A 57,083-nucleotide genomic window follows, 5' to 3' on the forward strand; every position below is an offset into this window, starting at 1 on the left:
GTTGCACCTCCAGCGCGAAGGTCCGGATGTTCCGCACCGGTTCCGGGCGAAGCGGAGGCGACGCGGCCACGTAGCCGCCGCCGTCGCGGACGAGGCCGAGCAGCGAGGGGCCGATCACCGCCAGGTCGATGACCGCGTCGAACGTCCCCGTCGGGGCGTCCGAGCGCGACAGGAATGTCGCGCCCTGCGACTCCACGAACGCACGGTCGTCGGTTCCGGCGAGTCCCGTGGCGTGCAGGCCGGTCGCGCGGGCCAGCGCCAGGACGAACCCGCCGACCTGCCCGGCGGCGCCGGTGACGAGCACGGTTGAACCCGCCGGGACCGCGAGCAGGTCGAGGGCCTGGGCGGCGGCGAGGCCGTTGGTCGGCAGGGTCGCCGCCTCGGTGGCGGGGACGCCAGCGGGTGCGGTGGTCAGCCAGGCCGCGTCGAGCACCACGTACTCCGCGTGGGCACCGACCGTGGTTTGCAGCCATGGCGAGAAGCCGATGACCTTGTCGCCGATCGTGAACTGCTTGACTGCCGGGTCGACCGCGTCGACGGTGCCGGCCACATCCCAGCCGGGCGTGTACGGCAGGCCGGTCGGCAGCGGAGCCGGGAACCGACCGGAGCGGATCATCAGGTCGACCGGGTGGACGACGGACGCAGCGACCCGCACCCGTACCTGCCCCGGCCCCGGCTCGGGCACCGGCACGTCGGCCACGTGCAGGACCTCCGGCCCGCCGAACTGTGCATAGCTGACTGCGCGCATCGCTGTCTCCCTGGTGGGCTCTCGTGATCGCCAAGACCGTAGGAATCAGCGGGCGGTGTCAGGAAGTAGGTACTGTGAAGTGCCTAGGGCACCGGGGAGGGCGGGATGGCGACGACGACCGCGGCACAACGCCGCGCCCAGGCCAAACGTGACTACGACGCGTTCCTGGAACAGTGCCCGACCCGCGAGCTGTTGAGCAGGCTTACCGACAAGTGGGTCGCACTGGTGATCCCGGCCCTCGCCGACGGCCCGCAGCGGCACAGCGAACTCGCCGCCCGCATCGCCGGCGTCAGCCAGAAGATGCTCACTCAGACCCTGCGCACGCTGGAGCGCGACGGTTTGGTCACCCGCACGGTCACGGCCTCGGTACCGGTCCGCGTCGACTACGAACTCACCCCGCTCGGCCATGAACTGTTTCCGGTCATGATCGCGATCAAGAACTGGGCGGAGATGCACATGGAGCGGGTCTTCGAAGCCCGCGCCCAGTTCGACGCACGCGCCTGAACCTCCTCAAGGCGGCGCAACGTGTCCGCTCATCGGCTGTGCGGACGCTTGGGGACCGCTGCCAACCCGGGTGAACCAATGCCAACGCGGGTCACCGCGTCGACCGCCGGTCGCAGAGCCAGCGGGTCGGCCCCCGAATGCTTCGATCTCGGCTCGGTACTGTCGATCGACGCCGGCGGGCTATGCCGATGTTGCCGGGTTGATCAGTCCTGTCTGGTAGGCGAGGACGACGGCTTGGACGCGGTCGCGGAGCCCGAGTTTGGCGAGGATGTGGGCCACATGGGTTTTGATGGTCGCTTCGGACACGGTGAGTCGGTCGGCGATTTCGGCGTTGTTGAGGCCCTCGGCCAGCAGGTGCAGGACTTCGAGCTCGCGGGCGGTCAGGGCGGCCAGGTCGCGGGGAATGGTGGGCGTCTCGCTGTGGTGGCGGCGGGCGAACCGTTCGACGAGGCGGCGAGTGATCGTGGGCGCGAGGAGCGCGTCGCCGGTGCGGACCAGCCGGACGGCGGCGAGTAGGTGTTCGGGGCTGACGTCTTTGAGGAGGAAGCCGCTGGCTCCGGCGGTCAGCGCCGTGTACACGTACTCGTCGAGGTCGAAGGTGGTCAGCATGATCACGCTTGGCTGGTCGGCGGCGGCGCCGGTGAGGATGCGCCGGGTGGCCTCCAGGCCGTCCAGCTCGGGCATTCGGATGTCCATGAGGACCACGTCGGGGCGGGTGCGCCGGACGGCGTCGACCGCTTCACTGCCGTTGGTGGCCTCGGCGACCACGTCAATGCCGTCGCTGGTCAGGATCATCCGGAAGCCGGCCCGGACCAGCGCCTGATCGTCAGCGATCACGACGCGTTGCGGCGGGGTCACGGGGCCTCCAGGGGGATCTGTGCGTGAACGCGGTAGCCGCCGGTGGGGCGTGGCTCGGCGTGCAGGGTTCCACCGTAGACGGCAAGACGTTCCCGGAGTCCGACCAGCCCGCGTCCGCTGCCGGTCGCTGCCGGACCGCGCGCCGCGCCGCTGGTGTTGACCACCTCCACGCGTAGGTGGTCGGCGCGGTAGTCGACGGCGACGGTCGCGGACGCGCCGGCCGCGTGTTTGACGGTGTTCGTCAGCGCCTCCTGCACCACCCGGTAGGCCGCCAGCTGGATCCCGTCGGGCACGGGACGGGGCTGCCCGGTCACGCGCAGCTGGACCGGTACGCCGCTGGCCCGTACGCCGGCGACGAGTGCGTCCAGCCGGTCGAGGCCGGGTTGGGGTGCGAGGTCGGCGGTGCCGGCCGGGTCGGGGCCGTCGGCGGTCATCGTCAGCAGCCCCATCACGTGGCGCAGCTCGGACATTGCCGCCCGGCCGCCGGCCTCGACCGCGAGCAGCGCCTCGCGGGCCTGCGCCTGGTCGGCCGCCATCACCCTCCGAGCAGCGCCGGCCTGGATGACCATCATGCTGACGTTGTGGGTCACGACGTCGTGCAGTTCCCGGGCATGCGGGCGCGTTCCTGTTCGGCCGCGCGGCGCGGCGCCTCCTGCCGTTCGCGTTCCAGCGCGGCCGTCCGCGCGCGTTCCTCTTCGGCCCGGCGTCGCCACCTGCGCAGCCCGTCGGTCGCGATGGCGATCGGAATCAGCACCAGGAACGGGACGGCGTCGGTGGAGACGGTGGGCAATGCCGACGATGACTGGAGCTGCTGGTACAGCAGGGCCGCTGCGGACTGGCTCGCCAGCGTGGGCAGCCGGTATGGGCTGTAGATCGCGGCGCTGTACGCGGCGATGACGCAGGCGTCGAACGAGAATCTCAACGTGGCCCGGTCGCCGGTCACAACAGCCACCGCCGCGGCCGTGCCCATGACGATCCAGAGCGCAGCCAACGGATAGCGGCGGCGGGCCGCCAGTGGCGTCGCGATGAGCAGCATCACGATCGCCCAGATGAGGTGATGCTGGGCCAGCGCCGGAACGTTCGCCTCAAGGGAACCGATCAAGGGAGAGACGCCAGATGACGACCGAGATCACCTCGGGGCAGGAGCCGGCTGCAGGGTCGGTGGGCGCCCGAAGCCCGCGGAGGGTTGCGCCGCGGCGCACCCCGCCGGCCGGCGAACTCTTGGGCCGGGGGGTAAATTGCTCGACGATCATCGATGATGTGCTCGCTGTGTGCTCTCCAGCGGATGCCAACCCGGGTCAACCCGTGCCAACGCGGGTCACCGCGGCCGATCGCCGGTCGCAACCCCGGGGTTCGTGTGCTCCGGGTGTGGTCCTGGGCTGGGAGGGCAGGGGTACGGGTGACATGCATGAACGTGGGTCACTCCCTGCCACCCCAGGTGAACCCCAGGTCGCGAGACTAGGCCCTCGCGCCCTCGTAGCTCAGGGGATGGAGCAACGGTTTCCTAAACGGTGCTCCATTTTTGTGTCCGCACGCCGACTACCTGCGGCTTCTCTATTTGTGCCTCTTGTGCGCGGGTAGCTCACCCGCCGGGCGGCGGGTTGTTCGGACCCGGCGGTGTGGTCTGGGCCATGGTCGGCGTCGGGGACGCGGTCTCGGTCGGCGGGGTGGACGTCGGCGTGCCGGTGGGCTCCGGATCCGTACTCGGCGTCGGCTCCGGGGATGCCGGGCCTGCCGACTGGCTCGGCGGAGCCGAGACCGGGGACGCGGTGGACGACGGCGATGGGCTCGAGGTGGAACCGGCGGGCCGGAGCGGCCGACCCGAGTTCGGGTGCTGCTCTGTCGGCGCGGGCACCTCGGCGCCACCGCTCGGTACGGCGGCCGGCACCATCGTCGCCGGCACGTTGACCGCCGGTGCTTTGGTCTCCTGGGCCGCGCCCAGCGCCGCGCCGAGCGCGGCGAGCGCGACCAGCACCGCCGCTGCCGCGCCGACCAGGGTGCCGCGCCGCCGGCGTCCGCCCGCCGTGCCGGCCGCCGGCACGTCGGTGCGGGTGTCCGGGCCGGCGTTGCGCAGCCCACCCGCCGCCGGCGGCACCATCGCGGTGGGCGCGGACGGGTCGGAGACCGCGGCCCGGGCCGCCGCGGCCATCGCCGCGCCGCTGCTGAACCGGTCGGTCGGGTCCTTGGCCAGGGCACGCCCGACCAGGGCGCGGACCGCCTCCGGGATGTCGTGCGGCAGCTCCGGCGGCTCGTCGTCGAGATGCCGCACGGCCACCTGCAGGGGATTGTCGCCGGTGAACGGCGGGCTGCCGGTCAGGCAGCAGTACGCCACCGCGCCCAGGGCGTAGATGTCGGTGGCGCCGGAGACCGGGCGGCCGGCGGCCTGCTCGGGAGCCATGTAGAGCGCGGTGCCGGGCACCGCGTTGGTGCTGGTGATGCTGGTGACGTTGGTCGACCGGGCGACCCCGAAGTCGACCAGCACGACCGAACCGTCCTCCTGCACCAGCAGGTTGCTCGGCTTCACGTCCCGGTGCACGATGCCACCGGAGTGCGCGGCGTGCAGCGCCTGGGCGACCTGGGCCACGATCGACATCGTCTCGGCCACGTCCAGCCGGCCGAGCGCCTCGATCCGCTTCGACAGCGGCTGGCCGGTGACGAACTCCATGACCAGGTAGTCGGCCCGGGAGCCGTCCGGCAGCTCGTCCGCACCGTAGTCGAAGACCTGCACGATGCCGGTGTGCCGCACCGCGGCCATGATCCGCGCCTCGGCCCGGAACCGGGCGATGAAGTCGGGGTCGGAGACCAGCGCCGGCAGCAGCACCTTCACCGCGACCGAACGGCCGAGGACCAGGTCCGAGCCACGCCAGACGTCACCCATGCCGCCGGTGGCGACACGTTCGTCCAAGCGGTAGCGGCCGCTGAGCACGACCTCCGATGACAACACAGCAATACCGTACCCAGCGCCGCGGGAAAGCACGCGCCGCGGCCAGCGCGCCCCGGCCGCCGCGGACCGGCCGGTGGGGCGGCGACCCAGCCGCCGGTTTCCCCGTGAACCTCTTGGACGTCCCGCAGCGGAGCACGCCGGGCCCCGGGTCGCTTGTCGAAGCCCGGCACGGCACCGAGCCCGATCGCGGAAGTCGCTAACCGGGAAGGCCGATGGTGCGAACGATGACATCTCGGCGGTCTGTCACCGACCCGGTCGAGGCAGCGCGCATCGCCCGACCGGCAACCCCTGGAACGAAGAAGTATGGCCCTCCGGCCACACCTGCGGTCAACAACCTCGGCCGCATTGGCTCGCGAACCGTCATTTCATGAATGCCACAGCGTTCCGCCGGGTTGCAGAGGATGGCCGACACCTTCACGGAGTTGATCGTCCCAGGCCGGTCCTGGTCAGCACCATCGCCGGGGAATGCCGGCCAGCCAGCTCAAGACAGGTCTGCGGTTACGTCAATCCCTCGTCCTGCACCGCGTCGAAACCAGCCGCAACTCAGGATGCGGCCAGCCACTGTCGAGCACTCTGCAGCGGAACAGCGAAGAACGTCGCGTTGCCCCATCGGATCGTCTGTCCCGGCTTGTCGATCGGCTCGATCATCCACGCGTCGACAATGCGGCGGCCGTCGATGTTCACGCTGTCACCCCCGCGGCCGTCCGCGAATTCGATGCCGCGAAGCCATCCAACGCCATCCGGGTCGCCGCGCTGCCCCGCGGAGAACTCGACGACGAGATCACCGACTCGCGGTCGCTTCATCCGCTCGCGAAGTTCGGCGCTCAGCCAGGGTACGGTGGGGCTGAGGGTTGAGCACCACAACTCATTACCGAGCACAGCGATCAGTTGCGTCTTGCTGAGAGGCACGGCCGAGATTATCTCACGTGCGGTGTCACCAGGTGAAATTCACTGTCCGGCCCCGTTCGACCCAAGCCCGGACGGCCCGCAAGGGCGAGCGGTATGTCCCACTTGCGTCGTCACGACGGCCGTGTCGAGGCAGCGGTACTCGGACCGGCACCGGTTTCGCGCTTCTGGATCACACCGAAGTACCTCTCGACCAGGTCGCTCCGGACCGGTCGAGTGCGGGGATCGTCAACCGCAATCGCACTGCCATCCGCGTTCGCGATAAGGCAGTACACAAGGTAGTGGCCGCGCACGTCCCACGCCACGTTCGCGGCGGCACGGCTGATGATGTCCGACGCACCACCCGCTACCAGACCGCTGAACCGGCCCTTCTCTGCATCGACGGCACTCTTGATCGCGGCCGACGCCTCCTCGGCCTTGCGATCGGTCTCGAGGTTGAAGACTCCAGTCGTGATGACAAGGGCTCCATCGGATGACATCAACGTGGCCCGTACCACCTGGGTGCAGCCAGCCGTCGCCAGGATCTCCGCGATGGCACCGCCGGCGGCCACCGTGCACTCGGTGGACGTTTGCGTCTTGAGGATCTTGTACGGTCCCCGGCCTTCGGCACCGGGAATCGTCCCGGTGCCGAAGACCTCGGTCGCGGTCAGCGGCACCGGGTCGACCTGCTGGTCCGCGACCCTGCGCTCCTGTTCGGTGCGAGGCCCATCCGCCGGGTTTCGCAGGTAGTACCAGCCGGCACCGCCGCCGACCACCAGCACCACGAAGATGATGGCGAAGACGAGGGGCTTGCGCGATCGACGCCCAGCCTTGGGTCCCGCGTCGGCCTGCTCCGGCCTGCGGGAGGTCGCCTGGGGCTGGTGGCGAGCCCCTGTGTACAGCTCCGGCCCGCGTCCGGGGCCGGCAACATGTTCGCCGGACGGGCCGCCGTACACGGCGCCGCTGCCGCTCTGGCTCGGATGGCGACCATCCGGCTGACTGGGGGCGAGGGGCTGACCGCCTCGATACGGACCGCTGCGCCGGGCCACATCACCTCCCGATGCCGGATGCCCCGGCGGTGTACTGAAGCCGGCCGGCAGGTCTGCCTGGTCACGCTGGCGCGACGGCGACCCGCCATGACCCGGGTCGTATGGTCGGCGACTGCTGTGCCGACCCTCGCCGGCCCATTGCGGAGGCTGCTCGTACGAGGGCTGCTGCCGCCGAATGGCGCCGTGCGGGGACGCATCGACGCCAGACGGATCGCTTCGCTGACCCCAGGACGGGCCCCGACTACGTGGGGGCGAACCCTCGCCGTAGTCGTACGTCATGCCGCACACGGTAGCGGAAGAGCGCGGGGAGGAACTCACCTGGGGATCGCTGACCTGACACCTCCTGGGCTGTCCGCTCATGTCGCGTCTCGGGCCTGCGAACTGTGGAAAAGCCGCAAAGCGGACGAGTTCGTCGGCGCCATCCGCCAGATCGGCGATCCAAACGAGCCGAAAGGCCAGCAACACCAGACCAACAACACTACAAGTGTCGGCTACGGCGTCCGGGTGCGGAGCCGGACCGCCGTCCCTATGTAGCATGTCCGGGCTGCCACGGGCTGCCGTCCCTTGATCGAAAGCTGGGTTCGCGTGCCTTCCCATCTCGGGTTGTTCGAAATTCTCCTTGCCGCGGTCGGCGTCGTAACGCTCTTCGCGACGTCCGTGCGCCTCTTCTGGAGACGCGGGAAGAAGCCGTGACCAAGGCTTCCAAGACCGCACGGTGGGTCCCCGGCCGCGCGCTGCCCGCGGTGGTCCTCATGCTCGGCGCCTCCTCGCTGTGGCTCTACCACCACGTGACCCGGCTCGAGGATCCCGGTACTGAACTGTCCTCGTTCGAAGTCGTCTACACGTTCGCCTTCGTCGTGTATTTCCTGCACCTTCTTCTCGCGACCTTCGACCGCCCCAGACGCGTCACCGCCGAGCAGGCGGCCGAGCTGGCGAAGTTGAGGGTCGTGGCGGTCGTCCCGCTCTATAACGAAGACGTCGATGCGGTCATCGCGACCATCCGTGGCCTGCTCGGGCAGACCCGCCGTCCCGACGCGATCTTCGTCCGGGACGACGGATCGAACAAGGTGGACTACCTGCCCACCGAGTTGTGGGCGGTCGAAGCCGCGAACGCGGTGGGAGTCCCCCTCGTCTGGGTGCGCGACCGAAACCGGGGCAAGCGAGCGACCCACGTCGCCGCATCCCTGCGCTTCGCCGGCTGGGCCGACGCCTATCTCACGATCGACTCCGACTCGGTCCTCGCGCCGGACGCGCTCGAGAACTTGATCAAACCGCTCGCCGATCCCAAGGTGATGTCGGTCGCCGGAGTGTTTCTCACCTACAACCTGAACGGGCCGATCGCCCGGGCTGTGGATCTGATCTGCACAGCCTCGCAGTTGACCGACCGGTCCGCCACGTCGGCGCTGGGGTCGGTGCTGGTCAACTCGGGCGGGATCTCGTTGTACCGCGCGCGGGTGATCGACGAATGCCGCCTTGGTTACTCGAACGAGGAGTTCTTCGGACGACGGGTTGAGTTCTCCGACGACTCGTACCTGACGCTTCAGGCGTTACTCCGGGGCAGAACCGTCCAGCAGTCCAACGCCTTCGCCTTCTGTGTCATGCCGGAACGCCTCTCCAACCACCGCCGGCAGTTCATGCGCTGGCTGCGGGGGTCGTTCATCAGGTCCTTCTGGCGTTTCAAGTACTTGCCCCTCAACCGCATCGCGTACTGGCTGCACGCACTGAAGTGGGTGCAGGCCATCGCCTCGACCATCGTCGTGTCCGCGCTCTTCGTGGTGAAGCCGGTGACCGATGTGGTCGCGTGGGCGCGCGGCGCGGGAACCGACGCGTTGATCGCGGACGCGGAGCTGCTGCTGCTGACGCTCGGGATGTTGATCGTGCTCGGCTATGTGCAGCTGTTGCGGGTCTTCACGGTTCGGCGGTCCGATCAGACGATGCCGGCCCAGTTGAGTTGGTTCCTCTTTCTGTCGCCGGTCGCGATTCTGTGGCAGTGGTCGGTGTTGCGGGTGTGGCGGCTCTGGGCCATCGCCTCCTGCATGCGTTTCAAGTGGGGCACTCGCCAGCAGGTCGAGGTCGAGATCGGGGGGGACCATGAGAAGGTACTTGCTGGTGCTGCCGCTGCTGCTACTGGCTGGATGCGCGATGAAACCGTCATCCACTACTTTCGAGGGCCGGCAGTCCGCAGTGACCGCGACGGATCCGGCGCTGCGAGCTAGCGCGATTCGTGCCGACGTCTCCATGCTGCGGGCGGACAAGCCCGTATTTGGTATCACGTCGGAGAAGGACGCCGTGGAAGACGCTGATCGGGCCGCGCAGGAAATTGGATGCCGGCCGATGTGGCGAGGGGTCTACGCGTCCATCGGCGCCCCGTTCGAGTTGTCCAGGCTGACAAATGCCGCGGGAATCCCGTTCCTCACGGTGCAGCCGAAGGACCTGGGCTCGGTCGTGGAGCAGAAGTCCTGGTCGCTCGCGGCTACCGCGGCGGGCAAGAACGATGCCAAGCTCCGTGCCGTCGCGGACACCGTTGTGGAATACGGTGACCTGGTGGTGATCCGGTACGCGCCGGAAATGAATGGGGACTGGTCACCGTGGGCGGCCGGTGTCAACGGCAACACCGCATCCCAGTACGTCAAGGCCTGGCGGCACGTAGTCACGCTGTTCCGAGAGGCCGGCGCGACCAACGTCCTGTGGCTCTGGGCTCCGAACATCATTCGCGGCGCCACCGTTGAGGGGATCTCCCAGTTCTGGCCGGGCGACAAATGGGTTGATCTGGTGGGCTTCACCGGTTACGGAGTCGGCAGCTCCGCCTTCGGATTCGAGTCGTCTGCAAGCCAGACGTTCGATCCCACCATGAAGTTGCTCGCTCGTCTTTCGAAGAAGCCGGTAGTCCTCGCCGAGACCGGCGTGGGGGGAAGGGCGAAGGACCGGTGGATGACCACGTTGGGCCCCTGGTTGCGTGCCCATCCGAACGTCATCGGCCTGATCTGGACCCAGGCGCCGCCGCCGCACTCCAGTGCGGACTGGCGATACAATGACTCGCCCCGCAACATGAAGGCCTTCAAGAAATCGGTCGTCCCGAACCTGGCCTGCGCTCCCAGCAGATAGAGCGAACTGTGTCACGGGCGCGGCGTGGAACGTTCACGATTCATCGACAGTAGTTGAATTTGCGGCACGACCATCCGGTTCGGGCGTAGTCGCTTGAACCGGATAGACACGGCTGGGCATACGGGGCCTGGTCACCCAGCAGAAGGAGCGACAGTGAGTGTCGACGTAGTCATTATTGGGCTCGGATACGTGGGGCTTCCGCTGGCTCGCGAGGCGACGTCGGCTGGCATGTCTGTGATCGGATTCGACGTCAGTTTGCCGTTGGTGAAGGCACTCAACGATGGCCGGTCACACGTTGATGATCTTTCTGACGACGACGTCGTCCAGATGAGAGAAGGCGGCTTCCGGGCGACGACCGACGAAGGCGAGATCGCTGCCGCGAAGGCGGCGGTCATCTGTGTCCCGACACCGCTGTCCGAGGAAGGCGGCCCCGATCTCGGTGCGGTTCAGTTGGCCACCGAGGCCGTCGCCCGCAATCTCCGCCCCGGGATGCTCGTCGTTCTCGAGTCAACCACGTATCCCGGCACTACCGACGAACTGGTGCGTCCCATCCTGGAAGCCGGTGGCCTCGTCGCCGGGAAGGACTTCCACCTGGCGTTCTCGCCGGAACGCATCGACCCGGGCAACAGGCAGTTCGGCCCCCGCAACACGCCCAAGGTCGTCGGCGGCCACACGCCGGCATGCACGGAAGCCGCGGCGGCCCTGTACGGGCGTTTCATCGACACCGTCGTGCGCACCAAGGGCACCCGGGAGGCCGAGACGGCCAAGCTCCTCGAGAACACCTACCGGCACGTCAACATCGCGCTCGTCAACGAGATGGCCAAGTTCTGCCACCGACTCGATATCGACCTGTGGGACGTCATCCGCGCCGCGTCGAGCAAGCCGTTCGGATTCCAGGCCTTTTACCCGGGGCCGGGCGTGGGCGGTCACTGCATCCCGATCGATCCGAACTACCTGAGCCACAATGTGCGGGTGAAGCTCGGCTACCCGTTCCGGTTCGTCGAGCTCGCGCAGGAGATCAACGCCACGATGCCGGCGTACGTGGCAAGGCGCGCCCAGAACATCCTCAACGAAGCTGGGCTGGCGACGACCGGCGCGAACATTCTGCTGCTGGGTGTCACGTACAAGGCGAACATCGCAGATGAGCGCGAATCCCCGGCCACTCCCCTCGCTCGTGACCTCAACGGTCTCGGTGCGAAGATCAGCTACCACGATCCGTTCGTCGCGGAATGGCGGCCAGGAATCGGCGTGATGAAGGTCGATGATCTGGAGGCCGCGGTCGCGTCGGCTGACCTCGTGATCCTCGTTCAGCACCATCGTGACTACGACGCTGACCGGCTTGCCGCGTTGGCCAAGCGCTTCTTCGACACGCGCGGCATCACGCGCACCGACGACGCGATCCGCCTATAGCACGGCAGCCGCCGATCGATCATGGTAGGAGTTCGAGGTTGAGGCGTCGCGTGCAGTGGGGTTGTCGGGCGCGGGCGTGATGCCAGCGCCGCCACTGTGACCAGTGCAGACCGTGGACGAGGTCGCGTAACCCTGCGCCGTGGTGCTGGCGACGATGCCGCCCCTGCTGTCGGGGTCCGCCCCGCACACGGCGCGGGCGACGTGCGGCACGACCAGCCCGACGAAGGCCAACGCGCCAGCGAGAGCCACCGCACCGGTGGCCAGCGCCACCGCCAGAGCCAGACCGAGGGCACGTACTGGCCGAGGTGAGAGCCCGAGCTGCGGCATGCCCGTCACCGGCCGCGAGCACACTCAACACGGCGGAGCACAGCCAGGCCAGCAGCAGCGCCGTGGCCAACCACGGCCAGGCGACGGACACGTGCGCCCAGACCCGCCCGTCCACCGAGCCGACGAGCCAACGCAGCGCGTTGCCGATCGGTAATGGTTTTCATTGACATCGCGCAAGGCGACTCACATGATCACGCTCACGGCGCGGATCCGGGACGGCGTAGCCGGGGTAGCGTGCGCCAAGGGGTGCACATGGTGCGCTTGCGGGCCGTGGTGCAAGCAACGGTCTCCGCTCTGCTGCGGCTGGTCCCTCATCTGGCCAGCGAAGCCCGCATTGGCGACGAACGCCTGTGGAGCCTCGCCGGGCCCTCTCCGGACGGGTGCTTCAGTTGCTGGATCGACGAGTCTCAGGGACGGCGTACGGCCCGGACGACGTCCAGTCGCCCGACCTCGCCGGTCAGGCCGGCTTCGGCCGGTTCGGCCAGTACGACCTGCGCCGGGGTGACGCGCCAGCGGTGGTTCACGTGGTCTGCCCGCAACGCGGTGCCGTCGGCGCTGAGGACTCGGTAACGAATCCGCCAGGTCACCGTGTCCGGGCCGGACGGCTCAGCGGACCCGCCGCCCTCGTAGGTGTGCCGACCGACCGGCACCGCGCTGAAGGCGGAGAACGGGACCGGCATGGGTTCGGCTGGTGGTTGCGGGTTCAGCACCAGCGGCGCGCCGGGAGCGAGGCGCTCAGCCACCCGGCGTAGGAGGGTTCGGCGTCCGTCGGGATCGAGGTGGCCGATCGTGTTCACCGCCAGGACGGCGCCGAGGCGGGCGGGCAGGTCGGCGCCGAGGGCGTCGGCGGCGACGACGGTGACCCGCTGCCGCAGGTCCGGCCGGGCGGCCATGCGGGACAGCAGCACCGCCCGCAGCGCCGGCGACGGTTCCACCGCGACCACGTCGGCCTCTGGGACGGCCGCGCGGTCCGTGCCGAGCGCGGCCTCAGCGCAGGACGCGCGACCGGGGACGTTGGGCCCTGCTTCGCCACTCATCAATGGTGGGGCGCGATGACGGCTCGCAGGGCGATGTCGACGGAGGCCTGGAGTTCTTCGCGGCTGGCACCGGCTGCGGCGTGGACGGCGTGGCCCTCGCTGAGCGCCATCACGAATCGCGCCAGCGCTCGGGCCTCCACGCCGTCCGGGAGGTCTCCTTCTTTCGCCGCGCGGGACAGCCGTTCTTCGAGGGCGGACTCGGTGGCGGCTCGGCCGGCGGCCAGGATCTCGGAGATCCGGGCGTTCTCGGGCGAGCAGGCCAGGCCTCCCTGGACGGAGAGGCAACCCGTGGGGTGATCGCTGGCGGTGAGGCCGTCTGCACTGGAGCGCAGGAACGCTTCTATGGCGGCGTACGCGGTGGGTTGTTCCATGGCGGCGCGAGCGTTGGCCATCTGGGTCTCGTGGTAGCGGGCGAAGGCGCGTCGGAAGAGTTGCTCCTTGCTGCCGAACGTGGCGTACAGGCTCGGCCGGTTGATCCCCATTGCGTCGGTGAGGGCACTCAGTGACGCACCCTCGTAGCCGTACCGCCAGAAGACCTCCGTGGCCCGGTCGAGGACTGTCTCCTCGTCGAAAGCCCGCGGTCGACCGACAGTGTGCGCCTCAGTGCCCATGAGACAACTCTACCGCTCGGTACAAATTATGGCCCGGCTCACCGACCGAACGGTACAAAACCTGTTACGGTGACTTCGCAACCGAGCGGTACAAAAACATCGGCAGCTCCGCCGCATGTCTAAGGAGACGCATGACCGTCACACTCATCACCGGCGCCAACAAGGGCCTCGGTTTCGAGACCGCCAAACAGCTTCTCGAACTGGGCCACACCGTCTACGTCGGCGCACGCGACGTCGAGCGTGGCGAGAAGGCCGCGGCGACGCTGGGCGCGCGATTCGTGCAGCTCGATGTGACCGACGACGCATCGGTGAGCGACGCGCTGGCGATCATTGAATCGGCCGAGGGTCGACTCGACGTCCTGGTGAACAACGCGGGCGTCCTCGGGCTCGGCGCTGTCGACGGACCGACGGCCCTGCGGGTGTTCGACACCAACGTGGTGGGAATTGTTCGTGTCACGGAGGCGGCACTGCCCCTGCTGCGGAAGTCCTCGAATCCCACGGTGGTTACCGTTTCGAGCAGCATGGGATCTTTCTGGGCGGTGACGAATCCGGACCGGCCCGAGTTCAATCTGTCGGCTGCGCTCTACGCGGCGTCCAAGTCGGCAGCCACCATGCTCACCGTCCAGTACGCCAAGTCTCAGCCGGGTATCAAGTTCAACGCGATCGAGCCCGGCTACACCGCCACCGACATGACGGCCGCTCTCGGAGGCGGAAGGCCACCGGTAGAAAGTGCCAAGACCATCGTGCACATGGCCACGCTCGGCGCGGACGGCCCGACGGGGACCTTTCAGGACGAGCTAGGGACGTTGAGCTGGTAAAGGGCAAGTGATGGCGGAGAATGATCTGCGTAGCTGGTACCTGCGCTACGTCGCGGCGCTCAACGCCCATGAGTTCGACGGGATGGACGAGTTCATCAATGACCAGGTCCTGCTCAACGGCGAGCCCGGCACCCGGGACGACGTCCTCACGGTCCGGAAGCAGGATGTCGAAGCCGTTCCGGATCTTCCCTGGGAGGTCACGGAACTGCTGTTCGTACACAAGGTCAGCGACGGCCGATTCGTGCAGATGGCGGCCCTGCACGACTCAGCCGGAATGCGTCGGCAGCTGACCGCCTGACATCAGGGACAATGGCCGGCCTCCAAAAGATCAGGCTGGGCAGTGTGCCGAAGCGGTCGCGGCCGCTGATGCTCCAGGGGTGGTGCCGTCATGGCACCAGCGAGTCGGCAACATCCGGGCACCCGCGGCCGCCGACTGTGCGTAGGCGAGCAGATCGGACACCGACGCCGTGGTCTTCTGAGCATCCGACCCGCAGCATCCAGGATCTGACACGCCATGAGTACGAGGATCGCCGACCCGAGGACAGCCGCCTCGACTCATGGCCACTCCACCAATACCAAAGGTGAAACCATCCGTGACAACAATCGGAATCATCGGCGCCGGCGAGGTCGGCAGCCAGATCGCGCGTGCGGCACTTACAACCGGATACAAGGTCGTCATCGCCAACTCCCGAGGGCCCGAGACGCTGAAAAGCCTCATCGCAGAGCTCGGCCCGTCAGCCCGCGCGGCACACGCCGCGGACGCCGGCGATTTCGCCGTCGTCGCGGTGCCCCTCAGGGTCGTCAACGACATGCCGGTCGAGGAGCTTGCCGGCAAGATCGTGCTGGACACGAACACCGAGCATCCCGCCGGGACCCACGAGGAGCGAGGCCCCGCTCCTTCATGCCATCGAGGCGTTGGGAGCAGAGGGGTCTCCGTCTAGGTCCACAGTTCCGCGTGCGGAAGATCAGCGGAGGATTCGGCTCCTGATGGGCCCGTTGTTTGAGTGGACCCGCGCCTGCAGCTACATGGCGGGGCTTGGTTGCTCGGGTGGGTTTCCGCGGGCCCGGATGCCGTCCGCGATGGCGACACCTGCCAGGACGAGGGTGGCGGTGAGGGCGGCCACCAGTGAGGGTGCGAGCACCAGCGCGGGGCCGGCGATGATCAGCGTGAGCAGCGCGACCAGCCGGGACGGTGACACGCGGCTGAAAACCTCGTACTCGAAGCGGGCTCGTCCGGCCAGGAACAATGCAGGGCCGCCGAGCATGATGGCGGCCAGCCAGGGTGTGGCGTGGTCGGTGGGGTGGGCGATGACGACCTCGAAACCGGCGGACGCGGCGACGACGCCGGCCACCATGAGCAGGTGGGTGTTGGGTGCGACCCGCACGAATCCGCCCGGATCTCGGGAGGATTCGATGGTGGCCTTCAGCAGGGCGCCGGCGCGGTGGACGTAGATCTGCCATAGCAGCACGGTGGTGAAGAAGGCCAGCAGGAGCGCCGCTGTGCGGCTGAGTGTCGTGTCGTTGTCGGCGTAGGTCAGGGTGGTGACGAGGATGAGATCGCCGAGGGCCAGCGTGAAGAATTGCTGGTAGCGCTCCGCCAGGTGGTCGGCTGCCACCTCGTACTGGGACGGGGGCACCCGACCGAGCCGGGGCGTGGGGTAGCGGAGCCAGCCTGACCCGTAGTCGATGGCGAGCGCCGCGGCCCACAGCAGACCCCGTGCCGGGCCGGCCACGAGGGCGCCGGCGAGCCACGGCACCGCGGACACGACGAACCAGAAGATGAACCGGCCGGCGTGCAGTCGCGTCGTGCGGCCGTGCAGGGCGGCGACCAGGAAGATGCCACGCCCCACCTGGACCATCACGTAGGCGCCCGCGAAGGCGAGCGCGTGCTCGGAGAAGGCGTCGGGCAGCGTGCCTGCCATCAGGATGGTTCCGAGCATGGCCCAGAGGGTCATGGGGAAGATCGGGGGCCGCTGCGCGTGGTAGAGGTCGGTTGCCAGCGCGGTGACCGACCAGACCCACCAGATCGCCATCAGCAGCACCACGGTCTGGAAGGCCCCGACCCAACCGAGATTCTGCGCCAGGGTTCGTGACGTCAGGGCAAGCGCGGCGACGAACACCAGGTCGAGAAACAGCTCCAGCAGGGTGGCCCGCTGAGGCCCCTCGCGCCCCCGGCCCAGCCCAACTGCCTGGTCGGTCGTCATCAGGTTCCCGTCTACTGACTCCGGGTCTTCATGACTGGAGCGAGGCCTGCAGTGGGGAACCGGCCGGGTCGGGTGGCAAGGAACCCTGCTCGATTCTAGGAGATATCGGGCCTGATGGGGGCGTATCATCCGCTGCGGGAGCGGCGTCGGGCATGAGTGCGGATCCGCGCCGTGAGGCGTACGGTGAGCACGTCACCCGGGCCCCCGGTGATCGTCAGGTGCCGTCGCCACCAGCCCGCCCGGGCGTTGGCCGTCGTCATTCCCATCGTGACAGCCGCTCGTCGTGCTGGCTGATCGTCAATCACGTCCCGGTCGCCGGCTGCGGCAAGCCGTGCTTTCGACGGTGGCGGATCCGGCCAGCGCGTCTGCACCACCGTCCGCGAGCATGACCGTTGCGGACGCCTTCCCAAGGGAGCATCCGATGATGATCGCCAGGCACCGGATCGTCAGCATTCTTCGCGACCGCGGCCAGCAGGTCAGGGCCGACTGGGTCGAGCGCGAGCTACCGGAGCGGGTGGACCCCGACAAGCACACCGGACTGCTCGCCATCCTTCATGTTGATCTGGCCGATCTCGCCGACGCGCCGTCCCCGTGACGGTCGCTCTGCTCGGAGCGTCCGCCAGGCGCACACCTCGCGCGCGGCGCCCCGTGTTCCGGCGCAAAAGACGCCAATCCGCTGCAGCGGGTGGAACCGATCGCCGAAGATCCAAGGTGGGAGGCGCCGGAGTCAGCAACCCCACGGGGGTCCGACCAGGGAAGGGAGTGCACCCTGACGTCGGAATCGGTGAGCAAACGGATCATGGAACTGCTCGAACAGCAACAGGGGGCGTGGCCTGATGTGGCGCGGCCGCCCGTGGCGTGGCGATCCCCGGCACGCAGCAACGCATCGCCTGCTGACCGGCTGCCGGAGCCGCCGCCGCCGCGACCAGCCGGCGGAGAAGGATCAGCGGGGGAGCAGCCATCATGAGCGACACCAACCTCGGCGCCGAGCGGCAGCGGGGCAGCGACTACGCGGACCTGTCCCGGCTGGTCCGCACCGCGGGTCTACTGGAGCGGCGGCGGGGCTACTACGCGGTGCGCATCGGTCTGGTCGTCGGTTGCTTCGCCGGACTGTGGGCGCTGTTTTTTCGGCTCGGTGAATCGTGGTGGCAGCTCGGCGTCGCGGTGGCCCTGGCGGTGGTCTTCGCGCAGGCCGGGTTCATCGGCCACGACGCAGGGCACCGGCAGATCGCCCGCACGCGCCGGGCGAACGACCTGATCGGCATCGTGCACGGCAATCTCTTGACCGGGATCAGCTACGGCTGGTGGGTGGAAAAGCACAACCGGCATCACGCCCACCCCAACACGGTAGGCAAGGACCCCGACATCACCGTGGCGCCCTTGTCCTTCACCGCCGACCAGGCCCGGCGACAGCGCGGCCTCGGCGCACTGGTGGTGCGTTACCAGGCGTATCTGTTCTTCCCGCTGCTCCTGCTGGAAGGCCTGCACCTGCACGCCAACAGCGTGAAGGCGATCCTCGGCCCGCGCCGCATCGCCCGCCGATCCGTCGAAGCGGGCCTGCTGGCCCTGCACCTGGGCGGTTACCTCGCCGCGGTGTTCCTGCTCCTGAGCCCGGCGCAGGCGATCGCGTTCATCCTCGTCAACCAAGGTGTGCTCGGCGTCTACCTCGGCTGCTCCTTCGCTCCGAACCACAAGGGCATGCCGATCCTCGGCGGCGACAACAACCTCGACTACCTGCGGCGACAGGTCCTCACCTCCCGCAATGTCCACGGCGGGGTGCTCCTTGACACCGTGCTCGGTGGGCTGAACTACCAGATCGAACACCACCTGTTCCCGAGCATGCCGTGTCCCAACCTGCGCCGCGCAATGCCACTGATCCGGCGGTTCTGCGCCGAGCACGACATCGACTACCACGAAACCACGCTGGGCCGCTCCTGGGCCGAGGCACTGCGCCACCTGGACGACATCGGATCCCCCGCGCCTCCGACCGGCGTCACCCCGCGCTGAGCTGCTGTGCCGCCCGGACAGTCCTCTACTTGACATCGAAGAGGGACTATCGTGTGCCGAGGGTGAGTGACATGGCTGAGATCCAGCTGTCCGACGTGTTCGTGGAAATGGCTGACACACTCGTCGACGACTTCGACATGATTGAATTCCTGCATGTGCTCGCCGACCGGTGTGTTGAACTGCTGGGCGTCTCGGCGGCCGGGCTGTTGGTGACCGACCAGCAGGGCGACCTTCAGGTGGTGGCGGCCTCATCCGAGCGCACCCGGCTGCTGGAGTTGTTCCAGCTGCAGACCGACCAGGGGCCCTGCGTGGACTGCTTCCGCACCGGCCAACCCGTGTCGGCGATCGACCTGCGGGCCGCCGGCCACCGCTGGCGCCGGTTCACCGCCGCCGCAGCCGAGGTCGGCTTCACCGCGGTACACGCTCTGCCCATGCGCCTACGTTCCGAGGTCATCGGCGCGCTGAACCTCTTCGACACCCGCCCTGGCGCACTCGACGAAGGCAAGGTCCGGATCGGGCAGGCCCTGGCGGACGTGGCCACCATCGGGCTGCTCCAGCAACGCGCCATCCATCACCGCGACGTCCTCACCGAGCAACTGCAGACCGCACTCAACAGCCGAGTTCTGATCGAGCAGGCCAAGGGTGTCCTCGCCGAGCGCCTCCAGGTGGACGTGGGTGAGGCTTTCGCGCTGTTGCGCGAGTGCGCCCGCAGCCGTAACCGGCGGCTGGCCGACCTGGCTCAGGCCATCGTCGACGGCTCCGAGCAGTTCGCGTCAGGCACGGCAGCCGACCTGTCCGCCTGACTCGCGGTCAACTGGCGGGGGGCCTGCGCTGTCCCGCCCGGCCGGCGCCCAGCGGTGTGAACCGGCGCGATGAGGCGTAGGGTTAGCTTGTCGCCCGGGCCCCCGGTGGCCGCCAGTTCCGCCGCCACCAGCCGTAAGGGGCGTTGAACAATGGTCATCCCGACCGCGACTGCCGCTTCCCGACATCCGCCGACGGGTGAACTGCCGGCGACGAGCGAACAGATGTTGCGTCGACACGCCGACCTTAGCCGCGACGATCCCGATCGCACGAGACTGCGGACCCGGATCATCGAAGGCAATCTGCCGCTGGCCAGCCGCCTGGCCCGTCGATACAGCGGCCGCGGAGAGCCCTACGACGACCTTGCCCAGGTGGCAGCCCTCGCCCTGGTCAGAGCCGTCGACGGATTCGACGCCCGACGAGGCGTCAAGTTCTCCAGCTATGCGGTCCCGACCATTGTCGGTGCCCTCCGCCGGCACTTCCGCGACGCGACGTGGGCGATGCGGGTCCCGCGCCGTGCCCAGGAACTGAACAGCATGGTGCGAGCCGCCACAGCCGAGCTCACGCAGCGACAGGACCATCACCCGACCACCGCCGAGCTCGCCGACCACCTGGACGTGAGCGAAAACGACGTCCTGGCCGCCCTCACCGCATCGCAGGCATACCGCCTAGCGTCGCTGAACGCGCCCCACCACAAGGCCGACGACACCGAGACCATAGAGCTCATCGGCGCCGTCGATCCCGGCTACGCAGCCGTCGACGATCACCTGACGCTGCTGCCGCTGCTCGCCAGGCTTTCCCCCCGTGAGCGTCGGATTCTCGCCATGCGGTTCTACCGCCACATGACCCAGGCGCGGATCGCCACCGAGGTTGGAATATCGCAGATGCATGTGTCCCGGTTGCTGAGGCGTTCCCTAACCCAGCTCAGGGCCGGAATGCCGAGCTGACGGGCGCCGATGCACCGAAGGGACGGAAATTATGATCCGCTCTATCCCGGACCGCATGACGTGGGTCTGCACCCGCGAGCCGCCCACGGCACGCCTGCGGCTGGCCGACCCGCCGTCCAGCCGGGCTCAGCTCGACGGCGGTTGGTGGCCGACCTCACGCGACCCGGTCGTCGAACTGTGCAGCCTGGTCACCACGCTCACCGCCCGGCGTGGCGGCGTGATCGAACGGATCATGCTGGACCCGGCGGCCTGGGACCGACATCCTCGTCGCATCGGTGTCGGCGGCGCCGTGGTGCGGCTGGGATGGTTCACCACCCTCGGCACCGGCCTCGTGATCGTCACCGGCCGGCGGGATCTGCGGATCGACCTGGCCGTGGCAGCGCCGGAGACCACGCACGACGTGGCGATGGCGGCCATGCGCGCCGCTTCCAGTCCCGCCAACACCACCCGCGGCGCCGGCATCGTGCCTACTCCGCAGAGTCGTCCCTCCCCACGGTCGGCGTGGCCCGAGGACGACGTAGACGCCTGGGAAGCGAAGGCGGACACCTGCGGTTCGATCGACACCCCACAACACCGGTCAGGACCTGAACGGCCATCCGGTCCGGGCCGGGAGGCACGGGGTCCGGGACCTCGGTTCGAGGTCCCGGACTCCGAAGCCGTCACTGACGAAGGGCCCGAAGAGCGGAGCGACCACGTGCGGGTTCTGCAGGGGCACCTGCCCTGGCAGAACCCGCGGACGGGAGCCGCTGTCCCGCAGAGTCAGGCGGGAAGGATGTTGTGATTCAGCCGGAAGACGTTCTGCGGGTCGTACGTCTTCTTGACCTCGACCAGCCGCTGGTACGTCTCCGGGCGGTACCCCGTCGGCACTCCCTCGGGTGTGGCGTCGGCGGCGCTGAAGAAGTTCACGAAGCGTCGGCCGGTGCTCCACGGCTCCAGTGCGGCGATCAGGTGGGTCAGATACCCGTCGAACGCCTCGGCTTGGTCAGGGCCGCCGAACGCGACGCCGTAGAGAAGGAAGGCCGAACCGCGAGTGTCGATCGCGTTGCCCGGCTGAGGTCGGCGGTCCAGCGCACCGCCGAGGTGTCGGATCTCCAGCACGACGAGCGGGCTCTGCGCGTCCGGGCCGGCGAGCCGGACGACCGTGTCGATGACCTCGGGGGTGAATTCCCGCAGCAGGGTCGAGCGGTCGTGGAACGGAATCGGCATCGGCGGGTCGTTGTGGACCGAGCCGATCGCGGCGTACGGCAGGTCGGCCACCGAGTCGATCAGGGCCGGGCCGATCGCCCGCAGGGGCGCGACGAGTCGTGCGCCCGCCTCGGCCGACCCGACGTACGCGACCCGCACGTGGACCACGAACCGACCTCGCAGCGGCTCCGGCAGGTCGGGGCTCGGGGGCAGTCGGAGCAGCGCGATCGAGGAGGTCATCTCGTCCGGGACGTCGGCGGTCCAGGCGCTCCACGCGGCGAGCACCTCGGCGGCCCGCTCCGCGGGGAAGTATAGGCCGCCGCCGTAGATCCGGTCGACCGGGAAGAGGTCGAACTCCAGGGCGGTGACCACGCCGAAGTTCCCCTTGCCGCCACGCAGCGCCCAGAACAGCTCCGGTTCACGTTCCGCGGTCACCTCGCGTAGTTCGCCGTCGGCGGTGACCAGCTCGATACGGCGTACGTGGTCGGCGGCGTAGCCGAAGGTGCGGCCGATCGGGCTGAGCCCGCCGCCGAGGGTGTAGCTGACCGCGCCGACGGTCGGGGCGGAGCCGTTGAGGGGCGCGAGCCCCTGCGTGGCCGCCTGGTCGATCACCTGCTGCCAGCGTACGCCGGCCTCGATCCGGGCGGTTCGCTGCTCGGCGTCGATGGTGACGGTGTCCATCCGGCGGGTGGTGATCAGCACTGCTCCGTTCGAGGACAGCGCCGAGTGCCCGGTGGCCAGGACAGCGACCGGCAGGCCGTGGGCGGCCGCGAACCGGACGGCTGCCTGAACGTCGGCCGGTGTCGTGGCGCCGACCACGACCGCCGGCCGGTGCGGCGTGGCGAGGTTGTACGCGGCGCACTCGGTGGCGTACGCCTCGTCGCCGGGCAGCAGCACCGGCCCGGCGGTGGCGGCGGCGAGTTCGGCGACTGCTTCGCCGCTGATCGGCATGGGGTCGTTCGAATGAGTTTCGATGGAGCCCAAGACTTGACTACCTTTCGGGAAACGGGACGATGCGCGGATCACACCTGTTCGCGGAAGCGCGTGCCGTAGGGGTTGTCGATCAGGTAACGCCACAGTCCGTCCGCGCCGCGGCGGGCAATGTCCGTGGCTGAGCCCTTGAGATGGACGTGCCTCCCATTCGGGCCCGTGCCTTCGATCTCCCAGTCGAGCAGGAGAAGGGCGATGTCGTCAGCGACGATCATGTGCCGTGCGTGTGCCGTCATGGGGAGTTTGAGAGCGAGGAAGCCTTCCAGCTCACGACGGATCTCGCTGGGGTCCGTCAGGCTCCGGCCGGAGTTGGTGACGAACACCGCATCCTCGTCGTAGAGCCCCATCATGGCGTCCACGTCGCCGGCGTTGAAGCGCTCCAGCAGAGAGTCCGGAATCCCCTCTGGACCGGTGGGAAGTGTGAACGAGGTGGACATGTCCCTCCTGGGATTCGGTAATGGTGTGACCGACGGAACTGCGCTCACGAGAAGATGATGACGGCTCGGAAGCGGGCCTTTCCCTCAGCCGCCCGCTGGTACGCCTCCGCAACGCGGTCCTTGCCGTAGGTCTCGACCATCGGGGTGACCTTGCCGTCGGCGGCCATCCGCAGGGCCTCCATCAGGTACCTGGTGCCGTTGTGCGCGGAGCCGAGAATCTGGATGCTGTTCATGATCATCGGCATGTTGGGTACGGCGAAGGCGTCGAACCCGATGCCCATGAGTACGACGCGCCCTCGGGGCGCCACTCCCTGGAGGGCATCGGCGGCGGCGCTGTTGGAGCTGTTGGTGTGCAGCAGTACGTCCGCTCCGCCCGCTTCCCGCAGTTCGGCGCCGGTGGACACCACGATGTCCGCGCCGAGTTGGCGAGCCATTTCCTGCTTCTCGGGTGAACCGGTGACGGCGATGGTCGTGAAGCCGCTTGCCTTGGCGTACTGGATCGCGAGGTGGCCCATGCCGCCGATGCCCGTCACGGCGATCCGTTCGCCCGGCTGGGGGTTGGCTCGGCGCAGGCCGCTCCAGGCGGTGTAGCCGATGCACATCAGCGGAGCCGCGTGCTCGTAGGACAGCCCGTCGGGCAACGGCACGGTGGCGTTCGCCGGGATGGCGACGTAGTCGGCGTTGGTCCCGCCCACGTTCATCCCGGTCAGCACCGGCCGCTTGCAGTTCGCGGCGGTGACGAAGTCCAGCGGTTCGGCCCGCTGACACCATGCGCAGGTCCCGCAGCCGGTCTGCAGAGTGAGCAGTCCGACCCGGTCCCCCACTGCGCGGGAGGTCACGCCCTCTCCGACGGCGACGACTTCACCGACGCCCTCGTGCCCGAGTGTCATGGGGAAGTCGATGCCGAACGACAGCTTCCCCTCGGTGATCCACACATCTGTGCCACAGATCCCGCTGGCACGCACCCGGACGAGGACCTGCCCCGCCCTCACCTCGGGAACGTCCGTGCTCCTGACCTCCCACGGCTGCCCGACCCCGGGCACGGCCACCGAATGCATCTGTTCCACCGTTCTGTCTCCGTCTCTCATCTGCCCTGGCCGGTGTGGAGCCGTCAGCCGAGGGGCGGGCGGCGGAGGTACGACCCTGCGGGTGTGTGCGGGCGCGCGACCACTCGCCCGCGGTGGTGAGTGGTCAGCGCCCGCAAGGCCGGGCATGCCCGATCTTTCGCTGCACGCCGATGTGCTCCGAAAATGTACGGCGCCGGCGCCGCTCCGTCAAATTTCATTAGACATGCGTGTGTCACGAAATAAGTAGGGCTTGACGGGGCCGACAGGAGGGTCGGAAGGGGCAAAGCGGACCGGACCGATCCGCTGGTAGACAATCCGGAGAAACCGGTCAGTCGACCGTCCTCGACACCCGTCCACCCCGGCACCGCCGAGCCCCTGTCGGGCACACTTGCAGCAGCAACGCGAGGAGAGGGGCAATGGCTGACGGTAAGGGAGTCACCCGCAAGTACGAGCTTCGGCGCCGCGCCGACGCGATGATCGCGACGCGTCGGCGTATCACGGACGCGGCGATCGAACTGCACCGGAAGGTGGGGCCAGCCCGTACCACCATTGCCGACATCGCCGCACTGGCGGGAGTGCAGCGGCACACGGTCTACCGGTACTTCCCGACCGAGGCGGAGCTACTGCAGGCATGCTCCACCGAATACTGGAGTCGCCACCCCTGGCCGGACATCACGGCGTGGCAGTCGGTGGCATCGCCCCGCGAGCGGGTCGACGTGGCGCTCAACGATCTCTACAACTTCTACGGCGCGGTGGAGCCGATACTGGCCAACACCCTCCGGGACAGTGACCAGTCCGCTGAGATCAGGCGGGTCATCGAGCCCTTCTCCGGATATCTGGACGCCGTCACCGAGGCGCTGACCACCGACTATTCGCCCACCACCACCGACTGTCCCCTCCTCAAGGTGGCCGTCCGGCATGCCATAGCCCTCAGCACCTGGCAGTCCCTCGTGCGCACAAACGGTCTCGACGTCACGGCCGCCGCAGGGCTCATGTCCTCGCTCATCGAATCGGTCGTCGCGCAGGCGACCACGAGCTGAACCGCGAGCGTCGCCATCCGACATCCTGAGTTCGGCATCTTGGACGGGCACCAGTCCGGCAGCTTCTTTGGGCGCCACGTAGCCCGTGGGCTTGGCGGGATGTGTTTGGTGGTTGAGCAAGATCGGCATCTTGATTCGGCACCAACCCGTGCCAGCTGGTCATGATCGGCACCTTGTTCGGGTACCACTTCGGCCCAACCACGACAGATACCCTGGGTAACTTGCTCGCGACCCCTTGCAGTGGCGTTGGTTGATCGTTAAGTTCGTTGACAACTATCGATTGTTCCGCACCGGGTTTGATGGAGACATCGAAACCTGGGAGGAACACCAGCGATGCCCGCACCGAAGAAGTACAACGATGAGCTGCGTGAGCGTGCGACCCGGTTGGCGCTCGAGGCCCGCCGGGATCCGGCGTCGGCGGTCGGAGCGATCCGGCGGATCGCCGGTCAGCTCGGGGTTCATCCCGAGGCGTTGCGGACGTGGGTGAAGAAGGCTGAGACCGATGCCGGTGACCGTCCGGGTATTACCAGCAGCGACGCGGAACGCCTCGCCGCGTTGGAACGGGAGAATCGTGAGCTGCGGCGGGCCAACCAGATCCTGAAGTCCGCGGCGAGTTTCTTCGCGGCGGAGCTGGACCGTCCGTCGCGATGAAGGTCGACTTCGTCGACTCCCAGAAGGCCGAACACGGTGTCCAGCCGGTCCTGCGGGCGCTCGAAGACACGCCGGCACAGATCGCACCGTCGACCTACTACGCCGCCAAGACCCGTCCCGCCAGCGCCCGCTGTCGCCGCGATGAGGAGCTGACCGGGGTGATCGAGCGCATCCACGCGGCCAACTACGGCGTCTACGGCGCCCGCAAGATCTGGCACGAGTTGCGCCGCCAAGGCGTGCCGGTGGCCCGGTGCACCGTCGAGCGGCTGATGCGCGAGTCTGGGCTACGCGGGCTGCTGCGCGACAAGTCGCCGCGCACGACCCGTCCCGCAGCCGAGACCGGCCGACCCGCTGACCTGGTCAAACGAGACTTCACCGCAGCCGGCCCGAACCAGCTGTGGGTCGCCGACCTCACCTATGTGCGCACCAGCGTGGGCTGGGTGTACGCCGCGTTCGTCCTCGACGTGTACTCCCGCATGATCGTCGGCTGGCAGGTGTCCACGTCGCTCTACACGGATCTGGCGCTCGACGCGCTGAAGATGGCGATCTGGCGACGCGAGAGTCAAGGCGCTGACCTGCGAAAACTGATCCATCACTCGGACAGGGGAGTCCAGTATCGAGCGATTCGCTACAGCCAGCGGCTCGCCGAGGCAGGCGCCGTCGCCTCCGTCGGGTCCACGGGCGACTCCTACGACAACGCGATGGCCGAGGCGTTCAACTCCCTCTACAAGGCCGAACTCGTCCGTAACCGAGGTCCGTGGCGCGGGCTCGACGACCTGGAGATGGCCACCGTCGAGTACATCGACTGGTACAACAACCGCCGCTTGCACGGCGAACTCGGGCACATCCCGCCCGCCGAACACGAGGCACTACACACGATGACCCAGCCGGTCACCGCACCCCTGAAAACCAGCTAACCAACTCTCCATCAAACCCGGGGCTTGATGCGATGAAGGAGCGGGGCCTCCGCTCCTCGTGACAGTCACCCTGGTCAGGGGTTTCCCTGGGGTTGTCACGACGTACCACGACGAAGGAGGCCCCTGTGGACGAGTATGACGGCCGGCAGTATGTGGGGATAGATCTGCACCGGCGGCGCAGTGTGATCGTGCGGATGAGGCCGGACGGTGAGCGGATCGGGCCGGTGGTGCGTATCGCCAGCGACCCGGTGGAGTTCGCCGCCCAGGTTGGCTTGTGGGGCGAGGCTCCGGAGGTGGTGCTGGAGGCCACCTATGGCTGGTACTGGGCCGCGGACGTCCTCGCCGACGCCGGCGCCACGGTGCACCTGGCTCACCCGTTGGGGGTGAAGGGTTTTGCGTATCGGCGGGTGAAGAACGACGAGCGTGACGCCGCCGACCTGGCTGACCTGCTGCGTATGGGCCGCCTGCCGGAGGCGTGGATCGCGCCGCCGCAGGTGCGGGCACTGCGGGAGCCTGTACGGCACCGGGCCAAGCTCGTCGCGTTGCGTTCCGGGCTCAAGGCACAGGTCCACGCCGTGCTCGCCCGGCAGGGCGTCACCCTGGCGCCCTCGGACATGTTCGGCGCGGCCGGCCGGCGGCAGCTCGACGAGCTGCGACTCGATCCACCGTTCCAGGCCCGCGTGCTGTCACTGCTCCGCCTGATCGACGCCTACGGCTTCGAGATCGACCTGGTCGGCAAGCGGATCAGCGCCGAGTTGACCCACCACGCGGGGTTCCGGGCGATCCAGGCACTGCCCGGCGTGGGTCCCGTGCTGGGCGCGGTGTTCGTCGCCGAGATCGGCGATGTCACCCGCTTCACCCGTCCGCAGCAGCTGTGCTCCTGGGCCGGCATGACACCCCGGCACCGCGAGTCGGACACGAAAGTCCACCGTGGGCGCATCACCAAGCAGGGCAACAACCTCGTCCGCTGGGCCGCGGTCGAGGCCGTCCAACGCGTCCACCACGGGCCCCTCGCCGCCACCAAAGCCCGGCTCGCCGCCCGGCGGGGCACCAACATCGCCAAGGTCGCCGCCGCCCGCGAACTACTCACCCTCGTCTTCTACGGCCTCCGCGACGGACACATCCGCTGCCTGACCAACCACCGAGCGGCATGAACACCCCCAGTCCCGGCGCGGCCAGGCGCGAGGTCGTGGTCTGTCTGACCCCCACCGGCGTGGTCGAGCGATTTTGATTGACCCCGCCTGGCCGCGGCCGTTTCACTTCATGCCACCAGGGCAGACCTGCGTGGCGAAGGAATGACCGGCACCGGGACCCTCCCGGCTTGCCAACTCGTCCACATTACGGACGGTGAAGAACACGGCCACACCCCCCACAACTTCACCAGCTGAGCGTGTGTCTCCCGGCGCACCGATTGTGCGCCGCACGGGATCGGCGTCAAGACCAAGCCGCTGACGCGGCCGACCTCCGGTCGAATCTTGACCCCGACCCCTCACCGGCGTTTGCCTGTACCAAGCCGGGAATCAGCACAAACCGGAGGCAGCAGTCCGGCCAAGAAGGGTTGACACGGCCCCACTCCTTCAGGAATGACAGATCGAGTGGAGGATGGATGTCAGGGAACAGGCTTCGGTCGGCGCGGTTGGCCGCCCTTGTGGTGGCTTCGACGCTGGTTGCCACGGGGGGTTTCGCATCAGCGGCGTCGGCCGATGTGGTGCCGTTGGATCACTGCACGTCGGTCGATGGCGGAGAGTTGGTCTACGACGACTTCACCAAGTACAACAACTCGTTGTCGCACGCGGTAAATCAGTGGAACTCGCTGAACCCGATCAACGTCAAAGCTGATACGGCTTCGACCTACGCGGACCTTGACGTGTCCGACTACACCTCTTCGAGCGACAGTCGGGCGGGCTGGTTCGACTGCAGCGCGGGTGCGGACGACCTCAAACTGAACACGCACCACATGGACGGCTTCAACGAGTCGCAGAAGCACGCTGTCATGACTCACGAGTTCGGGCATTCCCTCAAGCTCGGTCACGGGCCGGAGATCGCGGTGATGGACCCATGCCCGCCCTGTTACAACCCGAACATGAGCAACAACCTGCAGTCGTGGGACATCAACGCGTATCACAACGTCTGGGGGCACTGAGTATGAACCGCCTTGTTCGACCGCTGGTCGCGGGCGCCACCGCCGTCGCGGTGGCCGCTGGCGGGTGGTTGGCCTACGACTCACTGCGCCCTGGCGAAACGCACTCGGTGCACTCGTCCTACGCGTTCGATGTCAAGGACGAGACGAAGGTGGCCGGTTTCGCCGACTACGTCGTCGTCGCGACGGTGAATCGCGTCGCCGAGGTGCAGGAACGCGACGACACGCCCTACACCGTCTTCGACGTGACCGTGGACAAGACCCTCAAGGGCGAGCCCGTCAAGACGCTGCGGGTGGTCCAGCTGGGTGGAACCCTCGGTAAGGACACCTGGCAGGTGGCGGGCGAGCCCCTGCTGCGACCCGGCACGACCTACGTGCTGGCGGCGAAGACGGAGCAGGGGCGTGGGACGCACCAGCTGGTGGGCGGGGCGGACTTCCCGGTCGTTGACCGGGAAGCGGCCCGTGCTGGAGAGTCGGACCCGGTGGCCGAGTGGCAGGACATCGTCGCCCGCCAGCGGTGGCCCGAGGAACTTCCGAAGCGCTCCTGACCCGCCATCCTTCCGCCGAACACCTTCTGGCCTGTCGCCCTGGTTCCCGGGCGGCAGGCCAGATCCCCGTCCTGACCAGGACCTCGAACCGGCCTCCTCGACGAGTTGCTGATGAGGTGCTGCACCCCCGCTGCACCCCGCCCCGGGCACCGGCGTGGTGGCCTCCGTAGCGATCGTCGGCATGTTGCTGACATCCCTCGGGTCAACGGTTCCGCCTCGTGCCGGTACTTCAGTCGGCGACTCGGCATCAACCTCGGACTCGACACGCGGGGCGCTCGCTATGCCGCTCTTGCTCGACTTGTTGATATCGGCCGGCTTACGTTGATCCCGGTCATATCGGGAGGCCGAGTTGTTCACGCGTGTGGAATTGTTCGAGCGCATTCGCGCTGATCGCAGGGCAGATCCGTCGGTGTCGCAGCGGGAGTTGGCGCGCCGGCACCACGTGTCGCGCCGCACCGTGCGGACGGCGTTGTCCTCGGCGCTTCCGCCGCCGCGCAAGCCTCCGGCTCGCGGTCGGCCCCTCGCTCTGGCGCCGGTGCTCGCGGCGGTGGACGAGATGCTGCGCTCGGACGTGGTCGGGCCGCGTAAGCAGCGGCACACGATCGAGCGGATCTGCCAGCGTCTGGCCGTTGAGCACGGTTTCACCGACGCGTCGTACTCGACGGTGCGCAACTACGTCGCTCGACGTCGGCCGGAGATCCTCGCTGAGGCGCGTGAGGGCCGTGGGCACCTGGATGGGATGGTGCCGCAGGTTCACCCGCCGGGTGAGGAGGCGGAGGTCGACTTCGCCGAGGCGTTCGCCGTCGTCGGTGGCACGCAGATGAAGTGCTACCTGTTCACACTGCGGATGTCGTACTCCGGCAAGGCGGTACACCGGGTGTTCGCCTCCCAAGGCCAGGAGGCGTTCATGGAAGGCCACGTCGAGGCATTCCGGATCCTCGGCGGGGTCCCGACCCGACACATCCGCTACGACAACCTCAAACCCGCGGTGCGCCAAGTGCTGTTCGGCCGCGGCCGGGTCGAGTCGCAGCGGTGGGTGGCGTTCCGATCGCACTACGGCTTCCACGCGTTCTACTGCCTGCCCGGCAAGGACGGGGCCCACGAGAAGGGCGGGGTGGAGCACGAGGGCGGCCGGTTCCGCCGCAACCACCTGGTCCCGCCCCCGCAGGTCGACTCCCTGGCCGAGCTCAACGAGCGCCTCGCGGTGATCGACGCGGCCGAGGACGCCCGGCACGTGCACGGCACGCCGGCCAGCATCGGGTTCAACTTCGCCGCCGAGGCGCCGCTGCTGCACCCCTTGCCGGCCGATGACTTCGAGCTCGGCACGACGCTCACGCCGCTGGTGCGCCGCAACGCCCGCATCGTGGTGCGGCAGTGCTACTACTCGGTGCCCGCCCGGTTCATCGACCGCAAGGTCCGGGTCAGCCTGCGCGCCAACGAAGTCCTCGTGTTCGACGGCCGGCAGGTCGTCGCCCGCCACCCCCGGCTGTCACGTCGCTACGACTACCGCGACGACCTGGACCACTACCTGGAGATCCTGCTGGTCAAACCCGGCGCGCTGGCTGGGTCGACCGCGTTGGCGCAGGCCCGCGCCGAGGGGTCGTTCACCCCAGTGCACGACGCTTTCTGGGCCGCCGCCCGCGCCGCGCACGGCGAGGCCGAAGGAACCCGGGCGCTGATCGAGGTGCTGCTGCTGCACCGGCAGCTGCCGCACGCGGCGCTGGTCACCGGGATCACCGCCACCGTCAACGCGGGATCCTGCAGCCCGGAGCTGGTCGCGATCGAGGCCCGCAAGGCCGCCGACGCGGGCATCGTCGCGGACCCGTTGGACGCTGCGGCACCCGTCGACGACGTCGCCGAGGACGGACTCGACCTGGCCGAGCCGGCCGACGAACCAGCTTCCAGCGGGGCGCGGGTGATCTCTCTACACGCGCGGCGGTTGCCCTCGGGGACCGAGCACAAGCCGCCGCCGATGAGCGTCTACGACCAGCTGCTGTCCCACCGAACGAAAGGCACAACCGCGTGAGCGCGACCGCTTCCACCGCCAAGGGGTCCCGCACCCCGAGGCCTCGCCAGTCCGCCCCCGGCATCGACCCGATCGACGCCGCCATCGACACCGCGTGCACCGAGCTGCGCCTGCCCAGCATCCGCGATCGCTACGTCGACATCGCCGAACAGGCGCTGCGCGACCGCGCCAACTACAAGGGCTTCCTGCTCGACCTGCTGCGCGCCGAGATTGCCGACCGCGACGAACGGCGCAGACAACGCCTCGTCCGCGACGCCGCGTTCCACCGACCCAAGCGCCTGGAGGACTTCGACTACGACAAGAACCCACAGGTTGACGCCGTCTACGTCAACAACCTCGCCAACCCCGCCTGGGTCAGAGCCGGCGCACCCCTTGTCCTGGTAGGCAACTCCGGCACCGGCAAGAGCCACCTGCTCATCGGCATCGGCACCGCCATCGCCGAGCACGGCCTCAAGGTCCGCTACACCACCACCGCGAACCTGGTCAACGAGCTGGCCGAGGCGCACAACGAGAAGCGCCTGTCGAAGGCACTCTACCGCTACTCCCGCTACGACCTGCTCTGCCTCGACGAGTTCGGATATCTCAACCTCGACCGCACCGGCGCGAAGCTGCTGTTCCAGATCTTCACCGAGCGCGAGGAACGCAAAGCCATCGCCGTCGCCTCCAACGCTCCGTTCTCCGAATGGGACAAGACCTTCACCGAGGAACGTCTCTGCTCCGCCATCGTCGACCGCCTCACCTTCAACGGCTATCTCGTCGAGACCGGCAACGACTCCTACCGGCTGCAGAGCACCCTCGAACGCAACCGCAGCTGACAGCCCCTGACGAACAGCGGCGCCGGGACGAACCGTCCCGGCGCCGCCGCGTCTCACCCTCACACACAGAGCCGGGTCCCCCAGACCCCGCATCGGGAGCGCAGCCTGAAAGAACCCGGTCTGCCCCGATACTAACCAGCCTCGGCACGAACACAGCGCAGCGACCCACATGCAAAGCATCGGGCCGCGTCACGCGTTGGCGCCCAAGCAAGGTGCCGATCAAGAAGGCCCGCCGACTGGCGCCCAAAGAAGCTAACCATCAACGGCCGCCGATCGAGCACGACGGCAGGTGGTGCCCGAAGAACCTGTCCGAGTGGTGCCGGTTCAACCTGCCGGAATCAGACATCCCTGCGGTCTTCTCCCATCCTCCTTCTGAGGTCGCCGTTCGCGGGTGCTTATCGCGCCTTGGAGCACGAGCGGCTGGTGTCCGCGTGCGGCGAGCAGAGCGGTGGGTGCCTCGACCTAGGGGCGGGCCTGCGGCGACAACCCGCCCGGCAGCCAGACGACCACCGTGTCGCAGAACATGGCGGCGAGGTTGCGGTCGTGTAGCGCCGCCAGAGTGGTGACCCCGGACCTGCGAACCAGGTGTAGCAGGTGCAACTGGTGGCCGATGTCGAGGTGATTGGTGGGCCGCCCACCGAGGTGCTCACTCCGGCGCCGCTCGCCGACGTGTACGGCGTCCGCGCCGACGTCGCGACGCATCCGACCACCGGTCGGCCCGCCATCACCTTCCACCCGCCCGCGTCGTGACCGGCACGTGCCGCCCGCGTGACCGGGGACCGAGGAGCCGTCCATGACCGCCGCACCTGGCTGCCTGGTCACCGTTTGTCGGGACTGCTGCTGCGGCAGTGCCCGCATGCACCCCTCCGTCGACCACGACGCGCAACTGCGGCGGCTGCGCGCCGCGCTGCTAGCGCCTCGTCGGGTACGGGTCAGCGCCTGCCTCGACCTCTGCGCAGTCCAACCTGGTCGTCGTGCACCCCGCGCCGGCCGCGCGGCACGCCGGCGCCCGGCCGGTCTGGTTCGGCCTGGTCCTGCACGGCTCGGTGGTCGACGACATCGCCGCCTGGGTGCGCGCCGGCGGTCCGGGCGTCGCGCCGTTGCCCGCCGCCCTGGGGCTGTCGGTGGTCACCCCGAAGTTCCGGGCGGGCGGGTGAGGCGTTCGGGCCGCCGCCGTCCGGCGGATAGCGGATCGGGTCGGGCCGCCGCTGGGGCCGGCGCGCCGTCCGCCGGCCCGGTGGATGACGGATGGCACGGCGGCGGATCGGGTCGGGGTGGCGGCTCAGGCCCGGCGGCCACCGGCGCGAGAGCGGCGGACCGGGTGGGCGGCGTCCCGTCGGCCGCTGTCGAGATAGCGCAGCACGGCGATCACCCGCCGGTTGTCGCCGGTCGTCACCGGCAGCTGCAGCTTGTGGAAGATGCTGTTGATGTGCTTCTCGACCGACCGCTCCGTGATCACCAGTTCCTCCCCGATGCCGGCGTTGGACCTGCCCTCGGCCATCAGCCGGAGCACCTCCAGCTCGCGCGGGGCGAGCCTGCCCAGCGGGTCGTCGCGGCGGCGACGGGCGAGGATCTAGCGGACCACCTCGGGGTCGAAGACGGTCCCGCCAGCGGCGACCCGGGTCAACGCGGCGAGGAACTCGCCCACCTCACCCACCCGGTCCTTCAGCAGATAGCCGACCCCGTTCGGATCGCCGCCGAGCAGGTCGCCGGCGTAGTGCTCCTCGACGTACTGGGACAGCACCAGCACCGCGGTGCCGGGGTGCTGGCGCCGGATCACGAGCGCGGCGCGGAGCCCCTCGTCGGTGTGCGTCGGCGGCATCCGCACGTCGAGCAACGCGACGTCGGGGCGGTGCGTGTCGACGGCCCGCAGCAACTGCTCCGCGTCGGCGACCGCCTCGACGACCTCGTGGCCGTTGCTGGTCAGGAGCAGGGTAAGGCCCTGCCGCAGCAGAACGGCGTCCTCGGCGATCACCACGCGCACGGCAGCTCCATGTCGAGCACGGTCGGCCCGCCGGGCGGGCTCTGCACGGTGAGGTCCCCGTCGACGCCGTGCGCCCGGTCGGCGAGACCGGCCAGTCCGGAGCCGCGCGCCATGGTGGCGCCGCCGACCCCGTCGTCGGTGACCCGGACCAGCAGCGCGTCAGGCCGGGCGGACACCTCCACCCGGGCGTGGCTGGCGCGGGCGTGCTTGGCCACGTTGGACAGCGCCTCGGACGCCATGAAGTAGGCGATCGACTCGATGAGCCGTGGCGGGCGGCGGTCGAGGCGTACGTCGATGGTGACCGGGACCGGTGACCGGGCCGCCAGCGCGGACAGCGCGGCGTCCAGCCCGCGGTCGGCGAGCACCGGCGGGTGCAGCCCCCGGGTGAGGTCGCGCAGCTCGGCGATCGCCTGCCTGGCCTGTTGTTGGGCGGCGGCGAGCAGCGGCAGCGTGCCGTCCGGGTCGTCTGCGAACCGGTGGCGGGCCATGCCGAGGGTCAGCACCAGGTGAATGAGCCGCTGCTGGGCGCCGTCGTGCAGGTCGCGTTCGATCCGTCGCCGCTCGGCCTCGGCGGCCCGGAGGGCGTCGGCGCGGCGCCGTTCGACCTCGCGTATCCGGGCCCGAAGCTGCCGGGCCGAAGCGCGGCCGAGCAGGGCCCTGGCGAGCGCGACGTGCACGAGGGTGAGGGTCCGGACCACGGTTGGTGCGGCGAGCAGCAGCGCCAGCCCGCCGGAGACCAGGAGCACGGCGGTCACCGGGCGCAGGGATCCGTGCAGCAGGGCGTGACCGGGACCGCCGTCGGGCAGCGCAGTGTCGGCGAACGGCCAGGCCGGCGGGTGGGCCGCGGCGATGAGCAACCAGCAGCCGCCGCCCCAGGCGATCACCGTCAGCAGCCCTGTGGTGAGGGCCAGCGGCAGGCGGAGCAGATGGTGGGCGAGCACCCGCCACAGGGCCGAGTCGAGCACCAGGTTCCGGGCCTGTCGCGCCCAACCCGCCCCCGGTGGCGGCCGGAGGAAGACGGTCACCCGTTCGCCGAGCACCAGCCGGTACCAGCGTGTTTCCAGGCTGGCGCAGCAGCGCAGCGCCGCCGCGTACACGAGGAAGACCGGCACGCCGGACAGCACGACGGGCAGCAGCGCAGCGGAGAGCGCGAGCCCGACGACGGTGAGCACCGCCGTCGCCGCCGCCCACGGGACCGCCGCGACCAGGTGCAGCGTGTGTCGCCAGGTGTCGGCGGAGACCAGCGAGGCCGCTTCCCGGCGTAACCGCGGTCGCCACCCGGTCACCCGGTCGGTCATCTTCCACTCCTGTTCGCGGTGGTCGACCGGGCCAGCGTAGGAGCGGGTCGGGCCCGGGCGACAGGAAGCCAGCCGGTCTCTCCACGGGGGTGCTACCACCACCAGCAACCGGCATGGTGGCCCGGCAGCCGGGACGACTCCGGCTGACGACGCTTGGCCCTGCGGAGTTCTCCCGCGCCGTCCCGTCCCCGCCCACGCACGGAGATCATGTGATGAACAGGTCGGACCGACCCCTGCCGCCGGGGCCACCGGCGCCCCGCGAGATCGTCGCCGCCCACGCGGCCACCGCCCTCTCCGCCGGCCTGATGCTGGCGAGTCTGGTCGTCGACCTGCTCGGCGGGGCACCGGCGTACCGGATCTTCTGGCCGGTCGAGTTGGCAGCGATGTTGCTGTTCCTCGCCGCCATGACCCGCCAGGGCCGGCAGTGGGGCCGGGTCACCCTGACCGCGTTGGCCGCCAACACCGTGGTGTTCCAGCTGCCTGGCCTGCTCGCCGGCCCGGCCGACCGGCCGCCGCTGGCGGTGTCGCTCGACTGGATGGGCATGGCCGCGCTGGTGGCCGCCGTGGTCCTGATGTTCCTGCCGACGGCCAACGCCCACCTGCGGCTGACCCGCGACCGGAACCGGCTCGTCTCGCCCCGGGTACGCAAGGCGCTGCTGGCCACCCACATCACCAGTGCCGTCGGCTGGATGGGGGTCATCACCGTGATGGCGACGATGGCCATCGCCGCGGCCGGTGCGGACGACCTCGACACCCTGCGTTCGGCCTACTCCATGATGCTGCTGGTCGACGAGACGTTCCTCGGGCCGGCCCACCAGCTCGCGCTGCTGAGCGGGGTCGCGCTGGCAGCCGGTACGCCGTGGGGGTTGTGGCGGCGCCGGTGGGTGGCGACCAAGCTCGTCCTGATGCTCGGGATCATGCTGGTGGGCAGTGCGGTCCTTCAGGACCTGGCGCTGCGCGCCCACGAGCTGACCCAGGCGGGCCGGCCGGTGGCCGAGATCCGGTCCGTTGTCGGGCTGCCGCTGGCGCTGCTGACGCCGTTGGGGCCGATCACCGGTCTGGTCGCGACGCTGTTGTCGGTGTACAAGCCGGGCGGCCCGACCCGGTACGGCCGCCGCCGCGACGCCGGTGACCGCTCCCCGGGTCGGGTCCGGGTCGATGCGGCAGCGGGCAGGGTCGCTGTGGTCCGCGACGTCCGACGGCTCACCCGCGACGTAGTGGCGGTGACGCTGGGCGCAGAGCCCGGCGGCGCGCTGCCGGCCTGGTCGCCGGGGGCGCACGTCGACCTGGTCCTGCCCTCCGGGCTCGTGCGCCAGTACTCGCTGTGCGGCGACCCGGCCGACCGGAGCAGCTACCGGATCGCGGTGCGGTCGGCGGTCGCCGGCCGGGGCGGCTCCGCCGAGGTGCACCGGCTCCGCCCCGGCCAGCGAGTGTCCGTGCGCGGTCCCCGCAACACCTTCCCGCTGCTGCCCGCGCCCGCCTACCTCTTCGTCGCCGGCGGCATCGGGATCACCCCGATCCTGCCGATGGTGCGGCAGGTGGCGGCGGAGGGCCGCCCGTGGCGCCTGGTCTACGTGGCACGGGCGAGGACGCAGATGGCCTTCCTCGACGACGTCGGCGCGCTCGACGCCGACCGGGTGGACGTCGTCGCCACGGACGTCGAGGGTCGGCCCGACCTGCCTCGGCTGCTGCGCGCCGCACCGCCCGACGCCGTGGTCTACTGCTGCGGACCGGACGAGATGACCGCCGTGATCGAGCGGCTGGCGGCGCCCGAGCGGCGGCACGTCGAGCGATTCGCCCGGACGGTCCACGCCGCCACCGACAACCGGCCGTTCGAGGTCGAACTGGCCCGCAGCGGGCGCCTGCTTCAGGTTCCGGCGGGCCGCAGCCTGCTCGACACGCTTCGGGACGTCGTTCCCGAGGTGTCTGCCTCGTGCGAGAACGGCCTGTGCGGCAGTTGCGGAACCGTCGTCCTCGACGGGTTGCCCGACCATCGCGACGACATTCCGGCGGCGCGGCAGCGCGGCGGCCGTGACCTCATTTACCCGTGCGTCTCCCGTTCCCGGACGCCGCGCCTGGTGCTGGACCTCTGAGAGGGTGGTTTGGAACCTCTTCTGCGCTTTGCGGTTGGCTGATCTTTGCGGACCCGTTGCCGGCAGGGCTTCGTCGTGTTAGGACAGTCGTGAGTAGACGCACGGCGTATCTGAGTGACTTGACCGATGGGCAGTGGGCGGTGGTGGGGCCGTTCCTGCAGGCGTGGAAGGACCGGCACCCCTCGGTGTCGGGACATCAGGGCCGCTACGAGTTGCGGGAGATCGTGAACGCGATCTTCTACCAGAACCGGACCGGGTGTCAGTGGGCGTACGATGCCGGAGATGATCTCGCTGTAGCCGGCGCGGAGGCGGTCGCGTAACCGTTCGCCGAGCGGGGTGAGTCGAACGGCGCGGCTCGTACGCTCGAACAGGCCCCCGCCGATCCGGCGTTCCTGCTGTTTGATCGACTGACTGACCCGCGATTGGGACACGTGCAAACGCTCGGCCGTGCGACCGAAGTGAAGCTCTTCGGTCAGCGTCAGGAAGATCTCGATGTCGCGCAGTTCCACCAGACAGCCCTACCTTCGATCATTGCGGCCTGGAACTGGGCAGTCTACGGCCGTGACGAGAACGGGCGGCACGAGCGTGGCTCGGACCACCGGCCGTCGCGGGGTCCGTCGTCGATCGATCACCGCTGGCTAATGCGGCGATGCGATCTTCTGCGTTGTTCGGCCGGGGCGGCCGGGCGATGGTGGACGCATGAGCGAAAGCGTGATCGACATCGTGGCGGCGCCGGATCATCTCGGGACCCCACGCTGGCACGCTGTGACGTCGCCCGGTTCGGTGGCCGGGGTCGCCGATCTATGTCCGGTCATGCCGTTCGAGTACGAACTGCCACCGCAGACCGCCCTGCAGCCGGGCACCCTTGATCTGAACCTGTATGTGCAGCCGCAGTGGCGTCGACGAGGGATCGGATCGCGGCTGCTGGCCGCCGTCGGTGCACACGCCGTGGGACGGCGGCTGATCGTGGAGACCGCCCCGGATTCCGCCGCGCAGTCGTTCTGCGAGCGGCACGGATTTCGGCGCACCGGATCCAGGATCCATGGCCTGCTCGCCTACCGCGATATTCACCATGCCTGGCTGGGTGAGTTGGTCGACGTCGAGCACCCCGGATACCGACTGCGTCACTGGACCGGGGACCCGACTGGCGCGAACAGCGTCGAGCAAATACTCCGGTATCCGAGCCGACCGGGTAATGCGGTGGTGAGCACCGCCGAGGCGGACGGCGGCGTGGTCGCCTATGTCTTGGCGATGACGGGTGCACCGTCGCAGCGTCGCGCCCGCCAGTACGGCCCTGCCGTGCTCGTCGGTCATCGCGGACGGCGGCTGGGGCTGTGGGTCAACGCCGCTCTGCTCACGCGACTGCGCGAGATCCACCCACACGTCGAGGAGATCGAGACTCGCACCGCCGACGAGGACTCCGACCTGGTCGCCCTGCATCGACACCTGGGCTTCCGCCCTCTCGGGCGGCGTCTCCGCTACGCACTCACCCTGCCGTAACCGGCGGCCCTGACTCCGGTCCATCAGCACCGGGCCGACGCGTCCCGCTGAAGAGAGGTTTGTCATGAAAGATCCTGTCCGCCCCCGGACGTGCGTCGCCCCGGGCGGGAGCCGAGACCCGCCCGGTGATCCCGGGCCGCCACCCGGCGGTCGCCACCTGCCCACGTCAACGTCAAGGAGCTCACCACCGTGTCCGTCAACCTTTCCACCCAGGACCAACTCACGCTTCGCACGGCCGCGTACGGTGCGGTCACGCTGCTGTCGGCCGCCGGAGCCGCCGGCGGCTCACCCCACAAGATCGCCAACGGAGGGTCCATCGCCCTGGCCTCGGCAACCGGCCTGGTCGGGCACGTGCTCGCGGAGAAGTCCACGGGTATTGACCTGGGCGGCAGGTCGGTGGCCGAGATCGCCGACCGCGTTCTGCCCGCCCTGACCGAGGCGATGCGCCTGCTCGCCGAGCAGGCTCCGGCCGAGGCCGACAACTTCCGCCGCACCGTCGTCGTCGCCCTCGACGCGGCCGTCCGTACCCGGCAGGGCGCACCCGATCTCACCGTCGCCGACATGACCAACAAGATCATCGCGGCGCTCGACGCCGCCGAGGCCACCCCGGAGGTGACCACGTGACGACCCCGGCGATCTCGGTCTCCGGCCTGCGCAAGGCGTACAAGGACAAGACCGTCCTCGACGGCGTCGACTTCGACGTCCACGCCGGCACGGTGTTCTGTCTGCTCGGCCCCAACGGCGCGGGCAAGACGACGACGGTGAACGTGCTGACCACGCTGGTGCAGGCCGACGGCGGCGCGGTCCGGGTCGCCGGCCACGACCTTGCCACCGACGCCAAGGCGGTCCGCGCGGCCATCGGCGTCACCGGCCAGTTCGCGGCCGTCGACGAGCTGCTGACCGGACGCGAGAACCTCCAGCTGATGGTGGACCTCAACCGCGGGGTCGCCGGCGACGGCGAGCGGATCGTCGCGGACCTGCTGGACCGGTTCGAGCTGACCGCCTCGGCGGACAAGCCGACCTCCACCTACTCCGGGGGCATGCGCCGCAAGCTCGACCTGGCGATGACGCTGGTCGGCAATCCGCGGATCATCTTCCTCGACGAGCCGACGACGGGCCTGGACCCGCGCAGCCGCCGCACCATGTGGTCGATCGTGCGTGACCTGGTCGACGACGGCGCGACCATCTTCCTCACCACGCAGTACCTGGAGGAGGCCGACCAACTCGCCGACCGCCTCGCGGTGCTCGACCAGGGCCGCCTGGTCGCCCAGGGCACGCCGGAAGAGCTCAAGCGCCTCATCCCCGGAACACACGTACGGCTGCGGTTCTCCACCGCCGCCGAACTCGACGCCGCCGCGGGGATCTTCCCCGAGGCCACCCGAGACGACGACGCGCTGGCCCTGCGGGTGCCCGCCGACGGCGGCACGAAGTCACTGCGGGCCCTGCTGGACCGGCTCGACGAGCACTCCCTCAGTGCCGAGGAGTGCTCCGTGCGCACCCCGGACCTCGACGACGTTTTCCTCGCCCTGACCGGCCACGCCACGGAGGTCGACACGAAATGAGCGCCCAGTCCCATTCGCTGGTCATGCTGCGCCGCAACCTCAAACACCTCACCCGGAACCCGACCTCGGTGTTCAACGCCGTCCTGATGCCGATCATCATCATGCTGATGTTCGTGTACATGTTCGGCGACGCCTTCAACGTCGGCGTGGACTACATCGACTACGCGACGCCGGGCCTGATCCTGCTGGCCGTCTGCTACGGGCTGGGAGCCACCGCGACGGCGGTGAACTCCGACATGACCAAGGGCATCATCAACCGGTTCAAGGCCATGGACGTCTCCCGCGGCGCGGTGCTGGCCGGCCACGTCATCACCAGCGTGCTGACCAACGTGATCGCCATCGCGGCGCTCGTCGGAGTGGCCTTCCTGCTGGGGTTCAGCCCGGAGGCGAGCCTGACCGACTGGCTCGCCGTGGGTGGCGTCGTCGTTCTGCTCGCGTTCGCGGCGGGCTGGTTCACGGTCGCGCTGGGACTGTCGGCGAAGTCGCCGGAGACAGCGGGCATGGCCGCCGTGCCGCTGGTCATGCTGCCGTTCTTCAGCAGCGCGATCGTACCGGCGGAGAAGATGGGACCGGGTCTTCGTCAGTTCGCCGAGTACCAGCCGTTCACGCCGATCATCGAGACCGTGCGCGGCCTGCTCGACAGCGCGCCCGACACCACCGACGCGGCCGTCGCCGTCGCCTGGTGCGTGGCGATCGCCCTCGTCGGCTACCTGTGGGCGCGTTCCGCCTTCACGAAGCGAGCGTGACCCGGGCCGGTGTGGGGGCGTTTGCGGCGCCGTCTCGGTGAACGTAATCCGACGAGGCGGCGCCGCAACGGGTCGAGAGCCCTTGCGCTCGGCACCTGGCCGTCGCGGCCGAACGGCCGTCACCGGCATGTTCTTGTCAAGCTGTCAGATCAGGGGCCGTCTTGCTCACGTCGCAAATTTCGCTGCACCACATCATCCGCCGCTACGACGAGCGCACCGTGCTGGCCGGCGTGTCCTTCAGCGTCAAACCGGGCGAGAAGGTCGGCATCATCGGCGACAATGGCGCCGGGAAGTCGACCCTGTTACGCCTGATCGCCGGGGTGGACCGACCCGACAACGGGGAACTGACGGTGATTGCCCCCGGCGGTGTCGGCTACCTGGCCCAATCGCTGGCGCTGCCGCCACATGCCTCGGTCCAGGACGCGATCGACCTCTCTCTGGCCGACCTCCGCGAGCTCGAGTCGCTGATCATGCACACCGAAGCCGGACTGAACGGTCTGTCGAGGGCTGAACTCGTCGCCGGCCTGGAGCACTACGCCGGGCTGGTCTCCCGTTACGAAGCACGGGGCGGGTACGGGGCGGACACCCGGGTCGAGAAGGCGTTGCACCGGCTCGGCCTGCCGAATCTGGACCGTACGCGGGCGCTCGGCACCCTGTCCGGTGGGGAGCGGTCCCGGCTGGCGCTGGCCGCCACGCTGGCCTCCCAGCCGGAACTGCTCCTGCTCGACGAGCCGACCAACGACCTCGATGATCAGGCCGTGGGCTGGCTGGAGGCGCGCCTGCGGCAGCACCGCGGCACACTGCTCGCGGTCACCCATGACCGGGAGTTCCTCAGCCGGGTCACCGACACGATCCTGGACGTCGGTCAGGGCACGGTGACACGCCACGGCGATGGCTACGACGGGTACCTGACCGCCACGGCCGCCGAACGCCGCCGTCGGCTACAGGAGTACGAAGACTGGCGCCATCAGCTGGTCCGCAACCGTAAGCTCGCTGCCGCCAACGCGTTCCGTCTGGAAGCGATCCCGCGTAAGGCGCCGATGGCCAAGTTCGGGCACGGCGCCTTCCGTGCCCGCGGCCGTGATCACGGTGCGATGGGACGCATCCGCAACGCCAAGGAGCGCATCGAGCGTCTCACGGCAAACCCGGTCGCGCCGCCGCCCGACCCGCTGGTGTTCTCGGCCAGCATCACCGGCGTCGACAAGGACGCCCCGGAGACGGTTGCCGAGCTCACCGAGGTTCGCGTCACCGACCGGCTGTACGTGCCGTCACTGCGGATCGGCGGCACGGACCGGCTTCTGGTCACTGGGCCTAACGGGGCGGGCAAGTCCACCCTCATCCGGGTCCTGGCAGGAGAACTGCGCCCGGACGATGGAAGGGTACGCACCCAGGGCCGGATCGGTCACCTGCGGCAGCAGATGACGCCGTGGCCGCCGGACCTGACCGTGTTGGAAGCGTTCGCCGGCGGGCCGGCTGGTGACCCGGACGAACTGCTGTCGCTGGGCCTGTTTCGGCCGGCTGACCTGCGGTTGCGGGTAAGGGAGCTGTCGTACGGACAACTCCGCAAGCTCGAAGTGGCGCGCCTGGTCAGCAAGCCGGTCGACCTGCTGCTCCTGGACGAGCCGACCAATCACCTCAGCCCTGCTCTGGTCGAGGAGTTGGAGCAGGCGCTGGTCGACTACCAGGGCGCAGTGGTCGTCGTCACCCACGACCGCCGGATGCGGGCTTGGTTCGCCGCCACGCACCTACAGCTACGTGCCGGCCACGTGGAACAACTCAGCGAGCGGACCGGCTGACGCCGGCACCTGCCGCGACGGCGGTGCCAGGGGCGAAGAGAACCTCAGAGGGGAATGGCGAGTAATGGAGACTGACGTAATCATCGTGGGCGCCGGTCCGGCGGGCCTGATGTTGGCCGGGGAATTGCGCCTGGCCGGAGCCCGAACGGTGGTGCTGGAGCGCCACCCGCAGCCGCGAGACATCCCGAAGGCCAGCGGCCTCGGCGGGCGGATCCTGGACCTGCTGCGCCACCGGGGAATTCTGGAGCGATTCGAGGAGGCCAGCAGCAATCCCCAGGTGGCCCCTCGATTTCCGTTCGGCACCATGCACCTGGACTTCACGCACCTGGCGGATCCGCCGATGCGGGCGATGCCAATTCCGCAGCGGGAGGTCGAGCGACTGCTCGAGGAACGCGCGCGGGAACTCGGCGCTGACGTCCGTCGCGGACACGACGTGGTCGGGGTGACCCAGGACGATGCCACGGTGACCGCGGACGTGCGTGGGCCGGACGGGCCCGCGCGAGTGACCGCTCGATACCTGGTCGGTTGCGACGGTGGGCGCAGCCGGATCCGCGACCTCGCGGGGATCGCGTTCCCCGGCGTGACCTACCCGGAGGTCAACAGGCTGGGCCAGGTCACCGTGCCCGACTCGGTGACGGTGCTCGACAACGGCGACATCGACGTTCCCGGACTGGGCCGGATCCGCGCGGGGTTCACGCGGACGGACCGCGGTGTGTTCGCGTTCGCGATCACCGCCGGCGTCCTGTTCGTGCAGATCACCGAGGACGAAACCACCGAGTACGACGACGACGAACCGCTGACCCTGACCGAACTCGCAGAGAGCGCTCGCCGTGTGCTCGGCGCGGACCTCCCGCTGGGGGAACCGATCCGGCTGTCGCGCTACACGTTCAAGGATCGGCAGGCCGAACGATACCGCCACGGGCGGATCATGCTGGCCGGCGACGCAGCCCATCTGTTCCCCGCCACCGGTACGGCACTCACCGTCGGCATGCTCGACGCGGTCAACCTCGCCTGGAAGCTGGGCGCCGACATCCACGGCTGGGCGCCGGCCGGCCTGCTGGACACGTACCACGACGAGCGCCACCTCGCCGGCGCACGTGCACAGCTGCAGACCCGAGCCCAGGCGGCCATGAGGCGCGGACACGACCCGGCCGCCGAAGCGCTCCGGCAGGTTTTCCAGGAACTGGTCGTCGACGAGCCGGCGCTGCGCCGGATGGGAGCACTCGTCGCTCATGCCGACGTCCGCTACCCGATGCCGGGCGCTGGCCACCACGCCTTGGCCGGCACCTTCGCACCCGACCTCACCCTGCACACCGACCGGGGCATCACCAGCGTCGCGGAGCTCATGCACACCGCACGGCCCGTCCTCCTCGACCTTGCCGACCGCCCCGAGTTGCGCCAGCTTGCCGGAGACTGGGTCGCTCGCGTCGACATCCGCACCGCGAAGACCGACACCCGACCAGCAGACGTCCTCCTGATCCGCCCCGACGGGCACGTCGCCTGGGCCGCGACGCTCGACGAACCCACCGTCACCGCCGGGGCCACGTTGCGAGACGCGCTCTCCCGCTGGTTCGGCACACCGCCAAAGCCAAGGGGAGTGCCAGCTGTCGAGAACGGCTGCTCGAACGGGCCGGCGTCGTGAAGGTGGTACGGACGCGGAAGGTGCGGGGACAGCTGGGGGCGCGGTTACAGGCCCCGGTCGCTCTGTTCCACCCGGCACCGCGCGAGCGCGTCGAGGGAGGTGCCAGGTGACCTCAGACGTGCGGAGGTTGCCGGCCGGGTTCGGGCAGCTGTGGGCTGCGCAGACGGTGTCGTCACTCGGTGACGGGGTGTCGCATGCCGCGCTGCCGCTGCTCGCGTTGATGTTGACGCGGGATCCGATGGCGTTCGCCGTCATGTCTAGCGAGACGGCCCCGGGAAGTCGGGCCGACGACGGTGGCCGGACCAGTTACGTGTCCGGGTAGCTCACAGCTGGTAGGCGAGGTTGATCATCATGCCGGTCTCGGCGTGGTAGATGTTGTGGCAGTGGGTCATCCACTGCCCGGGGTTGTCCGCGTCGAGGTCGACGGTGACGGTCTGGCGCGGGGTCACGATGACGGTGTCCTTGCGGGGGCCGCCGTCGCGGAGGGCGAAGGTGTGCCCGTGCACGTGCATCGGGTGGAACATCATCGTCTGGTTGACCATCCGCAGCCGTACCCGTTCGCCCTCCCGCACCAGGAGCGGCTCGGCGTCGCTGAAGGTCTTGCCGTTGATGGTCCAGCGGTAGGGCATCATGCTGCCGCCGAGGACCAGGTCGTGGGTCCGGTCCGGGGCGCGCTGGGGCAGCCTTACGCTGTCGGCGGCCCGCAGATGGTTGGTGAGGATGACGCGCCGGTCGAGTTCGGCCGCGTGTACCTCGGTCGACGGTGGCCTGCCGCCTCCGGTCCGGACCACCGCGAGCGCCTGCCCCGTCTTGCCCTCGGCGACCGCGACCAGGGGGAACACTCCGTCGGCGACGATGACCTCGACGTCGACCCGTTCCCCCATCCCGACGACCAGTGCGTCGGTGACGTCCGGGACGACCGGGAATCCGTCGCTGTGCGTGACGGTGAGCCGGTGCCCGCCCAGCGCCACCCGGAACGCGGTATCGGAGGCGGCGTTGACCAGCCGGATGCGTACCCGCTGGCGGGGCCGGGCGGTGAGCGTGACGGGGGCGGCCGGCGCCCGACCGTTGATCAGGTAGTGCGGGTAGTCGACGTCGCCCGCGCCGCCGAGCAGCGGCGACATCATGGTCTCCATTCCGCCGCCGCCCATCGGCATCCCGGCGCCGTGGTTCATGCCGTGCATGCCGTGCCCACCGTGCATGCCGCTCATATCCGCGCCGAGGGCGGCCAGGACGTCGTCCGGCGTGCGCCCGGTGCCGTCGACCCAGTCGTCGAGGACGACGATCCACTCCTGGTCGTAGCGGCCTGCGTCGTTCGGGTCGTCCACGATCAGTACGCCGTGGAGCGCCCGGTCGAGTTGCACGCCGGAGTGCGGGTGGTAGAAATAGGTTCCCGGGTCGGGCAGGGTGAACTCGTAGGCGAAACGCCCGCCCGCGCCGATCGGGTCCTGGGTGACGCCGGGGACGCCGTCCATGTCGTTGCGCAGCGCGATGCCGTGCCAGTGCACGCTGGTGTCCGTGGGTAGGTCGTTGACCACGTCGACGCGGAGCCGGTCGCCGGCCTTCGCCCTGATCAGCGGGCCGAGGGCGGCGTCGGCGTAGCCCCAGGTGTCGACCGTCACGCCGCTGAGATCCAGGGTCACCGGTCGGGGGTTGAGGGTGGCGCGGACGGTGGCGGCGCCGGGGCGTCGCCGGGCCAGTTCGGCGCGGCGGATGGCCTCGGCGTGCGGGTCGACCAGTTTCGGTGCGTTGCGTTCGGCGGCGACGGCGACGACGCCGACGGTGCCGGCGAGACCGACAGCGCCGGCGGCCCCGGCGAGCAGGTGGCGGCGGGTGAGCAGCAGTGCCATGGAGACTCCTTCGGTCGTCTCCAGCGTGATCAACCGCCGGCCCGGCGAGTAGGGATCGGGCCGCATCTTCAGAGAATCTTCATGGCCCCCGATGGGGTCGTTCCGCCGGCTTCGCGCCATGGTTGAGGGGGACGAGAGGTCACCCTGAAGCCGCACCGGGGGCACTCCGGGCGGGTGGGTCAACGACGAGGAAGTGGACGTAGCCGATGAGCAGGACGTCGCAGTCGATGCGACCGCGCAGCCGGCCCGGATCCGGGCGGAAGACGCAGGGTCGCAGTGCGCCGGCCGCACCGACGCGGAAGATCGTCATCGCGGCGCTGGCCGGGCTGGCCGTCCTCACCGCCGTGGTGGTGTTCGCGCTACGCGGTCAGGGTTCTTCGGACGACCACACCACAGGTGGTGCCGGGCACCAGGGGTTCGGGCACGTCCACGGGATCGCGTTCGACCCGGGCAGCAGCGCCCTGTACGTCGCCACGCACGTCGGGCTGTTCCGCATTGACGATCCGCGGACCGCCGTACGCGTGTCGAAGGACGATCTGGACCTGATGGGCTTCACCGTGGTCGGACCCGGGCATTTCCTGGCCTCCGGCCACTCCGCGCACGGCCCGGCCAACGTGGGCCTGATCGAGTCGACCGACGGTGGCGTGACCTGGCGGGAGAAGTCGCTCTCGGGTGCGGCGGACTTCCACGGGCTCCAGGTCGCCCACGGCTCGGTCTACGGCCACAACTCGACCGACGGCGCGTTCATGGTCAGCGCCGACCAGCGGAGCTGGGAGCAACGTTCCCGGCCGGCGATCGGCGCGTTCGCGGTCAGCCCGATTGACGGCGGGACCGTCCTCGCCGTCGGACGCGACGGCCTGCAGCGCTCCACCGACGGCGGCCGCAGTTGGCAATCGGTGCCCGACGCCCCCGCTGTCGGCCTACTGACCTGGGACCGCACCGGCGTGTGGGCGGCCGCCCGGGACGGAGCGGTCTGGTCGTCGACCGACGGCGGGGGGCAGTGGCAGCGGCGCGGCGCCGTGCCGGGTGAGCCCCACAGCTTCGCCGTGCAGGACGGCACCCTCTTCGCCGCCCTCAGCGGTGACCGGGTCGTCGCCAGCACCGACGGCGGTGCCACCTGGACCGACCGGTACGCGCCGGAGTGAGGAGTACGGCCGCGAGGGACCAGGACATGAGTGGACGGGTGCTGGTCGTCGACGACGAACGGAGCCTCGCCAAGGTCGTGGCGAGCTACCTCGAACGCGACGGCTACCAGGTGCGTTGCGTCTTTGACGGCCCGGCGGCGCTGGACGCCGCGCGGGAGGACGAGCCCGACGTCGTTGTCCTGGACCTGATGTTGCCCGGCCTCGACGGTGTGGAGGTGTGCCGGCGGTTGCGGGCGTTCAGCGACTGCTACGTCATCATGCTGACCGCCCGCACCGAGGAAACCGACAAGCTGACCGGGCTCGGTGTCGGGGCCGACGACTACCTCACCAAGCCGTTCAGCCCTCGAGAACTCGTCGCCCGCGTCGCGGCGATGCGGCGTCGGCCACGCCAGCCGCGCGTCGGGCCGGAGCCGGCACCGCGCCGGTTCGGTCCGCTGGAGGTGGACGTGCCGGCCCGCGAGGCCCGCCTCGACGAGGTGCCCGTGCCGCTCACGCGCACCGAATTCGATCTGCTGGCGGTGCTGTCCGCCCGACCGAATGTCGCGCTGAGCCGCGCTGAGCTGATCACCGCGGTGTGGGGTGAAGGGTGGGTGGGCGACGAGCACCTGGTCGACGTGCACATCGGCCATCTGCGGCGCAAACTCGGCGACGACCCCGCCCGCCCCCGGTTCATCCTCACCGTCCGGGGCATCGGCTACCGGATGGGACCGCAGTCGTGAACCTCAGGCGGGTCAACCTCGCGATGCGGCTCTTCGCCGCGCAGGTGCTCGTGCTCGCCGTGGGCGGGTTGACCCTGGGGCTGGTCGCCGGCGCGGTGGGCCCACGGATCTTCCACGACCACCTGAGCCAGGTCGGCGGCGAGGTCAGTGCCGAGGCGACCCGGCACGTCGAGGAGGCGTACGCCTCGGCGAATCTGCTCGCGCTCGGTGTCGGCCTGCTCGCCGCGCTGGTCGCGGCGCTGGCGGCCAGTGCGTACGCGACGCGGCGGATCGCCCGCCCGGTCACTCACTTCGCGTACGCGTCGGCCAGCCTCGCCGACGGGCACTACGACGTCCGCATGGCCGACCCTGGCCTCGGCGACGAGCTCAAGATCCTCGCGGACTCCTTCAACACCATGGCGGAACGTCTGGAGACCGTTGAAGCGACCCGGCGACGGCTGCTCGCCGACCTCGGCCACGAACTGCGCACGCCGCTCGCCACCATCGAGGCCTACCTGGAGGCGGCTGAGGACGGCGTCGCCGTCGACGACGAAGACCTCCAGTCGGTGCTGCGTGCCCAGACCGAGCGGCTGCGCCGACTCGCCGACGACATCGCCGCGGTGTCCCGCGCCGAGACGCATCAGCTCGACCTGCACCCGGTACGGACGGCCCCGGCGGACCTGGTCCGGGACGCCGTGGCGGCAGCGCGGCCCCGCTACGCCGGCAAGGGCGTGACCCTGCGCAGCGACCTTCGCCCGTCCCCGCAGGTCGACGTCGACCCACAGCGGATGGGGCAGGTGCTCGGCAACCTGCTGGACAACGCGCTACGGCACACACCCGAGGGCGGGACGGTCACGGTACACGTGACCGGCGGTGCCAGAAGTGTGGAGCTGGCGGTGGCCGACACCGGTCCCGGCATCCCGGTGCAGCACCTCCCGCACGTCTTCGAACGCTTCTACCGGGTCGACACCGCCCGGGACCGGGGCAACGGCGGATCCGGGATCGGGCTCGCCATCGTGCGAGCCGTGGTCAGCGCCCACGGGGGACGGGTACGGGCGGAGAACGTCCCGGGCGGTGGCGCGATGGTCACGTTGGTCCTGCCACCGGCGGGACAGGCGCAGGTCTGACCGGACGAAGCGGCCCCTGGCGCAGTTCGCCAGGGGCCGCTTCGGTGCCCGGTCGGGTCAGGCGGAGTAACCGCGTGAGGCGGCCCAGTTCGCCAGCTCCTCGACGTCCATCCAGTAGGTACCGTCACCCACCGGCTGCCACGGGTCGGCGATCTTCACCTTCTCACCGTCACCCTCGTAGGCGACCACGGTCAGGTAGTGGCCCGGGAACGACCGCTCGACACCGTCGAGGTCGGTGCCGGCACCGATGACGTTGACCACCGCGACCCGCTCGTCGTCGACGGCGGCCTTCAGGTCGGCCTTCATCCGCTGCACCTGTTCCGGCGTGACCGAATCGGTCGACAGCTCACCGGCCTGGTAGACCTCGGACCCGAGCTCCTCGTTCAGCACACGGGTGATCTCGAAGACCGACGACGTACCGGCCTCGGTGGTGCCCAGCTTCTCGGCCAGCTCGTCCTGGCTCGGGACCTCGCCCTGCGCGCTCAGCGCGATCCGCGTCGATGCCGGCCCGCAGTAGTAGAAGTTCGGCTGCGCCTCGAACGCGTAGTCGCCCACGCGCTTGTCCGCGCCGTCCTTGGCCTTGTCGGCCTGGGCAGCGCTCACCGGCGCGCTCGCCTGCGGCGCCGCCGCTTCGGCGGCGACGGCCGGGCCGGCGGCGAGAGCACCGGCGAACGCCAGACCGGCGACACCGAGAGCACTCTTGCGCACAATCCCGGTGGTCACATTCTCAGGAAGCCAACGAGTGAACGTAGTCATGGGTATTCGCCTCTCATCCGGGGGTGAGCGGCACGCGACCTACACGAGGGCGCACCACTGATGCGATGTCAACCGGAGACAAGACCCGGGGAGTCGCCCTCACCCGGGGCACCGGAGATGTAACGACGTCGGGAGAACCCGCATTCCGCCGGCAGCCTCTTCCTCGGCGAGCACCGGGCCCGGTCGAGTCCCCGTCTCAACCTCCCCGATCAGCGGGACATTCCGGGAACCAAGCTGTTCGCACCAGCGGACATCGTCCGCGGAACGCGCCAGCGAGGCATCCCTGCCCAGGTCCGTCTTTCCTTCGCTCTGCGCCTTTTCGGGTCATTCCGGGCGGCAGCTGCCGGAATTCTCGTAACGTCGCGAGTGTGACGGGCATCGCGAGGTCATGGAGGCGTCCGATGATGTGGGACGGCGCGATGGCGGGCTGGATGATCGTTTGGTCGATCCTGATCCTGGCCGGCCTGGTGGCACTCATCATGCTCGCCGTACGGACGTTCTCCAGTGGCCCCGGAGGGCGAACCGGTGGACGGGCCTCGGCCCGCCGGATCCTCGACGAACGCTACGCACGCGGCGACATCAGCGACGAGGAGTACCGCCAGCGCCGGCAGACGCTGGAGTAGACGTACCACCCGGCTGGGCGCGAGGACGACCCGCCCTGGAACGACCATCACATGAGGCGGCCGGGGAACGCCACGGTAGAGCCCCGCCACGGTCAGCGACGCGACCAGGGCCATATCGCTGCACCCGCAAACACGCCTACCCCTCCTGACTGCCCTCGACATGGTCTTTCTACCCTGCGGCCAGTACTCCCGCCGGAGGACGCGGCAGCCGCACAACGGCCGTCCGGATTGGTGACAACCAACGCAACATCGATCAACCCTCAAGGCAACAGCTCGGAACAGGGGACGATCATGAGAAACTTGGCGTCATCCTCAAGCGGTGCGGATGCCGGGACACCAGCCGACAACGGCTGGAGAACTCCTGTCCCCGGCTCGCCGAACGCAGACACGGGACCTGGTACTTCCACTGCTCCGCCACAGACCTGCTAGGCCACCGAGGAACACTCTGGAAACCTCCCACACCCTGCTCCTCCCCGTGGTCGAGAGCTGATGACCCCCACCCTGTATTCATCCGATTGGATGCGGTCGCTGTGCTCGCTTGCTGAAGACCAGCAGACCGGGTCGGTTGGTCATCGGTAGGCCCTCGGGTGAAGTCCGGTCACCGGGTCTCGTCGGTCCGGCGTCCGGACGGTGTCCACCGCCGTGCACCCGCATCCAGCATGCCCTGCACGTCGAAACCTGGTAGGTGAGCCGCGTCCTGCGTAGGGACTGGTCAGTACCGATCGTCGAGGATCTTCTTCATCTGGGTGATCTCTTCCTCCTGGGACTTCACGATCTGGCCGCAGAGCTCGACGATCTCCGGATCGGTGATGTTCGACTCCTGGCAGACCAGGACCGCTCGGGAGTGGTGCGGGATCATCGACTTGAGGAAGCCCTCGTTGCCCACGAACGGCTCGGTGCGCACCGCCGCGAACCCGCCGACGAAGAGAGCGCCCAGCACCGCGTACAGCGCGATGTTGAGACGCCTGTCGGTGAACATCTGGTGCATGACGCCCATCATGATGAAGCCCATGACCGACACCATGATCACCGACATGTAGAAGTTGCTCAGGTTCAGGTAGAAGTCTGACCACCTGCGGATTTGCGACATCGTGAGGACGAACATGACCGCGAGGCTGATCAGCAGGACCAGGCCGAACCGGATGTAGTTCTTCATATTTTCTCCTCCGTCGGTTCACCGATGGTCGGTCATTCTCGAGGGTTTCGGTCACATTAATGGCATTTCTGCACGCCGGCGCGTGCCTGCGATGGGAGGAACAGGGTGGGGGGCGCCGCCACGGCGGTCTGCCCTGGCACGGCGGCGCCGGGCGCGAAATCGAGCCGCAGGCCCGGTCAGGAGAGCCGGCCGCGGCGAGAGCCCGTCGGCAACGGGGCGAGCAAGGTTGGCGGGCAACGACAACAGGTGGTGGCCGCACCGACCACGATCCGGACCGGCCGCTCGGACAACGGCACGTGCAGGGGTTGACCGGGGGTCTGCCAGGTCCCCATGAAGCTCAGGGCGCGATGCCGGTACGAGGCGTCCCCGGCCGCTCCTGGGCTGGGCCATGATGGTTCCCCTCAACGGTCGGCTGTCGTTTCTCGTCCCATGAAGGAGGTGACCCCGCACTTCGGGCGGAAACCTGACCTGCGTCGCGCCGTGACCGGACCGCTGAACTCCCAGGAAGGAACGACACGGATGAAGCGCAAGACGCTGGGTGTGGCCAGCGCCCTGGCCGTCCTCGCAGCGGCGGCGTTCGCGGTGGTGGCGGCACCCCGACCGGCGTACGCCCACGGCGCGATGACCTCGCCGGCTACCCGGACCTGGGCCTGCTACCTGGAGGGGCCGGAGAGCCCGCTGAGCAATGCCTGCCGGGACGCCGTCGCGCAGGGCGGCAGGCAGCCGCTGTACGACTGGTACGGCGTGCTGATCGGCAACAACGCCAGCCGCCACCGGGAGTTGATCCCCGACGGCCAGCTCTGTGGTGTGGTCATCCGTGGCCGTGCGGGGACGCCAAGCTTGCGTTGCTGGCCGAGTACGAGCGGGATCGGGTGTGCCTGTTCGTCTATCTGGCCGGCCTGCTCGGTGAGGCGGTGGACGACCTGGGCAAGCTGCGGCCGGACGAGGTGAGCAGCGACGCGGAACTGTTCGATCGTTTCCTGGGATGGCCGAGCCGAGGAACGCTATTCAGAATTGGCCCATCCCCATGTTCGATAGATCTCCAGTCCGGTGACGGTGCGTAGTACGGCAGCCGCCAATTGCCAGCTGACCAGGGCGTAGTCGCGGTTCAGTCGGGTGCGTTGGTGGAACCAGCGTGCGCGGGCTTGGTGGCGGCGTCGCCAGGTGAGCCATCGGATGCAACTCACGGCACATGCACCCGGGGGATGGCTGGGCGAGGAGCTGCCGAATCTGCGCCCCTGCCTCCTGCTACCGAAGCCGGCGCGCCAAGGCGTCCGTGCGGCCCCACGCCGCCAATAGCGTCGCCCTCCAACCCCAACGCGACACCACAGGCGACCCAGAACTCACGTAGCGCGAACTGGCGCCCCACCTCCACATTGGCGATCGTGCTGCGTGACCAGCGCACCAGGACCGCCAACCGGTCCTGAGTCACACGCGCCGACCGCCGCGACTCCGCCAGGACACGCCCCAACATCCGGCGGGACTCGGCGACAACCTCAGGCGTCACCACATCCAAGCGGCTGGGAGCCGCGAGCGCGGCCAGAACGGAGGCTGTCACCGCGAGCCACCGCCCTCATCAGACAGACCAGCCCGCAGCCCAGCCGGCGCACACTCCGCAGCGGTGCGCGCCAGCATCAACCGGGCCGCCTGTCCGTTCCTGGCTCTTTGGATCCTCCAAGTCCTCGAGGTCTCGCCAGCGCGCACCAGCCGAGGGCAACTACCGTCCGGCTGGCAGCGGGAGCAAACGTTGCGGTGATGGAGCCCACGACGAAGCCGGCTATCAACACCGCGAATGGCGGCTCAGTCGGTCGCGTCTTCGCTGTCACATCTGCCTCCGACGAGACTGGGCTTTGGCGTGGTCAGCCCGCCACATACCCGCCCGAGTCATGAGGTCGACCCCGGACCAGATTCACAGTGGGACCGTTCCACGTCGAGCGGACGTGCGGGCGGCACGCTGCCTGGAGGGGTTCGGCCGGCTCTCCGGGACGTCCGCAGAGTTGGGGTTGCGTCGAAACCGCGTCCATCGACGCCTCGGCAGTCGACGTCTGCCAAACAGTCTCGCCGGCAGCACGAATCGGCCTGGCCCCGGTGACATGTCCGGCGTGGCGGACCAGCCGGGCCGGCACGGTCAGTAGCCGGTGGCGCAGGGTGCCCAGGTGTTCCTCCCAGGTTTCGATGTCTCCATCAAACCCGGTGCGGGACAAGGCACCCCATTCATGCCACGCGGTGTTGTATTCCTACCCACGGATCCGGGTCTGACCGCAGCTCACCCGCCTGCCCCGTGGCCGCCATGGCCAAGGGGGCGGCGGCCTGCCCCGTGCGTGCAGACCCGACGGTTTCGCGGCCAAGTCCGCAGATCCGTTGGGTCACAAACGCCCGACCAGCCGCAACGATCGAACTGCCCAGACAACACGCAGCCCGGACGCGTGCCGACCCCTTCGGGCGTCGCCCCACGGCGACAACCACAAGGAGCCCCATGAGTGCCAGACCCAGACCCCGCGGCCGGCACACCCGCCTGGCCCTGCTCGCCCTGCTCGCCGCGCTCGCCGCGAGCGCCGCGATGGTCGTGCCCGCCCCGCCGGCGTCCGCCGGCGCGACCACGACCACCTGCGCGCAGATCGTCGCCCTCGCGGCACGCGGCACCGTCGAGCCCGCCGGCACCGGCACGGGGCCGCTCGGCATCTACACGTACGGCCGTCTTGAAGTCGCCCAGCTCGGCCACGCGTCCGGAGGCCTCGGCACGCTCGAACCGGTCATCAACGAGCTGAAGGCGACGCCGCGGATCCAGGTCCGCAGCGCCGGCCTGAACTACCCCGCATGGTGGGAAGAGTCGGTCGGCCTGCAGGTCGGCGTCGACCGGCTGCAACTGGAACTCAACGCGCTCGCCGGGCAGTGCCCGTACTCGCGCACGGTGCTGCTCGGCTACTCCCAGGGCGCGGCCGTCATCGGCAACCTGCTCAGCAACGAGATCAGGCTGACCTTGACGGCGCGCAACAACATCGCGGTCGTGACCTTCTACGGTGACCCCGGCTACCGCAGGGAATACCTCTTCAACGACCCCCACAACACCAGTGACGGCCCCGGGATCCGCTACCGGGCCGCAGGCGAGCTCAACTGGATCGCCTCCCGGCTGCACTCCTACTGCTACGCCGGCGACTGGGTGTGCGACTTCCCCGGGACCGGGGTCGACGTGCACGACAACGCCTACGGCACCTGGACCGTCGCCACCCTGGCGACCCAGTTCATTCTAGGCAAGCTGGGAGTGCCCTGGTCGGGCGGCACCGGCGGCTCCACCTCGGGCGGTGGCGGCAATCAGATCCCGATCCTGTCCTCGTCGGGCCTGATCCTGCAGGAGATCGGCCAGGCCGGCGTCTACACCGGCCCCGTCGACGGCGTACCGGGCACGTACACCTGGCGAGGCGTGCAGCAGGTCGTGAAGGGATACGGCTACACCGGACCCATCGACGGTGGGCCGGCACCACCACCTACGCCGCCATGCAGCGCATGTCCCAGCTCAGCGGCTACACCGGACCCGTCTACGGCGTTCCCGGCCCGTACACCTGGTCCACGCTAGCCCGGCTGATCTGACCCACCGCACCACGGCACCGCCGGCCCAACCCGGCCGGCGAAGCAAGCACGAGGTCGCGTCAAGCCCGGACGCGATCGCAACCCAGGGCACCGGCCAGGTGCCCGAGACCCAGGGAGGAACCTTGACCGAACAGTACGCGCACCCGTGCTGCGCAGGCGGCCAGGACGACAGCCAGAACACCGCGATGAGCCGGCGCAGCCTGCTGCTGAGCGCCGCCGCGGTCGGCGGCGGCGTGGTCGCCGGAGGCCTGGCGCTGCCCGGCCTGGCCTACGCGGCCCCGACGATCTACAACCCGTTCAGCGCCTACCCCATCACCGGCACGTGGCAGGACCACCTCAACCGCGGGTCGCTGGGCGGCATCGACTTCGGCATGGGCGTGGGCACCGCCCTACCGGCCTGCGGCGCCGGGACCATCCAGAACATCCCCTACAACGGGACCGGCGGCCACACCGTCACCATCCACCACGGCGGCGGATGGCGCAGCCAGTACATGCACCTGTCCCAGTTCCTACTGGCCGACGGCGCCTCCGTGGGCTCCGGGGCGATCGTGGGCCGCTCCGGCGGCGCGGCCGGCGCGGACGGTTCAGGCAGCTCGACCGGCCCGCACCTGCACTGGCACATGATCGATCCGGACGGGGTGCGGGTCAACCCGCTCAACTACATCAACAGCCCCGGCCCCCGGCGCCGAAGGTTGACCATCTCCGACTGGAGCGGTGACGGGCACGCGGACGTGCTCGGCGTCGACGCCGCCGGCGACCTCTACTACTACCCGAACAACAACCTCCGGCTGTCGACCCGGACGAAGATCGGCCACGGCTGGGGCACGTTCAAGCACGTAATGGCCGACGACTGGAGCGGTGACGGGTACGCGGACGTGCTCGGCGTCGATGCCGGCGGCTACCTCTGGTACTACCCGCACAACGGCACCGGCCTCGGCGCCCCGGTCCAGCTCGGTCACGGCTGGGGCACGTTCAAGCACGTAATGGCTGCGGACTGGAGCGGTGACGGGCAGGCGGACGTGCTCGGCGTCGACGCCGCCGGCGACCTCTACTACTACCCGAACAACAACCTCCGGCTGTCGACCCGGACGAAGATCGGCCACGGCTGGGGCACGTTCAAGCACGTAATGGCCGCGGACTGGAGCGGTGACGGGCAGGCGGACGTGCTCGGCGTCGATGCCGGCGGCTACCTCTGGTACTACCCGCACAACGGCACCGGCCTCAGCACCCCGGTCCAGCTCGGTCACGGCTGGGGCGCGTTCAAGCACGTCTTCGCCTCCGACTTCTCCGGTGACGGGCAGGCGGACGTACTGGGCGTCGATGCCGGCGGCTACCTCTGGTACTACCCGCACAACGGCACCGGCCTCAGCACCCCGGTCCAGCTCGGTCACGGCTGGGGCACATACCCGTTCGTCATGTAGGACCCGGGTGTGCGGGCGGCGGTCGCC

Annotated in this window: 52 protein-coding genes and 6 pseudogenes (1 of these 58 running past the window's edge); 37 read left to right on the forward strand and 21 right to left on the reverse strand. The window is 69.4% G+C overall.

Annotation, left to right across the window (positions count from 1 at the left end; all coding sequences use genetic code 11):
* Positions 1-748: the 5' portion of an NADP-dependent oxidoreductase gene (locus FHX32_RS12420; protein WP_167181168.1), read on the reverse strand. The gene continues 155 nt to the left of window position 1, outside the view; the window shows 748 of its 903 coding nt (coding positions 1-748); the start codon lies at positions 746-748; the stop codon falls past the left edge of the window.
* 105 nt (positions 749-853) lie between these two features.
* On the opposite strand from FHX32_RS12420, the gene FHX32_RS12425 reads away from it, so the two are divergent.
* Positions 854-1,252: a winged helix-turn-helix transcriptional regulator gene (locus tag FHX32_RS12425; protein WP_167181170.1), complete on the forward strand. Its 399-nt coding sequence runs from the start codon at positions 854-856 to the stop codon at positions 1,250-1,252.
* Positions 1,253-1,432: 180 nt separating this feature from the next.
* Here the strand turns inward: FHX32_RS12425 and FHX32_RS12430 are convergent, their stop codons facing one another.
* The 6 genes from FHX32_RS12430 to FHX32_RS12450 form a co-directional block, all read right to left on the reverse strand.
* A complete protein-coding gene (locus FHX32_RS12430; protein WP_167181172.1) occupies positions 1,433-2,110 on the reverse strand; it encodes a response regulator transcription factor in 678 nt (225 codons plus the stop codon).
* A complete protein-coding gene (locus tag FHX32_RS35040) occupies positions 2,107-2,682 on the reverse strand; it encodes a sensor histidine kinase (protein WP_486481019.1) in 576 nt (191 codons plus the stop codon). The genes FHX32_RS12430 and FHX32_RS35040 overlap by 4 nt, the downstream gene beginning before the upstream one ends.
* A 14-nt stretch (positions 2,683-2,696) precedes the next feature.
* Positions 2,697-3,149, reverse strand: coding sequence for a hypothetical protein (locus FHX32_RS35045; protein WP_486481020.1), 453 nt, complete (start codon positions 3,147-3,149; stop codon positions 2,697-2,699).
* A 543-nt stretch (positions 3,150-3,692) separates the two neighbouring features.
* Positions 3,693-5,054 carry a serine/threonine-protein kinase gene (locus FHX32_RS12440; protein ID WP_167181173.1) on the reverse strand — a complete coding sequence of 454 codons (1,362 nt, stop codon included), beginning with the start codon at positions 5,052-5,054 and terminating at the stop codon, positions 3,693-3,695.
* Positions 5,055-5,597: 543 nt separating this feature from the next.
* Entirely contained in the window at positions 5,598-5,963 is a 366-nt protein-coding gene (locus FHX32_RS12445; RefSeq protein WP_167181175.1) for a hypothetical protein, read from the reverse strand.
* A gap of 110 nt (positions 5,964-6,073) precedes the next feature.
* On the reverse strand, positions 6,074-6,724 hold the full coding sequence (locus FHX32_RS12450) for a hypothetical protein (protein WP_167181177.1): 651 nt from the start codon (positions 6,722-6,724) through the stop codon (positions 6,074-6,076).
* Between the two features lie 953 nt (positions 6,725-7,677).
* On the opposite strand from FHX32_RS12450, the gene FHX32_RS12455 reads away from it, so the two are divergent.
* The 3 genes from FHX32_RS12455 (at position 7,678) to FHX32_RS12465 (ending at position 11,503) form a co-directional block, all read left to right on the forward strand.
* Positions 7,678-9,204, forward strand: a complete 1,527-nt coding sequence (locus FHX32_RS12455; protein ID WP_167181179.1) for a glycosyltransferase family 2 protein — start codon at positions 7,678-7,680, stop codon at positions 9,202-9,204.
* Positions 9,173-10,093, forward strand: coding sequence for a glycosyl hydrolase (locus FHX32_RS12460; RefSeq protein ID WP_167181181.1), 921 nt, complete (start codon positions 9,173-9,175; stop codon positions 10,091-10,093). Before FHX32_RS12455 ends, FHX32_RS12460 begins: the two co-directional genes overlap by 32 nt.
* 153 nt (positions 10,094-10,246) lie before the next feature.
* Entirely contained in the window at positions 10,247-11,503 is a 1,257-nt protein-coding gene (locus FHX32_RS12465) for a nucleotide sugar dehydrogenase (protein ID WP_167181199.1), read from the forward strand.
* Here FHX32_RS12465 and FHX32_RS12470 read toward each other — a convergent pair.
* The 3 genes and pseudogenes from FHX32_RS12470 to FHX32_RS12485 all read right to left on the reverse strand — a co-directional run bounded on the left by FHX32_RS12470 (position 11,498) and on the right by FHX32_RS12485 (position 13,478).
* Positions 11,498-11,978, reverse strand: a pseudogene (locus FHX32_RS12470) (iron chelate uptake ABC transporter family permease subunit). The gene FHX32_RS12465 and the pseudogene FHX32_RS12470 overlap by 6 nt on opposite strands.
* Positions 11,979-12,237: 259 nt before the next feature.
* The gene (locus FHX32_RS12480) at positions 12,238-12,765 is read right to left on the reverse strand and encodes a class I SAM-dependent methyltransferase (RefSeq protein ID WP_167181203.1); all 528 of its coding nucleotides are present in this window, start codon (positions 12,763-12,765) and stop codon (positions 12,238-12,240) included.
* Positions 12,766-12,866: 101 nt separating this feature from the next.
* Complete coding sequence (locus tag FHX32_RS12485) at positions 12,867-13,478, reverse strand: TetR/AcrR family transcriptional regulator (protein WP_167181205.1); 612 nt, start codon at positions 13,476-13,478, stop codon at positions 12,867-12,869.
* A gap of 131 nt (positions 13,479-13,609) precedes the next feature.
* Between FHX32_RS12485 and FHX32_RS12490 the strand changes: the two genes are divergently transcribed.
* The 3 genes from FHX32_RS12490 to FHX32_RS12500 all read left to right on the forward strand — a co-directional run bounded on the left by FHX32_RS12490 (position 13,610) and on the right by FHX32_RS12500 (position 15,237).
* Positions 13,610-14,296, forward strand: a complete 687-nt coding sequence (locus FHX32_RS12490) for an SDR family NAD(P)-dependent oxidoreductase (protein ID WP_167181208.1) — start codon at positions 13,610-13,612, stop codon at positions 14,294-14,296.
* Positions 14,297-14,306: 10 nt separating this feature from the next.
* Positions 14,307-14,594 (forward strand): ester cyclase, encoded by a 288-nt coding sequence (locus tag FHX32_RS12495; RefSeq protein WP_167181210.1) that lies wholly within the window; start codon positions 14,307-14,309, stop codon positions 14,592-14,594.
* A 295-nt stretch (positions 14,595-14,889) separates the two neighbouring features.
* Positions 14,890-15,237, forward strand: coding sequence for an NAD(P)-binding domain-containing protein (locus FHX32_RS12500; RefSeq protein WP_486481021.1), 348 nt, complete (start codon positions 14,890-14,892; stop codon positions 15,235-15,237).
* Positions 15,238-15,318: 81 nt separating this feature from the next.
* Here FHX32_RS12500 and FHX32_RS12505 read toward each other — a convergent pair whose 3' ends face one another.
* Positions 15,319-16,500 carry a low temperature requirement protein A gene (locus FHX32_RS12505; RefSeq protein ID WP_167181212.1) on the reverse strand — a complete coding sequence of 394 codons (1,182 nt, stop codon included), beginning with the start codon at positions 16,498-16,500 and terminating at the stop codon, positions 15,319-15,321.
* A gap of 385 nt (positions 16,501-16,885) precedes the next feature.
* Between FHX32_RS12505 and FHX32_RS12510 the strand changes: the two genes are divergently transcribed.
* The 5 genes from FHX32_RS12510 (at position 16,886) to FHX32_RS12530 (ending at position 21,036) form a co-directional block, all read left to right on the forward strand.
* Positions 16,886-17,095: a hypothetical protein gene (locus FHX32_RS12510; RefSeq protein ID WP_167178324.1), complete on the forward strand. Its 210-nt coding sequence runs from the start codon at positions 16,886-16,888 to the stop codon at positions 17,093-17,095.
* A gap of 368 nt (positions 17,096-17,463) precedes the next feature.
* On the forward strand, positions 17,464-18,507 hold the full coding sequence (locus tag FHX32_RS12515) for an acyl-CoA desaturase (protein WP_167181214.1): 1,044 nt from the start codon (positions 17,464-17,466) through the stop codon (positions 18,505-18,507).
* A 29-nt stretch (positions 18,508-18,536) separates the two neighbouring features.
* A complete protein-coding gene (locus FHX32_RS12520) occupies positions 18,537-19,310 on the forward strand; it encodes an ANTAR domain-containing protein (protein ID WP_486481022.1) in 774 nt (257 codons plus the stop codon).
* Positions 19,311-19,460: 150 nt separating this feature from the next.
* Positions 19,461-20,255, forward strand: a complete 795-nt coding sequence (locus FHX32_RS12525; protein ID WP_167181216.1) for a SigB/SigF/SigG family RNA polymerase sigma factor — start codon at positions 19,461-19,463, stop codon at positions 20,253-20,255.
* A gap of 55 nt (positions 20,256-20,310) precedes the next feature.
* Positions 20,311-21,036 carry a DUF5994 family protein gene (locus FHX32_RS12530; protein WP_486481023.1) on the forward strand — a complete coding sequence of 242 codons (726 nt, stop codon included), beginning with the start codon at positions 20,311-20,313 and terminating at the stop codon, positions 21,034-21,036.
* On the opposite strand, the gene FHX32_RS12535 is transcribed toward FHX32_RS12530, so the two are convergent.
* The 3 genes from FHX32_RS12535 to FHX32_RS12545 all read right to left on the reverse strand — a co-directional run bounded on the left by FHX32_RS12535 (position 21,015) and on the right by FHX32_RS12545 (position 23,955).
* A complete protein-coding gene (locus tag FHX32_RS12535) occupies positions 21,015-22,391 on the reverse strand; it encodes an FAD-binding oxidoreductase (RefSeq protein WP_167181220.1) in 1,377 nt (458 codons plus the stop codon). The genes FHX32_RS12530 and FHX32_RS12535 overlap by 22 nt on opposite strands.
* A gap of 71 nt (positions 22,392-22,462) precedes the next feature.
* Positions 22,463-22,867: a nuclear transport factor 2 family protein gene (locus tag FHX32_RS12540; protein WP_167181222.1), complete on the reverse strand. Its 405-nt coding sequence runs from the start codon at positions 22,865-22,867 to the stop codon at positions 22,463-22,465.
* Positions 22,868-22,911: 44 nt separating this feature from the next.
* Positions 22,912-23,955 (reverse strand): alcohol dehydrogenase catalytic domain-containing protein, encoded by a 1,044-nt coding sequence (locus FHX32_RS12545; protein WP_486481102.1) that lies wholly within the window; start codon positions 23,953-23,955, stop codon positions 22,912-22,914.
* Positions 23,956-24,350: 395 nt separating this feature from the next.
* Here FHX32_RS12545 and FHX32_RS12550 point away from each other — a divergent pair, with 395 nt between their 5' ends.
* From FHX32_RS12550 to FHX32_RS12590, 9 genes and pseudogenes are all read left to right on the forward strand, one after another.
* Positions 24,351-24,974, forward strand: a complete 624-nt coding sequence (locus tag FHX32_RS12550; RefSeq protein WP_167181224.1) for a helix-turn-helix domain-containing protein — start codon at positions 24,351-24,353, stop codon at positions 24,972-24,974.
* A 333-nt stretch (positions 24,975-25,307) separates the two neighbouring features.
* Positions 25,308-26,542, forward strand: a protein-coding gene (locus FHX32_RS12555; protein WP_109902192.1) for an IS3 family transposase whose coding sequence is annotated in 2 segments (ribosomal slippage) — positions 25,308-25,587 and positions 25,587-26,542 — 1,236 coding nt in all. Because the reading frame shifts where the segments join, the coding sequence is not laid out codon by codon here.
* Positions 26,543-26,667: 125 nt separating this feature from the next.
* Positions 26,668-27,696: an IS110 family RNA-guided transposase gene (locus FHX32_RS12560; protein ID WP_167181226.1), complete on the forward strand. Its 1,029-nt coding sequence runs from the start codon at positions 26,668-26,670 to the stop codon at positions 27,694-27,696.
* Positions 27,697-28,148: 452 nt separating this feature from the next.
* Positions 28,149-28,685 carry a zinc metalloprotease gene (locus FHX32_RS34480; RefSeq protein ID WP_486481024.1) on the forward strand — a complete coding sequence of 179 codons (537 nt, stop codon included), beginning with the start codon at positions 28,149-28,151 and terminating at the stop codon, positions 28,683-28,685.
* Between the two features lie 2 nt (positions 28,686-28,687).
* On the forward strand, positions 28,688-29,230 hold the full coding sequence (locus tag FHX32_RS12570; RefSeq protein ID WP_486481025.1) for a hypothetical protein: 543 nt from the start codon (positions 28,688-28,690) through the stop codon (positions 29,228-29,230).
* Between the two features lie 349 nt (positions 29,231-29,579).
* The gene (gene istA, locus FHX32_RS12575) at positions 29,580-31,256 is read left to right on the forward strand and encodes an IS21 family transposase (protein WP_167181230.1); all 1,677 of its coding nucleotides are present in this window, start codon (positions 29,580-29,582) and stop codon (positions 31,254-31,256) included.
* Positions 31,253-32,071, forward strand: coding sequence for an IS21-like element helper ATPase IstB (gene istB / locus FHX32_RS12580; RefSeq protein ID WP_486481026.1), 819 nt, complete (start codon positions 31,253-31,255; stop codon positions 32,069-32,071). Before istA ends, istB begins: the two co-directional genes overlap by 4 nt.
* A gap of 594 nt (positions 32,072-32,665) precedes the next feature.
* Positions 32,666-32,821 (forward strand): hypothetical protein, encoded by a 156-nt coding sequence (locus FHX32_RS34485; protein ID WP_208418057.1) that lies wholly within the window; start codon positions 32,666-32,668, stop codon positions 32,819-32,821.
* 43 nt (positions 32,822-32,864) lie between these two features.
* Positions 32,865-33,228: pseudogene (locus FHX32_RS12590) on the forward strand (hypothetical protein).
* A gap of 125 nt (positions 33,229-33,353) precedes the next feature.
* Here the strand turns inward: FHX32_RS12590 and FHX32_RS12595 are convergent.
* A pseudogene (locus tag FHX32_RS12595) lies at positions 33,354-34,055 on the reverse strand (response regulator).
* Positions 34,043-35,353 carry a sensor histidine kinase gene (locus FHX32_RS12600; protein WP_167181232.1) on the reverse strand — a complete coding sequence of 437 codons (1,311 nt, stop codon included), beginning with the start codon at positions 35,351-35,353 and terminating at the stop codon, positions 34,043-34,045. The pseudogene FHX32_RS12595 and the gene FHX32_RS12600 overlap by 13 nt, the downstream one beginning before the upstream one ends.
* A gap of 212 nt (positions 35,354-35,565) precedes the next feature.
* On the opposite strand from FHX32_RS12600, the gene FHX32_RS35050 reads away from it, so the two are divergent.
* Positions 35,566-37,446, forward strand: a complete 1,881-nt coding sequence (locus FHX32_RS35050; RefSeq protein ID WP_486481027.1) for a PDR/VanB family oxidoreductase — start codon at positions 35,566-35,568, stop codon at positions 37,444-37,446.
* 89 nt (positions 37,447-37,535) lie between these two features.
* Positions 37,536-37,718, forward strand: a pseudogene (locus FHX32_RS12610) (transposase); the annotation flags it as partial.
* A gap of 63 nt (positions 37,719-37,781) precedes the next feature.
* On the opposite strand, the pseudogene FHX32_RS12615 reads toward FHX32_RS12610, so the two are convergent.
* Positions 37,782-37,955 (reverse strand): annotated as a pseudogene (locus FHX32_RS12615) (LysR family transcriptional regulator); the annotation flags it as partial.
* A 190-nt stretch (positions 37,956-38,145) separates the two neighbouring features.
* On the opposite strand from FHX32_RS12615, the gene FHX32_RS12620 reads away from it, so the two are divergent.
* The 6 genes from FHX32_RS12620 to FHX32_RS12645 all read left to right on the forward strand — a co-directional run bounded on the left by FHX32_RS12620 (position 38,146) and on the right by FHX32_RS12645 (position 44,692).
* Positions 38,146-38,946, forward strand: coding sequence for a GNAT family N-acetyltransferase (locus FHX32_RS12620; RefSeq protein ID WP_167181234.1), 801 nt, complete (start codon positions 38,146-38,148; stop codon positions 38,944-38,946).
* A gap of 189 nt (positions 38,947-39,135) precedes the next feature.
* Positions 39,136-39,570, forward strand: coding sequence for a hypothetical protein (locus tag FHX32_RS12625; RefSeq protein ID WP_167181236.1), 435 nt, complete (start codon positions 39,136-39,138; stop codon positions 39,568-39,570).
* Positions 39,567-40,508 carry an ATP-binding cassette domain-containing protein gene (locus FHX32_RS12630; RefSeq protein WP_167181238.1) on the forward strand — a complete coding sequence of 314 codons (942 nt, stop codon included), beginning with the start codon at positions 39,567-39,569 and terminating at the stop codon, positions 40,506-40,508. Before FHX32_RS12625 ends, FHX32_RS12630 begins: the two co-directional genes overlap by 4 nt.
* Positions 40,505-41,254, forward strand: coding sequence for an ABC transporter permease (locus FHX32_RS12635; RefSeq protein WP_167181240.1), 750 nt, complete (start codon positions 40,505-40,507; stop codon positions 41,252-41,254). Before FHX32_RS12630 ends, FHX32_RS12635 begins: the two co-directional genes overlap by 4 nt.
* Before the next feature lie 161 nt (positions 41,255-41,415).
* The gene (locus tag FHX32_RS12640; protein ID WP_167181242.1) at positions 41,416-43,050 is read left to right on the forward strand and encodes a TlrC/CarA/OleB/SrmB family ABC-F type ribosomal protection protein; all 1,635 of its coding nucleotides are present in this window, start codon (positions 41,416-41,418) and stop codon (positions 43,048-43,050) included.
* Complete coding sequence (locus tag FHX32_RS12645; protein ID WP_486481028.1) at positions 43,010-44,692, forward strand: FAD-dependent monooxygenase; 1,683 nt, start codon at positions 43,010-43,012, stop codon at positions 44,690-44,692. The genes FHX32_RS12640 and FHX32_RS12645 overlap by 41 nt, the downstream gene beginning before the upstream one ends.
* A gap of 323 nt (positions 44,693-45,015) precedes the next feature.
* On the opposite strand, the gene FHX32_RS12650 is transcribed toward FHX32_RS12645, so the two are convergent.
* Positions 45,016-46,542, reverse strand: a complete 1,527-nt coding sequence (locus FHX32_RS12650; RefSeq protein ID WP_167181244.1) for a multicopper oxidase family protein — start codon at positions 46,540-46,542, stop codon at positions 45,016-45,018.
* 206 nt (positions 46,543-46,748) lie between these two features.
* Between FHX32_RS12650 and FHX32_RS12655 the strand changes: the two genes are divergently transcribed.
* Genes FHX32_RS12655 through FHX32_RS12665 form a run of 3 tightly spaced genes read left to right on the forward strand, consistent with a single transcriptional unit; the run spans position 46,749 to position 49,512 of the window.
* Positions 46,749-47,687 carry a F510_1955 family glycosylhydrolase gene (locus FHX32_RS12655; RefSeq protein ID WP_208418058.1) on the forward strand — a complete coding sequence of 313 codons (939 nt, stop codon included), beginning with the start codon at positions 46,749-46,751 and terminating at the stop codon, positions 47,685-47,687.
* A gap of 26 nt (positions 47,688-47,713) precedes the next feature.
* Positions 47,714-48,406, forward strand: a complete 693-nt coding sequence (locus FHX32_RS12660; RefSeq protein ID WP_167181246.1) for a response regulator transcription factor — start codon at positions 47,714-47,716, stop codon at positions 48,404-48,406.
* A complete protein-coding gene (locus tag FHX32_RS12665; protein WP_167181248.1) occupies positions 48,403-49,512 on the forward strand; it encodes a sensor histidine kinase in 1,110 nt (369 codons plus the stop codon). Before FHX32_RS12660 ends, FHX32_RS12665 begins: the two co-directional genes overlap by 4 nt.
* Positions 49,513-49,569: 57 nt before the next feature.
* Here FHX32_RS12665 and FHX32_RS12670 read toward each other — a convergent pair whose 3' ends face one another.
* Positions 49,570-50,235, reverse strand: coding sequence for a C39 family peptidase (locus tag FHX32_RS12670; RefSeq protein WP_486481029.1), 666 nt, complete (start codon positions 50,233-50,235; stop codon positions 49,570-49,572).
* Between the two features lie 401 nt (positions 50,236-50,636).
* Between FHX32_RS12670 and FHX32_RS12675 the strand changes: the two genes are divergently transcribed.
* On the forward strand, positions 50,637-50,891 hold the full coding sequence (locus FHX32_RS12675; RefSeq protein WP_486481030.1) for an SHOCT domain-containing protein: 255 nt from the start codon (positions 50,637-50,639) through the stop codon (positions 50,889-50,891).
* A 712-nt stretch (positions 50,892-51,603) separates the two neighbouring features.
* On the opposite strand, the gene FHX32_RS12680 is transcribed toward FHX32_RS12675, so the two are convergent.
* Positions 51,604-52,047: a DUF305 domain-containing protein gene (locus tag FHX32_RS12680; protein ID WP_167181252.1), complete on the reverse strand. Its 444-nt coding sequence runs from the start codon at positions 52,045-52,047 to the stop codon at positions 51,604-51,606.
* Between the two features lie 621 nt (positions 52,048-52,668).
* On the opposite strand from FHX32_RS12680, the pseudogene FHX32_RS35055 reads away from it, so the two are divergent.
* Together FHX32_RS35055 and FHX32_RS35060 are read left to right on the forward strand one after the other, a co-directional pair.
* Positions 52,669-52,800: pseudogene (locus FHX32_RS35055) on the forward strand (lytic polysaccharide monooxygenase); the annotation flags it as partial.
* Entirely contained in the window at positions 52,782-53,111 is a 330-nt protein-coding gene (locus tag FHX32_RS35060) for a hypothetical protein (protein WP_486481103.1), read from the forward strand. The pseudogene FHX32_RS35055 and the gene FHX32_RS35060, both read left to right, overlap by 19 nt.
* Before the next feature lie 119 nt (positions 53,112-53,230).
* On the opposite strand, the gene FHX32_RS12690 is transcribed toward FHX32_RS35060, so the two are convergent.
* Complete coding sequence (locus FHX32_RS12690) at positions 53,231-53,521, reverse strand: helix-turn-helix domain-containing protein (RefSeq protein WP_486481104.1); 291 nt, start codon at positions 53,519-53,521, stop codon at positions 53,231-53,233.
* Positions 53,522-54,523: 1,002 nt separating this feature from the next.
* Here FHX32_RS12690 and FHX32_RS12695 point away from each other — a divergent pair.
* Both FHX32_RS12695 and FHX32_RS12700 read left to right on the forward strand, forming a co-directional pair.
* On the forward strand, positions 54,524-55,621 hold the full coding sequence (locus FHX32_RS12695) for a cutinase family protein (RefSeq protein WP_167181256.1): 1,098 nt from the start codon (positions 54,524-54,526) through the stop codon (positions 55,619-55,621).
* 136 nt (positions 55,622-55,757) lie between these two features.
* Positions 55,758-57,056, forward strand: coding sequence for an FG-GAP-like repeat-containing protein (locus FHX32_RS12700; protein WP_208418059.1), 1,299 nt, complete (start codon positions 55,758-55,760; stop codon positions 57,054-57,056).
* The last annotated feature ends 27 nt before the right edge of the window (positions 57,057-57,083 follow it).

This window comes from Micromonospora sp. CNZ280 (assembly GCF_011759515.1).

What these genes read in the sequence shown, in the direction of transcription:
- FHX32_RS12425 (WP_167181170.1), top strand. Translation starts at nt 854, where the DNA reads ATGGCGACGACGACCGCGGCACAACGCCGCGCCCAGGCCAAACGTGAC.
- FHX32_RS35040 (WP_486481019.1), bottom strand. Translation starts at nt 2,682, where the DNA reads ATGATGGTCATCCAGGCCGGCGCTGCTCGGAGGGTGATGGCGGCCGAC.
- FHX32_RS12485 (WP_167181205.1), bottom strand. Translation starts at nt 13,478, where the DNA reads ATGGGCACTGAGGCGCACACTGTCGGTCGACCGCGGGCTTTCGACGAG.
- FHX32_RS12490 (WP_167181208.1), top strand. Translation starts at nt 13,610, where the DNA reads ATGACCGTCACACTCATCACCGGCGCCAACAAGGGCCTCGGTTTCGAG.
- FHX32_RS12495 (WP_167181210.1), top strand. Translation starts at nt 14,307, where the DNA reads ATGGCGGAGAATGATCTGCGTAGCTGGTACCTGCGCTACGTCGCGGCG.
- FHX32_RS12505 (WP_167181212.1), bottom strand. Translation starts at nt 16,500, where the DNA reads ATGACGACCGACCAGGCAGTTGGGCTGGGCCGGGGGCGCGAGGGGCCT.
- FHX32_RS12510 (WP_167178324.1), top strand. Translation starts at nt 16,886, where the DNA reads ATGACCGTTGCGGACGCCTTCCCAAGGGAGCATCCGATGATGATCGCC.
- FHX32_RS12515 (WP_167181214.1), top strand. Translation starts at nt 17,464, where the DNA reads ATGAGCGACACCAACCTCGGCGCCGAGCGGCAGCGGGGCAGCGACTAC.
- FHX32_RS12525 (WP_167181216.1), top strand. Translation starts at nt 19,461, where the DNA reads ATGGTCATCCCGACCGCGACTGCCGCTTCCCGACATCCGCCGACGGGT.
- FHX32_RS12530 (WP_486481023.1), top strand. Translation starts at nt 20,311, where the DNA reads ATGACGTGGGTCTGCACCCGCGAGCCGCCCACGGCACGCCTGCGGCTG.
- FHX32_RS12535 (WP_167181220.1), bottom strand. Translation starts at nt 22,391, where the DNA reads ATGCCGATCAGCGGCGAAGCAGTCGCCGAACTCGCCGCCGCCACCGCC.
- FHX32_RS12540 (WP_167181222.1), bottom strand. Translation starts at nt 22,867, where the DNA reads ATGTCCACCTCGTTCACACTTCCCACCGGTCCAGAGGGGATTCCGGAC.
- FHX32_RS12545 (WP_486481102.1), bottom strand. Translation starts at nt 23,955, where the DNA reads ATGAGAGACGGAGACAGAACGGTGGAACAGATGCATTCGGTGGCCGTG.
- FHX32_RS12550 (WP_167181224.1), top strand. Translation starts at nt 24,351, where the DNA reads ATGGCTGACGGTAAGGGAGTCACCCGCAAGTACGAGCTTCGGCGCCGC.
- FHX32_RS34480 (WP_486481024.1), top strand. Translation starts at nt 28,149, where the DNA reads ATGTCAGGGAACAGGCTTCGGTCGGCGCGGTTGGCCGCCCTTGTGGTG.
- FHX32_RS12570 (WP_486481025.1), top strand. Translation starts at nt 28,688, where the DNA reads ATGAACCGCCTTGTTCGACCGCTGGTCGCGGGCGCCACCGCCGTCGCG.
- FHX32_RS12600 (WP_167181232.1), bottom strand. Translation starts at nt 35,353, where the DNA reads ATGACCGACCGGGTGACCGGGTGGCGACCGCGGTTACGCCGGGAAGCG.
- FHX32_RS35050 (WP_486481027.1), top strand. Translation starts at nt 35,566, where the DNA reads ATGAACAGGTCGGACCGACCCCTGCCGCCGGGGCCACCGGCGCCCCGC.
- FHX32_RS12620 (WP_167181234.1), top strand. Translation starts at nt 38,146, where the DNA reads ATGAGCGAAAGCGTGATCGACATCGTGGCGGCGCCGGATCATCTCGGG.
- FHX32_RS12635 (WP_167181240.1), top strand. Translation starts at nt 40,505, where the DNA reads ATGAGCGCCCAGTCCCATTCGCTGGTCATGCTGCGCCGCAACCTCAAA.
- FHX32_RS12650 (WP_167181244.1), bottom strand. Translation starts at nt 46,542, where the DNA reads ATGGCACTGCTGCTCACCCGCCGCCACCTGCTCGCCGGGGCCGCCGGC.
- FHX32_RS12655 (WP_208418058.1), top strand. Translation starts at nt 46,749, where the DNA reads ATGAGCAGGACGTCGCAGTCGATGCGACCGCGCAGCCGGCCCGGATCC.
- FHX32_RS12660 (WP_167181246.1), top strand. Translation starts at nt 47,714, where the DNA reads ATGAGTGGACGGGTGCTGGTCGTCGACGACGAACGGAGCCTCGCCAAG.
- FHX32_RS12680 (WP_167181252.1), bottom strand. Translation starts at nt 52,047, where the DNA reads ATGAAGAACTACATCCGGTTCGGCCTGGTCCTGCTGATCAGCCTCGCG.
- FHX32_RS12690 (WP_486481104.1), bottom strand. Translation starts at nt 53,521, where the DNA reads ATGTTGGGGCGTGTCCTGGCGGAGTCGCGGCGGTCGGCGCGTGTGACT.
- FHX32_RS12695 (WP_167181256.1), top strand. Translation starts at nt 54,524, where the DNA reads ATGAGTGCCAGACCCAGACCCCGCGGCCGGCACACCCGCCTGGCCCTG.